The organism is Gleimia hominis, assembly GCF_002871945.2.
In the GTDB taxonomy this organism is placed as follows: Bacteria; Actinomycetota; Actinomycetes; order Actinomycetales; family Actinomycetaceae; genus Gleimia; species Gleimia hominis_A.
The window spans coordinates 1845188-1902858 of sequence record NZ_CP126963.1 but is presented as its reverse complement, the minus strand read 5'-3'; the positions used below and the strand labels follow the sequence as shown (position 1 = coordinate 1902858).

Sequence of the window (57671 nt, the reverse complement as noted above, 5' to 3'; positions counted from 1 at the left end):
CAGTGAGTCGATTTAACGCCAGTCAACTAGCGCAGCGGGCTGCCGCTCTGCCGGTGGTTACGTTCCCACCGGATTTACCGGTGTCTGCGCGGCGCGACGACATTGCGCAGGCGATTGACCGGAACCAAGTGGTGATTATTTCTGGTGAGACCGGTTCGGGTAAAACCACGCAGATACCAAAGATTTGCTTGCAGTTAGGCCGGGGTGTGCGCGGCATGATTGGGCACACGCAGCCGCGGCGGATCGCAGCGCGCACGGTGGCGAACCGGATTGCGCAAGAACTGGGTACGAACGTGGGGAACCAGCCGGGTGACGCAGTGGGGTTCCAGGTGCGTTTCACCGACCAGGTGGGGCCCACCACCTTGGTGAAACTGATGACGGACGGCATTTTGCTAGCCGAGATCGCGCACGACCCCCTGTTGCGTGCTTACGACACCATAATTATTGATGAGGCCCATGAGCGCAGCTTAAATATTGACTTCCTCATCGGCTACCTGACGCAACTGTTGCCTAAACGCCCGGATTTGAAGGTGATCATCACTTCCGCCACCATTGATTCGCAGCGTTTCGCCGAGCATTTCACGGGCTCAAACGGCAAGCCCGCCCCCGTTATTGAAGTTTCGGGCCGCACCTACCCCGTGGAGATCCGCTACCGCCCCCTGGTAGCCGACACGCCTGGCGACAAAGGGGGAAGCCACGCGCACAGCTCCGCCGCCCCTCAGGCAGAAGAAAAAAAGCATGACCGCGCGAACCATGCGGGCCAAATAAGCCAGCCGGACCAAACGAACGAAGCGCACCAGCCGGAACAAGCGGGCCAGGCAGACGAGGCAAACCAAACAGACCAGATGGATCAGGCGGACCAGAAGGCGTTGGTGTTAGAGGACCCGGATGCGGACCTGCCGACCTTGGGGTATGGCATGGGTGAGGAGATTGATTACATCACGGGTATCTGCCACGCGGTGGATGAGCTGATGGCGGACGGGGATGGGGACATCCTCGTGTTTTTGCCAGGTGAGCGGGACATTCGCGATACGGAAGCGGGTTTGGAAGACCATTTAGGCACCCGGTTCATTAAAGCGGGGGAGGCGCGGGCGAACTCTGTGCCCGGTGGGGTGGAAGTGATGCCGCTGTTCTCTAGGTTGTCGGCGGCGCAGCAGCAGCGGATTTTTAAACCCCATCCGCGGCGGCGCATCGTGTTGGCAACGAACGTGGCGGAGACGTCGTTGACGGTACCTGGGATCCGCTATGTGATTGACCCGGGTTTAGCGCGGATTTCGCGGTATTCTAACCGCACTAAGGTGCAGCGCCTGCCGATTGAACCGGTTTCGCAGGCGTCAGCGAATCAGCGTTCGGGCCGGTGTGGGCGCGTGGACGATGGGGTGGCGATCCGCCTGTATTCGCAGCGGGATTTCCACGCCCGCCCCCGGTTTACGGAACCAGAGATTCTGCGGACCTCGCTGGCGTCCGTTATTTTGCAGATGGCGGCGTTGGGTTTGGGGGACGTGGAGGGGTTCCCGTTTTTAGACGCCCCCGCCCCTCGGGCAATTAAAGATGGCGTAGTTTTGCTTGAGGAACTGGGGGCTCTGCGCGTGGGAGTGCGACCGTTGAAGCTCACGCGGGTGGGGCGGCAGTTGGCGCGTCTCCCGATTGACCCACGGTTGGCGCGCATGCTGGTGGAAGCGGGGCGCAGTGGGTGTGCGTCTGAGGTTTTGATTATTGTGGCGGCCCTGTCGGTGCAGGACGTGCGGGAGCGTCCGGCGGAGCATCAGCAGGCTGCGGATGAGTCGCATGCCCGGTTCTTGGATGCGACGTCTGATTTTTTGACTTATTTGAATATTTGGCGTTATTTGCGCTCTTCAGCGCGGGACATGTCGAATTCTGCGTTCCGGCGGATGTGTCGGGATGAGTTCTTGCATTACTTGCGGTGGCGGGAGTGGCAGGACGTGGTGGGTCAGCTTTCGCAGATGGCGCGGGAGATCCGGATTCGGTTCGACACGCTTTCGGTGCCGTCGCGGTCTTTGGTGCAGCGGTGCCGCCGCGATGGAGGCGCTAAGGATGCGCATGCGCGTGCGGCGATGGCGTTGACGGCAAAGACGTCTGCGAAGAATGCGGATGATATTCACCGTGCAGTACTGGTGGGTTTGCTTACCAATATTGGGATGTGGGATCAGGCGCGGTCGGAGTATCAGGGCACGCGTGGGGGCCGGTTTGTGATTTGGCCGGGTTCTGGGTTGGCGCGGAAGCATTACGAGTGGGTGATGGCTGCGGAGCTGGTGGAGACGTCCCGCGTGTTTGCCCGCACGGTGGCGCGGATTCAACCGGAGTGGGTGGAAAAGCACGCGCAGCGTTTGGTTAAGCACGTTTATGGTGAGCCGTATTGGTCGACGCGTAATGGTGCGGCGATGGTGCGTGAGAAAGTGATGTTGTATGGGCTCACGTTGATTGCGGACCGGCCCGTGTTGTTGGCGAATGTGCCGCCGCACGCGTCGTTTGATATTCCGCAGTCTGCCACCACTTTGGGTTCTAGGACTGCGCTTGGGTCTGGTTCTGCGGTGGGTCCGGTTGGGTCGGTGTCTGGTTCGCCCAAGGAGTTGGCGCGGCAGATGTTTATTTCGCACGCGTTGGTTGCGGGGCAGTGGCGTGGTCGACACCGCTTTATTGCGCATAATAAACGGGTGTTGGAGCAGTTGGAGGCGGATGCGCAGAAGTTGCGTGCGTCTAGTTCTGTTGATGAGGCTGCGTTATACGCGTTTTTTGATGAGCGGGTTCCAGAGGACGTGTATGGGGCGGCGGATTTTGACCACTGGTGGCGTGGGCAGGCCGATAAGCGGTTGTTGGAGTTTTCGCGCGCTGCGTTGCTTGGGGAGGAGTCTTCGGATCCGTCTGGGTACCCGTCGCATTGGGTGCAGGGGGATTTATCCTTGCCGTTGCGGTATGAGTTTAATCCGGGGTCGCCGCGCGATGGGGTGACGGTGCGGGTGCCCGTTGCCGTGTTGGCGCGGGTGCGTGACGTGGGGTTCGACTGGTTGGTGCCGGGTATGCTCACAGAGTTGCTGACGGCCACGATTCGCGCGTTACCGAAAAATTTGCGCACGCAGTTGGTTCCGGCGCCCGATGTTGCGGGCGAGTTAGCGGTTTGGATTCGGAGTAATATTTGGGGGCTTGAGGGCACGCGAACCACCGCGGGGCATCCGCATTCGCGTGGTGCAAACGGTTCTAGTGATTCAGCCGCCGCTAACAGGTTGGACGGTTCGGCCGCCGCTAACAGGTTGGACAGTTCAGCCGCCGCTAACAGCGCACCGGGTGAGGCCGCTTCCTCTGATTCTTCTGGCACGCGAAAACCTCAAGCGCAGCAGAGTAAACCTCAAGCGCAACGGCGGGAACCGAAGGGGGACACACAAAAGGGTTCAAATGGGCCTGACCCGCGTTCTTTGGAAGCCTCTTTGGGGCGTTTAGCTGCGTGGGCGTCAAAGTCGGGTGCTGCGTCGAAAAAGTCGATCGCGAAAATGCGGCAGCAAAGCCAAGGTGGTAGCGCTGCAAGGGGTCGTTTTGAAACCGGTTCTAATGCTGGTTCCAATTCGGCGTCGGGCGCCCGAACCAGTTCCGCGGCGTCTGCCGCTGATACCCCCGCGACTTCTGCTGAGGCTTCTGGTTCTAACACCCGGGTGGTTTCTACCGACGTGGAACCAGCACTGCCGGGCACGGAATCTGGGTTGCGTTTACCCCCGTTTTTCACCGCGTTCCAGCAGGCAGTTAAAGCGGTTAAAAACGTGGAGGTCCCAGCGGATTTGTGGGATCAGTTGGTGTTACCACCCCACGTGGTGATGCGGTTTGAGGTTGTGGATGCGAAAGGTAGGGAGATTCGCTCTGCGGAAGATCTGACGTGGCTGCAAAAACAGTTGGCGAGCCAGTCACAGCAGGCGGTGCGTTCGGCTATGCGTGACGCCTTGCAGGAGGCATTCAAAACTGCTGACCAACAGGTGTTTAAACACGACGGTAACCGGCCTGGCAAGCAGCATAAGAACCAGCAGGGCCCCCGCGGTAAGCAACGAAAAGGCATTTCGCAGCATGAGGGCAACGCGGAGGATCTGCCCGCAGTACACCCGGGTGGGCGTGCTGACCAGCATGAGGGCAAAGCGCCTCAGGGCACCGCGCCTCAACGCCGATCTAGCCAGGCTCCACGCGGCGCAACGCAGGTAGGCGGAGCGGGTAATGCAGGTGGTTTGATTCGCGAGCAAAACGGTTTGAAGCACTGGCCATCACTGCCGGACACCCAGGCAAACGGACAGTTGAGCGACCAGACTAGTGACCATCCGAACGCGACTGCCGAAGGTGGCGTGATTCCGTTGGATGTGGAAGCTCGGGGAGCTAACGGAATGATTGTGCGGGCTTACCCGTGTTTGGTTCCGCAAGGTTCAGCGCAGGATCCGGCGGCTGGGTTACGGTTAGCGCCCACGCGGGTGCAGGCGGATGCACAGCACCGGCAGGGGTTGGCGCATTTGGTGTTGGCGCAGGTGGCACTATCCACTACCCGGGTGTCTACGCGTTGGTCAGGCAAGCAGGCGCTCGTGCTGGCGTCGAGTCCGTATTCGAGTACTGAGGAGCTGATTGCGCAGGCGCAGCGTGCCGCAACGCTCAGTTTGATTGATGAGGCTCCGCAACCGCCTTATAAGGTGCGGACTAAACCGCGTTTTCAGGCGCTGCTGAAGTTTGTGCGTGAGAACTTGGAGGACCGCATCTACCAGGTTCTAGGGTACGTTGTGGATGCCCTGGCGCAGTACAATACCGTCACCCAGCAGTTACGGAAGCATTCTTCCCCCTCTGAGTTACGTTTAGTTACGGATGTGAAAGCTCGTGTTGATGCCTTGGTGAACGATCGGATGCTGCAGGACACACCATTTGCCTGGCTGCCGCACGTGGCGCGGTTCGTGCAGGCACAAAGTAAGCGTTTAGATAAGGCTTCGTCTTCCCCCACCGCTCTAGCCCGTGATGATGCTAATGCGCGTTCCCTTGCGGTTTTGCATGCGGATTTTCTTGAGGCACTAGAGCGCACTCCAGCGAACGAGGTTACTCGGCGCGCGCAGTTGCAAGATGGCTTGTGGTTAGTCCAGGAGTTAGCGGTGCAGTTCTTCGCCCAAGAACTCGGTACGTCCCGGAAAGTGTCGCAAAAACGGTTGCACCACTTACTGCAGCATTAACCACGGGTGCAGCTAGTGCCTCAAGAATAAAATCCTGAAAAATAAGGCCTTGAAGAATAAAGCTTTGAAAATAAGGTTTTGGAAAGCAAGTCCGTAAAGAATAAGGCCGTGCGGAATCGGTAAACTAGTAAAGCTAGTGTTAAGAAGCCACCTATAAGGGGTCATGCAATGTCGATGTCCGAAACACAAGGTACTTTTGCGCAAACGTGCACGATTGAACTCGGCGGTTCGTCTGCAACTATTAGTGCGCGGGGGGCGACGCTACGCAACTGGGTTGTGGAGGGCCAGCAGATTGTGGACGGGTACGTGAGTGACGCGGAACAGTCCACGCTCGACGGATTCCGGTGTGCGGTGCTGGTCCCCTGGTCGAATCGGCTTGCGAACGGGCAGTGGGCAGACGCTGACGGCACCACGTACCCCGCGCCCGCGCCAACAATTCCGGATGGGGAAACGGGTTTGCACGGTCTCGTGTTTGAAGCTCCTTTTACTGCGCGTGTAGATGAACCCGGCCGGAGCGTAGTGTTCACATATCACCTAGAACCTTCAAGCGCGTACCCGGGTGCGCTCGACATCGCGGTGACCTACACGCTAGAAACCACGAACACGCTGAGCGTAAAAATCGCGGCCACAAACGTGGGCGAGCAAGCAGTGCCGGTGGCGCTCGGGTGGCACCCGTACTTCCTGCTGGAGGAGACGATTGGACAAGACCCACAATCAGCCCCGCGTATCGAGGTGCCCAGCAGGTACCTGGTTAACACCGACGCGAAACTCATCCCCCTAGATGCCACAGCCGCGTACACGGCACTTGAAGAACCCGGCTTAAGCGGGCGGTTCCAACAAGAGGTCGGCACTAGCCAAAACGTGCTTTCGGCTGAGTGGGACCAGGCGGTAACCGGGCTGATACCAGATAGTGACGGGATCTGTTCCGCGCAGCTAACCACTGGGCGGCGCACGATAACCGTGCAAGCGGACCTACCCACCGGCGTGGGTGAGGGGAACTTCCACCTCTACACCGGGGCGGGGCTTAAACGCGGCCCCTACCAGAGTGTGGCAATGGAACCGTGCCAGTTCATCCCCAACGCGTTCAACCGCCCAGAACTCGCTAACGCTCTGCAACTGCAGCCCGGGCACACAAGGGCACTAAACATCCGCGTACACGCCACAAACAACGCGGAGTAAACCATTTGCAAAACTGGGCCGCGAGCGGCGCTCGGGAAACACCCGAGCGTTTAGTAAACAGTCCGCTTATGGTGAGTGGCAACCACAGTGCCTTTAGTAGTGAGAGGTCACCACGGTGCCTCGTGGGAAACAGCTTGTTCAAGTACAGTTCGCTTAGTAGTGGGAGGCCACGACGGTACCCATCGGAGCCCACTCGTACAGTTGCGCGGCCGAACCCACCGGTAGGTTCACGCAGCCGTGCGAACCAGCGGACCCCGCGTATCCGAACGAGCCGCGCCACGGCGCCCCATGAAGAGCGTAGTTGCCCGAGAAGTACATTACCGACGGCACCCCCGGAGTCTCATACTCCGACCCATCGAAATCCGTTCCCCGCATCGTCTGTGTCGGATACTTCAAGTAGATCCGGTGGATCCCCGTAACCGTTTCCCAACCCGGCGCGCCCGGCACCATTGGGATCGGCCCGATCTCCGGCGTTCCCCCATTAAACGCCGTGACAGTGAAGTTAGACAGGTTAATATCTATCCACTTCTCCCCATCAGACGCCTTGTAGTACAAAGACTCCGCTGCCGGCGCCACCACCTTCTCATCCCACTTCGCCTCCGTGGTTTTCGCGGTGAACGCCCCCTCGTAGTCCTTACCAGCCTCGATCGCCTGCATCATATCCGCCGCGACCTTATCCACATTGTTAACCGAACGGCCCTCTTGCGGCTGCGACACCGTCTGAATTACCTTGCCGTCCTTATTAACCTTCCGCTGCCCATTTTGAGGTTCCCGGTTAACGTAATCGTCCGCCGCTTTCTGCACCCACTTACTAACCGCATCCGCATTCAGTTTCAGCGCCTTCTCCCCACTTGGCTTGAGGTCCACCCACTCGGTGCGGCGCGAAATACTGGGAACAATCGACTCGTCCTCGTACTTAATCTGCACATTCGTTTGCGACAGCTCCATCGCTTTATCCGCCAGCTGCTGCGCGTCCGCATCCGTAATATCCGGCTCGCGATCCTCGTAAGCTGCTTTCACCGACCCAGACTGCAGTGACGACGCCGCTTTCTTACCTGCCGCAACCAACGCCTTCGTGTCTAACGTGCGGCCCACCTGGCCGGGTTTAACCGAGAAACCCTTCCCATCGTCTGCGCGCACCACCTGCGCATTCTTAGCTTGCTCAATCCCCTCAGGCAAAATGGATGACACAAAATCTTGGGTCGCATCCAAATTGGGCGACACCACCGGATCCACAGTGCGGGCCGTGAACAACGCTTTAAACCGCGCACCCACCGACCGGTTCGGTTCAAGCACCTTCTTAACCGTGTCATCCACGTTGATTGGCGTACCAATCTTGTTGAGGTTAGCCACGAACTTCCCGTCCGGTGTCTGCACTGACACCTGTGACTGCTCATTTTTTTGCTGCAGCAGCGACTTCAATTGTGCCCGGTTCATGCCCGCCACGTCCACATTCCCCACGTGGGTGCGTGGGAGCGCGCGGTTCGCATAGTGGGACCCGTACCAGATTCCACCCGCAGCCAACGCCAGTAAAGCCACCAGCGCGGCCACAGCGATCCATAGCCACCGTTTAGAAGCCGCGGTTCGCACTATTAAACCTCCACACTTTAAGGATCCGCATATTAAGGGGACGACCGATGTGCACATACCATGGTATTTGATTTCCACCCCAAATCCCATGAATAAGCCAAAATCACGCCTAGTTCGTGTTTAAGTTCACGAGTGGTTTAGAATCGAAGAATCAGTCTACATGGGAGTGTTTTATGGCTTTTGATGACGGCGCCACCTCAGACAAGCAACCAGACCGCGAAATCCTCACCTGGGACGGTTTCGGAGGGGCCGCGCGCGAACTCGCAGCACAAATCGTTAACAGCGGATGGATGCCCGACCTGATCGTAGCTGTGGCCCGCGGCGGACTCCTTCCCGCCGGCGCACTTTCTTACGCCATGGGGCTAAAAGCGATCGGCACCATGAACGTAGAGTTCTACACCGACATCGCAGAAACCCTCCCCGAACCCGTTCTACTGCCCCCACTGATGGACGTGTCTGAGCTGAACGACAAGAATGTGCTCGTCGTGGACGACGTCGCGGACTCCGGGAAAACCCTGAAGATGGTCATGGACCTCATCAACCAAGACGGCTTATCGTTAGACGGAAAATCCACCATCACCGTGGATGCACGCAGCTGCGTTATCTACGAAAAATCCCGCTCCATCATTAAACCCGACTACGTGTGGGCCAAGACGGACAAGTGGATTAACTTCCCCTGGTCTACCCTGCCGGTCATCAAACCAGACCAGGCGTAACAGGCCAGGTATAGCAAAAAGGCGGGCCCGGCGCAGAGGGCGCTAACCCACCGACGTGCTGCCGCGCGGTAGCGCTAGCCGCCCGGTTGGGCCCGGCGCAGGGGGTGCGAACCGACCGGTTCGGCTCGGGTAAGTCGCGCTACCGGGCAGTCAAGATGCTGCGCGGGATTACTGCGGGTTGAACCACGCTTTGTAGAAGGCGTAGAAGTTCAAGTTCCCCCACGTGGTGCACTTACCGCCCCGGCCGGATAATGCTTGTGGGGACGGCTGGTACGGCGTGTAGTTATACAACCCAGCAGTCGCCTGGTTCTGCACGTACACGACCCCGAACCCGCAATCCGGGTCCACGTCGTACGCAATCTGGTTATTCTGCCCGGCTTTCACATTGTATTTCTGCGGGTGCGCCCGGTACATCTTAAACTGCCGGGCCGCCCCGTACACTTGCCGGGCAAACCCATAATCCTCTGGGTTGCAGTTCGTGTGGTCTGGACACCCGTACCCCATCGCGATCTGATACCGCGCCGGCGTCAAATCCGCGCCCGACGCCGTGATCAACCCCTGTTCCTTCTGCAACGTCACCAGCAAAGCCTGCGGATTCACATCACACGCCTGCGCGGCCTTGTAAATAATCGCGGCCGCAGAATCATGCTTCTTACCCGCAAACGGTTTTACACAGTACTCGTTCGCACCCCAAGATGGAGAATCCTCCACGTACTTCGCTAAACACGCGGTACCTTCTGCGCCGGTGCGGCACCCTTTATTCCACTTGGCAATAAAATCCGCCACTTGCTTTTCCGTCATAGCTTGAGGGTTGAAGAATACCTCATCGGAAATGATATTGCCCGCATCAAACCCTTCCGCACTCACCGGCGGTAGGGTCGGTTCTGGATCCGCATGTGGTTTAGGGGCGCGCGGCGTCGCGAGCTGAACCACCGCGAACAGCGACAACACCACTATGGCTGCCACAATAATGAACGGTAGATACACCGAATCCGGCCCCCGCCCCACCGCAACGCCGGCGTGTTGGTTGCTGCGCGCGCGCCCGCCGCGATTGGTTCCAGACGCGCGGCTTCTGCGGTTTGAACGCGCCGGCTTGCGAGCGCCAGTGCGCGCCGGGCGTTTACTTCGAGGCGGCTTCGACATGGTCCGCTATTGCGTCAACAGCGCTTTCAATCGTGTCCAACGTGGTTTCGAAATCCTCCTGCGTGCCATACCACGGGTCCGGCACATCCAACTCGTAAGACGGTGCGTGCTCGCCTACCGCCGGGTCAAAGGAGCGGAACATGCGCAGGTCCACCACTGATGGGTCGCCCACTGGACCATCCTTTGTAACCTTCACGTCAACCATCTGAGCCAGCCGCTCCACCTGCTTGTAGTGGCCTGTAGTCATCGCGAGGATCAGGTCGTACTCCCCTACCTCCTGGGGTTGCACCTGGTGCGCATGATGATCTGGCACATCGTAATCGGCGTCCCGCAACGTTCGGGCAGCCCGCCTATCAATCGGTCCGCCATGTTCCTCATCGGAAATACCAGCCGAATCCACCTGCGCAGATACGCCACGGGCTTCCAACCGGTCGCGCAACACCACCTGGGCCATAACAGACCGGCAAATATTACCCGTACACACCATCAAAACCTTGTAAACCATGGCCCCAAGCCTACCCGACGCGCAGTAGCGACAGAACCCAGGGTAAGAAGACTCACCGAAAACCCGGGTGGATGCAGCACTCCCCGCGCCTGCGAATGGGAAAACAGGTGGGTAGCGGTCGTTGACGCGCGTGCACATGGGAAAACCCGGGTCTAGCGCAGACCCGGGCTCTCAGCGGTATCAGAGTGTTAGAAGTCCCAGTCCTCGTCTTCCGTATCTTCAATCTCCCCGATCACGTAGGAGGAACCGGAACCCGAGAAGAAATCATGGTTCTCATCCGCATTCGGCGACAAAGCCGCCAAAATCGCAGGGTTCACGTCCACAGAATCCGCGGGGAACAACGCCTCATAACCCAAATTCATCAACGCTTTATTAGCGTTGTAACGCAAGAACTTCTTCACGTCCTCACTCAAACCCAGTGGATCGTACAGGTCTTCCGTGTACTCCTCCTCGTTGTCATACAGGTCATCCAACAGGGTGAACGTGTAATCCTTCAGTTCATCGCGACGCTTCTGCGAAGCATCCCGCAACCCCATCTGGTACTTGTAGCCAATGTAGTAGCCGTGCACAGCCTCATCGCGAATAATAAGGCGAATCAGATCCGCAGTATTCGTAAGCTTCGCATGCGCAGACCAGTACATCGGGGCGTAAAAACCAGAGTAGAACAAGAACGACTCCAACATCGTCGAAGCCACCTTCTTCTTCAGCGGGTCATCGCCCTCGTAGTAAGACAAGATGATCTCCGCCTTCTGCTGCAACTGTTTATTCTCTCGTGACCAGCGGAAAGACTCGTTAATCTCCTCGGTGGAAAGCAGGGTAGAGAAAATCGACGAATAAGACTTCGCATGCACAGACTCCATGAACGCAATGTTCGTGTACACCGCCTCCTCATGTGGCGTACGAGAATCGGGGATCAGCGAAATCGCACCCACCGTACCCTGCAACGTATCCAACAACGTGAGGCCCGTGAAAACGCGGTTCGTCATAGTTTTCTCATCGTCGGTCAACGTCTTCCACGAGGGAATATCATTCGACAACGGAATCTTCTCTGGCAACCAGAAATTACCCGTCAGCCGATCCCACACCTCAAGGTCTTTGTCGTCCTCAATCGCATTCCAGTTAATCGCCTCAAAAACCGGTTCCGTCACGCTTCCTCCTTCAACATCAACCAAACCATCTTCCCACACCCAAACAACCGCGCAACAACCCAGGTGGGGCTACGCCTGCGTGCCCAAGGTTTGACGGGCCTTCGCGCTAGCGTACGTTGCGGCCCCCGCGAGCGCAGCCAGTACTACAGCCTGCTTCACGTGCGGCAGTTTTTTGCCCTGGCGTTCCTTGCGTTCCCCGCGGTGCAGCAGCCACCGTTCCGTTAAAGAATTCACGTAGATTCCCGCACCGATCACACCGGCGCAAAGCGCGATCTGCGCGGCCACAGGTAGCTGCGCCAGCGAAGTATCCTCAAACAAATGTTTCGTATCTTCCTTGGATTCTTGCCACATTCGCGCAGCCTCAGGCACATGCGCAGCATAGTATCCAACCGCCGCGACGATTCCTGACTTAGCGAAAAACCGGGTCACAGACGAACCAGTTACGTCCGGCAGCGCATACCACGCGAGCGTTGACAAACCCGCCACCGCGGCGTTCGACTCCGCCGGGTAGCGTTCAAAAAAGTCATGTGTTTTCTTACAACACGTCGTTACTTGCTTCATGGCTTCACCTTCCATCCAACTGCCCCTACACACAGTTTAGATTGGTACGCCCACATTCTTAACCCCTGGTTTACAAGAGGGTTTACAAGAGGACGGGTTAGGGAAAAGGCGAGGTTCGCTCGCGGGCTGGTTCGAAGGGGCAGGGACCAACCGCGTGTCTTTTATGCGAGGTGCTGGGCTAGTACCTCAAGAATCATGGTCAGCGAAACCGCACCGGCATCGGGGGTACCAAGCGACTTCTCACCCAGCGGACGGGCACGCCCAAGTTTCGCAACAATATCCTTTGTTTGCTCCGCCCCTGAATGCGCTGCCTGCGCGGCTTGCGTCCAAGTGTGCCCAGATTGCAGCTCTTCCACCGCTGGGGCCAACGCATCCACCATCGTCTTATCCCCCACTTGCGCGCCGCCCAGGCGCTGCACGGCCTCAAGTGCCGCCGCGGCCGCACGCGTGTAAGCAGCTGAATCCGGCGCGTCCTCATCACCCAACGTGGCTCCGAATGCTGTGATTAAAGCGCCCCACAGGGCTCCTGACGTACCCCCAGCTGCTGCCGACCACGCGTCTCCCGCACCCGCCAGCACCGTAGCCACTCCACCGCGCTGCTCCGCTAGACGTTTGGCTTCCACAGCGGCGGCTTTCGACCCGCGCGCCATCCCAATCCCGTGGTCACCATCGCCCGCCACCGCGTCAATGTGCCCAAGTTCGTCCTCTTTTTCCCGCATGAGGGCCGCTACCTGCTCTAACACGTCAACCACGCGGCTCGCGGTCTCCTGTGACGGGGCCGAACCTTCCCGGTTCACCTGCACGGCTTCGGGCCGTGTGGCAAGCACCGTGGTGTCCGCCTCCACGGGTTGTAAGTTCCCCTTGCGGTACGCCGGCGTGTCACACGCCGCTGCCCAGTAGCGTTCAATCTGCTCATCAGCCCACACCAGTGTTAACGAGCAGCCCGCCATGTCCAACGACGTGACGAACTCCCCGACCTCCGCGTCCACAATCTCCAGGTCCGCGCCCCGCAGGCGCCGGGCAATGTCGCCGTAGAGCACGAACAATTCCTCGTACTTCGTATCCCCCAAACCGTTGACAATCGCTACCACCCGGCTCCCCGCTCCCTCAGGCCGGTCTGCTAACAAGCCATCAACTAGAAGTTTCGCAACCTCGTCCGACGACCCCAGGGGCGCGTCGTGAATCCCCGGTTCCCCATGGATTCCCAACCCGACCCCCATCACGTTCGGGTCCAAACTAAACAGGGGTTCCCCCGCGCCCGGTAGCGTGCAGCCAGAGAACGCCACCCCAAACGAGCGGGTGCGGTCATTCACCTTGTTGAACACGGCCTGCACCTGGTCAATATTCAACCCGTCTTCCGCAGCCGCGCACGTCACTTTAAACACCGGGAGGTCCCCGGCGATCCCCCGCCTTTTCAAATGCTCATCCGCAGGTGCGGAAGCGATATCGTCGGTGACCGCGAGCGCCCGGGCGTCCACCCCCTCGCCGCGTAAACGTTCTATCGCTTGCCCGAAGTGCAGTACGTCGCCCGCGTAGTTACCGAACCCGATTAGTACGCCCGCTCCCCGGTCCGCGGCTTTCGCCACCGCGTACGCCTGCGCGCCAGAGGGGGAAGAGAAAATGTTGCCCGCCACCGCGCCATCTGCGAAACCGGGGCCAACCCAGCCGGCGAACGCGGGGTAGTGGCCAGATCCGCCACCAACCACTACCGCCACTTTCCCCGCATCTACTTTCGTTGATCGCACCACGCCCCCGTATACGGGTTTAACCCATTTGTGGAATGCGTCTGCGAACCCCTCAAGTGATTCTTTTGGAAATTCTTCGGGATCGTTCATTAGGACTGTCATTACCGCACCTTCGTCGTAAGCCAACACGTTTTCTGTGACGTACACTATATTAAGCAACTTGATTCGAAAGAGGTACTATGCGCGCCGCAGTTTTGAACGCTCCCCACGATTTACAGTTGGTTAATAAGGATCAGCCAACCGCTGGGCCCGGTGAAGTGGTTTTGAAAGTTGAGGCTAACACGCTGTGCGGCACGGATTACCGCCTGTTCACGGGGGCGAAAACCTCGGGAGTGCGCCCTGGCGTTGTGCCGGGCCATGAGGTTGCGGGCAGTGTTTGCGAAATCGGGGCAGGCGTTGAGCAGTACTACCCCGACTTGAAGGTAGGGGACCAGGCCACTATTTCCATTGTGGTTTCGTGCGGTTACTGCACGAATTGTTTGCACGACCGCGAGCACCTGTGTTCTAACCTGACGCTGTTTGGGTACGCGTTGGACGGTGGGTTAGAAGAGTACCTGCGGGTACCGGCCCGGGCGGTTGCGCGTGGCAACCTGTTCCCCACCACCAAGCGACTAACCCCGAAGGCTCTGTGTTTGTCGGAACCGATTTCGTGCTGCTTGAATGGTTTAGATCAGTATCGGGTTAACGCGGGCGACACCGTGGTGATTTTGGGGGCGGGGCCGATTGGCTTGCTGCATTTGCAGTTGGCGTTGCTGCAGGGGGCGGCGCAGGTGATTGTGTCTAACCGCGGTTCTGAGCGCCGTGCCACCGTGGAGCGTCTTGGTGGTGTTGGCGTGCATCCAGATGATTTACCGCGTGAGGTTCGGGCCCGCACGGCTGGTATGGGTGCGGACGTGGTGGTGGTCTGTATTGGGGCGGTGGATTTAGCGAACGATGCGTTGGAGTTGGCGCGCCCCGGTGGGCGGGTTAACTATTTCGCAGGTTTCCCTAAGGGCTCCACGTCGGTGATGGAACCGAATTTGATTCACTACAAGGAGCTTCAGGTGACGGGTGGTTCGAATGCGCGTCGACGCGACGTTGCGCGAGCTGTTGCCCTACTGGAATCGGGCGTGATTGCCGTTGATGAAATTGTCACGCACCAGTATCCGCTTGCAGATATTCATGATGCTTATGAGGCCGTGCGCGCGCGTAAGGGCGTGAAAATCGCGGTGATTCCGTAACCGCGGGCTGAGCGGCGTGGTTACCTACGGTTTGCAGCATTGTGCTGCGCGTGCCGGCGGGTTTGCCTACGGTTTAGGCCACGGGTTGGGGCGGCAGGCCTGCATGTGGAGGGTCTGTTGCATCATGACGGGGGCGAGGGCGCCGGCGGTTAGGCACTGCTGGTGCCCGTAGCCGATGGCGTGGCCCATTTCGTGGTTAAGCACGTATTGGCGGTACTGCTGCACGGTGCCGCCAGCGCGGAGGAACTCTTGCGCTCCTCCAACCCAGCGGTCAATGTTGATGACTGTTACGTTACCGTTGTGACACGATGTTTCGCCCGCAGTGTCCAGGGGAGCGCAGAGTTCGTCTACTTTTTTCGGTGACGCTAAAACGAGTGTGGTGTCCCCTTTTTGCCGCACCTGTTTGAAGTTCCGTCCCCATCCGCGCGGGTCGTTAAGAGTCTGTGCCACTTCGGTGGCGAACTGCGCGCTGTCTACCGGCAGCCCATCTTCGACCTGCAGTACGTATGTGAAGTCTTTACCTTTAGTGGACTTTAACCCAGCTGGTGGGGACACGTTCAGTAGTGCCCCCGTTCCCCGGTTCTTAACGTCTATTGATGTAAGGCCCCCAGCTAGCGTTTTTGATTCGGGTGCCGTGAACACGCGGTCTCCACTGCCGGTTTTACCATAGGCAATGAACCGGCCGGCACTGGCGCCGCTGAGGGTGTTCGCAGTTGAAACTAGTTTGCTGGCGTTTGAAACCGTGGTTCCGGTAGCCAGCGGGAGGAATGGTCCGCGCGCGTTCTGGGCTGCGATGAGCATTGAAGCGGGGTCATCCGCGGACGCCACCACTACCGCACTGGAGCGGGGAACAGTGCGAGCAGACGCAGCGTTTAATGCGACCGCGTCGATGGATCCGCCCAGTAGTTGGTTGCCTGGGTGTTTGCCAGAAACTTTGGTCCAGGTTTTGGAATCTAACCCACCTACAGCCACGGTGATGCGTGGTTTAAGCGTGTCCAGCGTACCCATTACCGAGTCTGGGTTAGCGGGGTCTACTAGCAGCACGGGACCGTCCCCCATTGAGGCAGCCAGGCTCGCATACACCGACGCGTCCGTACCGGTGGCGTCCACTAGGTAGGCGGTTTTAGCGCCTGAGGGGAACAGTGCTTGCGCGATCTTAATAGAAAGGTCTTGCGGGGTTTCGGCTGCCCACTGTTCGGTTTGCACCGCTGCTTCTGCCCCGGATGTTTTGAGGGATTCTTGCGCTGCTCCCGCTGCGGTTTCTAACGCGCCCACGGATACGAGTGCTTGCCCACCTACGGCTACCACGCGGGTTGGTGATAGGCGCCCCACTTCTTCGCGCACGCTTTCTGGGAGCGTGCCGTCTGCGTTCACGTATAGGACGGGGCCGGGTTGTTCACTGTGGCTTGCGGCCGCGATGGGCAGCACGGAGTCCACGTCGTAGGGGTTAACCAGGTAGACGGAGTCCGCGTGTTTACCGAACTGGCGCGATGCCGAAGCCACGGACATTTCTGTTGGGTCAGTATCGTACCGCACCAGTGCCGTCCCGTTTTCAGTCACTTCCGTAGCGGGCTGAGCTGCGGGCGCGGCAAATGCGGGTACTACCGGGGTGGCGGCGAAAAAGGGTAGGACTAGTGCTGCGCACGCCACTTGCATTCGCTTCAGCAACTTCTGTCCCATAAGCCCCTATTATCCCGCCTCCCCTTGCCACATACAACCCGTTTGGCTAAGCGGTGGAAAACTCCACACTCAACCCATTTGAGCAACCGGTGGAAAACTCCACACTCGCCCCGCTGTGGTTACCGGTGCGCTAGTTCCATGAGGTGTTCCAGCACCCCGGTGCCAGACCGGATCCCGTCGTGCTGGTATTCGTTCGTCACCCACGTACGCACGTTCGCGCAGCGAGCGGTTTCGCGCGACAACTCCACGGGCACAAACATGTCCTCTAAGTACACGGCTCCAGCGCACGGCCGGTCGTTGCTTTGTAGAACCTCAGGATCATAAAGGGTGGGCCAATCCGTGAAGGAGGCAAGCCGGTGCGCCAGGTTTCGCATTGGTACGAGCGCGGGGTCTTCGTCGAACAACCAGGGGTAAATGTGCTCCCCCGTCAGGTAGATCGGGTCGCTGCTCTGCAGGTCTGGTTCGGGTTCGAATCCGGGGAGGTTCTCGTCTTTCACTAGGCGCCACGCTCCCCAGTTTGTTGCCTGACCAGCGAGTTTAGGGGTGGTTCCAGCGTAAATCGTTTCGTGCAGCAGGCCGTACATCGGGTTGTCCCCCATGGAGACGTTGCGCCAAACCATGTCTAAGAACTGCGTGTTGAGCCGCTTGGTTCCCCGCACCGTGACGAACGGGTCCTCAAAAAAGTAATGCAACTGGTCGAACCCGGCGTCACCACCCAGGTTCATGCCCAGCATGCGTAGCCGCCGGCCCGTCAGGCGCTCTCCGGTAGGTAGGGTTTCTTCCGTTTCCCGCAGGTGTTTTAGTACATTCTTGAGGGTTTGCGCGTCCCGCGGGTAACGGTCAAAGTACACGCGGTTGCGCGCCGCGGTGCGCTGGTAGGTCAACTGGTAGATCGTGTCGATATCCACCAGGCCGGGGAGGCCACCGGTGAAGTACACCTCCGACAGTCCCTCAGGCGCAATCGATAAATAAGTGGTGTTAATGAACCCGCCGTAGGACTGCCCGAGGGACTTCCACGGGTGCCCACCGTTTATCTGGTGACGGAGGAACTCTGCGTCCCACACGATCTGGTCGGCGCGGAAGTGCTTTACGTATTCCACTTGATCTTCCACCGTGTCGAATGCGGATAACGTCAGGTGGTCAAGGCGGGTGGAAAGCCCGGTACCGCGCTCGTCCATGAGAATCACCCGGTGGTTCTTGAGCGCGTGCGCCATCCACCCGGTGGCGGGGTTACCTGGGCGGGGAGCGCGCCCACCCGGCCCACCTTGCATGTAGATAATCGCTGGCTGCTTGGGGTTCGGTTCGCGGTCCGCACTGATTTCGCGGGCAAATAGGTTTATTTGACGCCCGTCGGGATGCTTGTGGTCAAGGGGGACGCGGAAACGATGCTCCCGCACCCAGTACCCCCGCTGCTTATAAATCACGGGGCCGGGTTGCGCCGCTTCCCGAGGAGCCGCTTCCCGAGCAGCCACTGTGGTGCGCACGGGGGTTGGGGCGCCGGCCGGCTTATCGCCGGGCATGTCGAATAATCCTGCGCCCATATTCCCTCCCCTATTTATATTTGCGCGATTTGTATTTGCGTACGAATCGAAACCCGTACCTGCCCGCTGAGAGCGCGGATCAGCACTCATGCGTGCGCCCTGCGAGCGCTGGTCGTCACCACTGCCTACCCCCTGCGGGTTGGGCTGCGAAGAACCGCTGGGTTTGAAGCCCGGTCCGGTCTGCGGGGTTTTGCCTTCTTGGTACGCTTTTGAGCACGCGACCGCGCGCTGGTCCGCCATTTCGTTTAACGCGTTCCCAGAGTGGCCTTTGACCCATTCGAATGTGACGGAGCGATGTTGTAAGTGCGCGTCAATGCGCTGGATTAGTTCCGCGTTCTGCACCGGTTTTTTTGAGGCGGTGCGCCACCCGTTACGTTTCCAGTTGTGAATCCACTGGGTGAGCGCTTTGATTACGTACTGTGAATCCGCCATGATCCGCAGTGGTTCATCCACGTGCTGGGTTTGTTCTAGCAGGTCAAGCACCGCATGCAGTTCCCCAATATTGTTTGTTCCTGAGGGGAAACCACCTGCCCTCCACGTGTCTTTATCTACCACCCACGCCCAACCGGTTGGCCCGGGGTTACCTAACGAAGATCCGTCTGTAGCTGCAACAATCGTCATGCTCTCCAGTGTAACCACTCACACTGCAACCACTCCGGCTATCCACAAGCCAGTTCGCGGACGCGGCCCCCTCCCGGGCCTGCGCTAAAAGGGAACCCGATGTAAAGGGTGCCCGTCGCGAAAAGGCCAACCGTACTGAGAGGCCACGATGGTGGGGGCCCGCCATAAAAGGGGCCCGCGATGGTGGGGGTACCTGTGATGAAAGATGGGGGATGAAATATATGATGAGGGGCGTGGAAACGATGGATAAAAGCGTGTCTGCGCACGGCGATTCGAAGACGCTGCAGGAGTTCGCGCTGGGGCGCCTGTCACGCTTCATTCCATCTTCAAACACCGGGCTGGTGCTCGCGGCGGTGATGTGGGTGGTGTCTATCTCCCCGTCTTTACTGCCCCGCACCTGGTGGTTCCAAGGGGTGGCCAGTGGAATCCTCATCACTTACGGTTACGCGCTGGGGGCGGCGATAGGTGGGGTGTGCAGCTGGCTCGTGTCTGCCGCTCGGATCCGTTTTTCCGCTGATGAGCGCTGGCTCACCTGGGGGGCGCGCCTAGTTGCGCTCGTGGCTGGCATGTGGGTGGTCATCACCCTGATTCGTTTTTACCGCGCCCAAGAAATCTCTGCGAAACACGTGCACATGGAAGCGCTCACGCCCGTATCGTTCCTGTGGGCGAACCTGGTGGCGTTACTTTTTTGCGTGACCATGGCGGGGATTTGGTGGGTTATCCGCGGCGTTTTCCACTGGGCTGTCAGCCACGCGCCCCGCGCCATCCCGAAGTGGTTAGCCCAGTTGGGTGCCACCATCCTCGTGGTTTTGCTGGTTATTTTTGTGGCGAACGATGTTGTGTTCCGCACTTCTGTTGAGGCGTTCTACCGTTACGCTGCAAACACGGACCGGCAAGTACCTCAAGATTTGAAACAACCTCAAGAAGTAACGCGGTCTGGTTCCCCCGGGTCGTGGTCGCGGTGGGAGGACATCGGTCTGTACGGGAAGGAATTTGTGGCGGCGGGCCCGCGCGCGCGTGATATTGAGGAGGTTACGGGCAGGTCTGCGGTGGAACCAATCCGGGTTTACGCGGGTTTGGTTGGGAAGAACCATTTGGGGTCGGGGCCTGATTTGGAGGCGGGGGCGGCTCTGGCGGTTAAAGAAATGGACCGTACGGGGGCGTTTGACCGGCCGGTGGTGGTGTTGGCAACGTCCACGGGAACGGGGTGGTTGGATGAATGGCAGATGCAACCCGTGGAGTATTTGACGGGTGGGGACTGCGCGATTGTGTCGATGCAGTACTCGTTTGTGCCCAGTGCGATCGCGTTTTTGTGGGAGTTTGAAAGCCCCAAGATTGCCGGCAAAGTGCTGTACAGAGCGGTGATGGACCGGGTGAATCAGATGCCGCCAGATAAACGCCCGGCGGTGTATTTGACGGGGAACTCGTTGGGTGCGCTCGGGTCGCAGGCGGCGTTTGATTCTGGGGAGCAGTTGGTGTCTGGGGCGTCGGGAGCGCTGTGGGCGGGCACGCCAAACGCGTCCAGTTTGCTGCGTAAGTTAACGCAGCAGCGGCATTTGTCTAGCCCTGAAACTGCGCCGGTGGTGAATAACGGGGAGCACATTAGGTTCGCAACCAGTACGAACAGTTTGTACAAGGACGTGTATGGGCGGGACCTGCCGGAGTGGGAGTTCCCCCGTTCCCTGTTTGTGCAGCACACTACGGACCCGGTGGTGTGGTGGTCCCCGCAGTTGTTTACGCGTCAGCCGGATTGGTTGAAGGAACCACCGGCAGACAGGCAGGCGCCGCACATGAATTGGATTCGCCTGGTGACTGGGGTGCAGGTGCTGGTGGATCTACCGGTGGCGGGGATGGCGCCAGATGGTGAGGGACACACGTACCACCGGCAGATGGTTCCCATGTGGCAAACCGTGTTGGGGCTGGACCACCCGCAGTGGAAACCAGCTGGGAAGAACCCCTATCGAGATGCGGATGCGGCGTGGTTGAACGAACGCATGGTGCGCGGCATTCAAACCGCGATCGCGAAAAACGTCTACCAGTAGCAGTGGCTGCTGGCGCGCATTGCCTGCACGGCCCTGCGGCACCCTAGTTCGCGCGGCCCTGTGGCACCCTAGTTCGCGCACACCCCGGTGTCCACATGCAGGCGGCGCTCTGAGTAGTAACTAGCGGTGGTCTGCGCATCGCGGAGTTGGTTGCGTTGGGATGTGTGCGAAAATGGTGGGTATGAGTGAGTATCGTTCGAAGAATTTCCATTCGCGAGGCCAGAACTTCGGTGGCCAGAACCACGGGGGCCGAAATTATGGTGGCCCTGGTTATGGGGGTAACCACGGTGGTAACCGCGGCCGTAATTACCGGGATAATCGGGGGAAGAACCGGGAGTTTGAACGCCGCAAGGGCACGGACGCGGACTTGGTGGATCATCTGAACCGGCTTGATGGCCGCAATTATGGTTCGTACAAGTCTGTGATTGGCGATTATGATTACGGGGATTTCAACGTGCACATTGACCGCGTGCAGTCTGACCCGTATGCGCCGCCGTCCCAGTTGCGGACCACTGCGGATCCGAAGCAGATGGGCATTCCAGAGGATTTGTTAGATACGCCGGATAAGTGTTTGGCGGTCGCGGATTTTTTGGCGCGCGATTTTGCGCATCATACGCGGGATGTGAACGATCTGCGGATTGCGCGTTGTGGCCAGGAGATTTTGGAGCGTTCTTACGCGCGGGTGACCGCCTCTGATGTGGAGTTGCGTTTCCAGTGTCAGTTCCCCGCGCGGGGCCGCACGATTTTGGGCCGCACGATGGCGCATTTGGCGGATGTGGAGATTCCGAATGCGATTATTGATACTTTCGATTTTGTTTCGGACCATTCTGCCCCGCACATGGATGCGTTGCGCCGGCACGTGCAGACGTATTTGGATTACCAGCACCTGCAGGGTTTGTTGGTGGAGAATGGGTGGATTGGTTTCGTCGCGGATGGTTCCGTTTTGGCGCGCCGGTCTGGGATTTCGGATTTGCCGATGTCTGAGGCGGTGGCGTTCTCGGCGCCGCAGTCGTTGCGGGTGAGCGTGGATTTGCCTTTCGCTGGCCCGGTTGAGGGCATGGCGATCCGCCCGGGGGTGACCCTGATTGTTGGTGGTGGCTACCATGGTAAGTCCACTTTGCTGGGGGCGTTGCAGCGCGGTGTGTACGCGCACGTACCCGATGATGGGCGTGAGCTGGTGGCTTTGCTGCCCGATGCGGTGAAGGTCCGGGCTGCGGATGGCCGCGCGGTGACGGGTGTGGATGTGTCCGCGTTTATTAACGACCTACCTGGCGGTGGGGATACCACGGTGTTTTCCACCGAGAACGCGTCGGGTTCCACGTCGCAGGCAGCGTCTATTGTGGAGGCCTTGGAGGTTGCCGCTCCCGTTGTGATGATTGATGAGGATACGTCCGCCACGAACCTCATGATTCGCGATGAGCGGATGCGCCAACTGGTGGCGGCGGATAAGGAACCGATTACCCCGTTTGTGGATCGGATTGAGGGTTTGTCGAATGCGGGTGTGTCCACGATTTTGGTGATGGGTGGTTCGGGTGACTACCTGGATGTGGCCGATACCGTGTTGATGATGGATCACTACGAGTGTAAAGACGTGACGGAGCAGGCGCGCCAGGTGGTGGCGAGTATGCCGCGGGCGCGTAATGATGTGCCGGCGTGGCAGCCGGTGGCGGCGCGGGTTCCGCAGCCGGGTAAACCGCAGGGTGGTAAAGCGAAGACGCGTTCGCGTGGTTTGGATCAGATTTCGCTTGACCGGCAGGATATTTTGCTTGGTGACGTGGAGCAGATTGTGGATTCGGGGCAGACGAACGCGATTGCGTGGGCGATCCGGTCGCTGACGGACCCGAATCGGGCCACTGGGTTTGATGGGCGCACTACGTTGGCGCAGGCGTTGGATTCGCTTGAGGAAGTGGTGGATAACCACGGTTTAGATGCCCTCGGTGGTGGGGATAAACCCGCGTTCTTTGTTCGTCCCCGCCGCGTGGATATCGCGGCTGCGTTAAACCGGTTCCGGTCCCTGAGGGTGAAGCCTATTTCTGAAGTTGAAACCGGTGCCGATACCGATCTGGGTTCCGCTGCTGCCGCGGATCCTAATTCGCCTGAGACACTAGAAGATTCGGAAGGTGCCGCCGAACTCGATTAGTTGGCGAATCTGTTACGCGGCGTCTTCAGCGCATTCGTTTGCGCGGCGTCATAGCCGCTTGGCATTATTGCCGATCGGTGAGTAGTTGTTTGATGGTTTCGAGACTAGCCCCCATCATGGGGGCTAGTATTTCGATGCGTTCAAATACCTCATCCATCTTTAAGCCACCAAGGGAGCTGTAGAAACCGGCCATTCCCGCGACTATGAAGGTTTGCGCCACGTCAATGATCTGTTGCTGTTCAGCATTCCCTTTGGGGGTTTCGGCGCCATCTTTGACGTTCTCGGGGTCGCTTGCGGTGCCACCATGCGTGCGGCCCGGCTCGCCCGCGTTCGGGCTACGTGTGGCCCCGTTTTGGTTTGTTCGACTGTTGTCTGCGCTGGGTAGGTCGATTAGCAGGCGCTGGAAAACACTTTGCACGTTTTGTTCCAGGAGTTGTCGGAGCACTCCTTTTTCGTCCGACGGTAGTTGCAACGCTACGTAACGCAGTACGTCTTGGTGGTCTTTGGGGATTGATTTGGCAACACTGATGCCTTGTTCGATTTCTGCGAACGCGGCGAGGACACGCTGGAATTTGCGTTGAATATACTTCTGCTCGGCTTCGCGGCGCACGTCCAGCAGGTTCTTGAAGTGGTAGTAGAACGTGGTGCGGTTGCAGTGCGCACGAACCAGTAGTTGCGCCACCGTTATTTGTGAGAATGGCACTTGTTGCGCCCAACGCCAGTACGCGTCCACGATCCTTTCGTTTGCGGGTACGTGGTCTTTAGTTTGCCGTGGCCGAGCCATCTTTCCTCCCTCAAATTCCCTCAAACTACTATCCAAAACTAGCCATCAAATAGCTGTGGAACCGCTATTGCAGTGTTGCTTAGCAACAGGTGTTATTTAGTTGTGTGTGTTGCTTAGTCGTGGGTGTTGATTGCAGTGGGATTCGCGCACGTTTGTTGTCTGCCCGTGAGTTATTCCGACAAAAATCTGCGAATCATTGTATTAAGGATGGGTAGCGTTTAAGTACACTTAATTGTACATTCAGTTGCATTATTGAAAGGTGAAAGATCGTGAGCACCAGGTCTTTTCTAGGCAAGAAGAAGCCAGTTGGGCAGCGGGCTAGTAAACCGGCGGAGTTGGGCTGGTTGTTGGCGTTGGTGGCGCCCGTGTTGGGGCTGTTGGTTGCGGCGTTGGTTGTGGGCCCGTTGTTGGGTATGAATCCTCATAATCTGCCGGTGGCGCTGGTGAATGCGGATCAGAAGGTGGCGGCGCCAAATGGGCAGAGCGTGGGTGTGGGTGAGAAAATCGCGCAGTCCCTGTTGGATGCCGATCAGGATCTGGTGGAGTTTCACGAAACTGGTTTGCGCGAGCCAAAGAATAGTTACCTGGCCGATTACAGCGGGTACTACGCGGAGGTTCGGATTCCGAAGGATCTTTCTACCCAGGTTTTGAGGGCGCAAACGGATGCTGGGCAGCAGCCGAAGGCGGTGCAGATCCCGGCGGTGACGGTGACGATTAATCAGGGTCGGAATCCGCTTGCTGCGCAGAGTTTGACGGGTGCGTTCACTGCGATTAAGCAAAAGCTTGCGCAGCAGGCTGGTGCCGGTGCGCCCCCGATTTCGCTTGATATTAAGTATGTGAATGAGGTTCCGACCGAGTGGGGTTTCAAAGCGATGATCGCCCCAGTAATGCTGTTTTTGCTCACGTTTATTGCTTCTATTGCGGCTGGTTTCGCGGCGTGGCGGACGATTAGTTTGAAGGCGTGGCGGATGTCGTCTAGGTTCTTGAGGGCGTTTGCACAGCTGTGCGTCGGTGCTGTCGGCGCGTTGATTGCGGCGTTTGGCGCTGTGTGGTTGGCGCAGTGGGTGACGGGGATTAGTTTGCCGTTCACTAAGTTGGCAGTGTTCTTGGCGGTGGTGTCGTTCGCTTTCGTGTGCCTGACTGTGGGTGGTATGGGCTTGTTTGGTAAACGGGGTTTGGCGGTTCCGATATTGTGCATGGTGCTGGGTATGTCGACGTTGACGTTGCCGCGCCCGTTTTTACCTGGGTTTTGGCGCGATTGGATTTACCCGTGGATCCCCCCACGTTTTGCTGGTGAGGGTGTCCGCGCAATCTTATTCGCTAACGAACCTGTAATGAACGAATCAACAACCGCCCTGTTGTGGGTGTGCGCATTCGGGATTGCCCTGCTGGTAGGTGCGGCAGTGATAAGTAAGCCTGCAGCTGCATTGGTTGAAAAAGCAGAGGCCGCAAACCACAAGGACACAGCTACGAGCGAGGTCGCAGACAAGCAGAGCCCCTCGGCGATTGACTGACTGAACTGGCTATATCTGCGCCGGTTTTGTAGCTGACATCTCCCAACGCATACACGAACCCACCGGCTGCTACACGATGCTTATAGCACCTAGTAGTGACCGGTGGATTCGTGTAGTTTCTAACGTGAACGCCTGCTCATATTCAGTTATCTAAACTGTCTTCACTGGCGAGATGTTCAGCCTGTTCAATAATGAGCTTCACAGCTTCATCCTGTTTATCCGGCGGATACTTGTATTTAGCTAGCAACCGCTTGATGCGCGAGCGCATTCTAGCGCGAACAGTTTCTTTGCGCTCCCAATCTATGGTTGCCGAACGCCGAATCGTTTGCACAAGTTCACGCGCTATTGCTTTGAGTGTTTCGTCGCCCATCTCCATGATCGCCGAATCGTTTTGAATTACGGCATCGTAAAGGGCAACTTCCTGTTTGGTAAGACCGAGTTCATCCGCACGTTTCTGACTTTCGCGCATATCTTTAGCCATTGCGACTAATTCAGCAATGATTTCTGCCGTGGTCAGTGAACGATTCGTGTACCGGTTTACCGCGCTGGTAAGCATTTCCGAGAACTTACGTGATTGAACAAGGTTCGTGCGTTGAAGGGTGTGGATCTGGTCGTTAAGAAGTCTACGCAACAGACCTAGTTGCAGGTTCGGCTTTCCACTCTCACCTATAGAGTCCAAGAAGTCATCGGAGAGCAAGGAGAGTTCAGGGCTTTCCATTCCAGAGAACTTATATACGTCAACAACTTCGTCTGCAGTGACAGATTCATTCACAAGCTGTTCTAATACTGAATCGATATTCCCGTTCCCACCTTGCCTTGATTGACCGGCATCAGGATTGAGGATTTTCAGTGCCGCAGACCGCACGTCTGTGAACAGGCGAACGTCGTCACTAATTGCCTCAGCTTCCGGGCGTGAAGCCACTAAAGCATGTGCCTTCGTTAGGGCAAGGACCTGGTCATTGTATCGTTTAGTAATTTCCTCGTCCGAAAGTACGAAGTCTAAAACAGTTGCGTATTGTTCTAGGCGTTGCGCCGCGGGAAGTGTCGACGATGAGTCGTAGTTGACGCGGTGAAGTATTCCTTTGACAATATCGTATTTCTCTAGCATCACATTGATTAGCTCATCAATTGGCACACCAGCCTGATCACGGTCTGACGGTGAGTAAACACTGAGGGCTTCTTGTAATGAGGTAAACAGGCCAATGTAGTCTACTATTAAGCCACCCGGCTTATCCTTAAACCTACGGTTTACCCTTGCAATGGCTTGCATTAGGCCCGCACCTTGCATTGGTTTATCCACGTACATTGTATGCATCGAGGGTGCGTCGAAACCGGTAAGCCACATGTCCCGCACAATCACAATTTCAAGTTCATCGTCAGGGTTTTTTGCTCGCAGTTTTAGGTAGCGACGTTCATCTTTCGAATGAATATGGGGTTGGAAGTTACTGGGATCGGCAGCCGACCCCGTCATGACGACCTTGATCTTACCTTTATCTAAGTCGTCGCTGTGCCAACCGGGACGTAACTTAACGATCTTCTCGTATAGTTCAACTGCGATCCTGCGGCTCATTGTCACGATCATGGCTTTACCACGCATCGTTGCGCGACGTTCTTCCCAGTGGGTAACAATGTCGTTAGCGATTGCGTCTAGGCGAGAGTCGGCTCCTACAAGCGCTTCAAGTTGTGACCACTTGGTCTTTGCTCGTTCCGAAGAGTCTTCAGAGTAACCTTCACTGGCATCCGCGATTAAGTCATCAACTTCTTCAAGCGATTCGTCGGATAGATTGATTTTTGCGAGCCGCGATTCATAATAAATCTTGACTGTCGCTCCGTCTTCAACCGCTCGCGTTAGGTCATACACGTCGATGTAATCCCCGAATACTGCTCTGGTCGACCGGTCGTTTGATTCGATTGGGGTACCCGTAAACCCGAGGAATGTAGCGTTGGGGAGCGCGTCGCGCATGTGTTTGGCCAAACCAGCTTTAAGGCGACCTTTTGAATCTAGGGTTTGGTCAAAACCGTATTGCGACCGGTGAGCTTCATCGGCGACGACAACTACGTTTCTCCGGTCTGTCAGTACAGGGTTGGTGTCGCCGTCCTCACCTGGAGCGAACTTATGCAAGGTGGTGAAAATAATGCCGCCTGAAACGCGGGTGAGTAGTGATCGCAGGTCGTCTCTGCCTTCTGCCTGTACTGGTGTTTCAGGCAGAATTTTAGCCGGAGCAAATACCTCACCGAAGAGTTGGTCGTCAAGATCATTGCGATCAGTGATGAACACGAGGGTTGGGTTGTGCATTCGCGGGTCTTGCATGAGCTTAGCGGCATAAAATACCATTTCGAAACTCTTACCAGAGCCCTGAGTGTGCCACACTACCCCGCCGCGTCTATCCCCATCGGGGGATGCTGCGCGAACCGTTGATTCAACTGCGGCATTGACCGCCCAATATTGGTGATACTTCGCTACTCGTTTGATCAATGCGCGTCGACGCTGCCCAGAAGCCTTATCCATTACGGGCTCATCGGAGTAAACAACGAAGTTTCTTAGAATATCTAGGAAGCGCTCTGGCGCAAACACACCTTTTAATAGTACTTCCAGAGCTGGGCGGTCAGTGATTACCTCACGCCCTTCAATGGTTTTCCAAGGCGCGTAATGCTCGAATCCCCCTGTGAAAGAGCTCATTGCAGCAGCTGTTCCATCCGAAATTACCGTCACGACGTTTGGAACGAACACTGTTGGGATTTGCGAGCGGTACGTCTGGATCTGATTCCACGCTTGCCGCATTGTGGCATGTTCATTGGCTGGGTTCTTTAATTCCAGTAAACCAACGGGTAATCCGTTTAAGAAAACTAAGACGTCAGGGCGACGGTTGTGCCCGTTTTCAATGATGGTGAACTGGTTAAGGGCCCTCCAGTCATTGTTCTGGGGGTTATCAAAATCAATGAGGCGAAGCAGAACAGTCTTGGGTTGACCGTCACTCGTTTTTGTCTCGACTGGGACACCTTTGACCATGAAGTTGTGCAACCTCTGGTTTTCCAGTACAACATCTTGTGATTCAGCGCGCTGTACCCGCTTCAAGGCTTCGCGTATCGTCTGTGCTGACTCTTTAGTGTTTAGCTTCTCGAGTGCTTCTTCTACTAGATTCCACAGTATGGCATCGGATAAATTCTGACGCGCTTCTGTTACGTCACTTCCATCCGGACCGTATCCAGTGTGGTATCCGCTTTCACCAAGCCACTGCAACGCTGCCTGTTCTACCACGGATTCGTCGAAGCGATTCATTTTCTTGCCCCTCTACAGCGTGTTCACTAACGAAGATGAATGCGTCAAACCTGACGTTTATTCTTTCATTGTAGTCGTAAAGCTCCGCCTTTCGCGCAACTTCGTAGGTGGTGGATTCTAGGGGTGGTTGCACTAGTTTTGAAGTTAGCCGTGACCACGTTTAATGGTTTTCTGACCGGCTTCAACAAATGCGTCAAAGTCGGACACGTAGTGGGCATCTTGTGTTACGCGGAACTTTTCGTATTCTTCGAGTGCGAATCTATCGGCCATTTGTTTCGAAATTATTCCGGCATTGGTGAGTAGTTCCCGGGCATCTAACGTTAGTACTTGGTCAAGGAATTGCGTCCATTCCTCCATTGTTGTGGGGATGTCCCGTTTCGCGCGTAATTCCGCGAGGTTCAGGTACGCCGCGACTAGTCTTCCGAGGTCTTCTAGCTCGTTCTGTGTCAGGTAGTTTTTGCCGACTGTCACGTCTGAGCGCAGTATTCTTCAGTCCGGACTATTTTTCCATGAGGTGATCCCCACATGAGGCTTGTCAGCAGAAGCACGATGTTTGATTAGTTCGGCGGCAGTACGCCCGTGCACCGCAAAGTAGACTTTGTTTTGCACGGTGTTGGTCAATCACGTAGCCGCGTAGCGTGAAGTCTCATAGCGCTCCAGTGGCCCATTGACGAAACTGGGTGGTGCGCACCGAATTGACCCGGTATCCCACGGAAATAATGGCATCCAGGTTGTGATGTTTCACTGTGCGGGTGACTGTGCGCGAGCCCTCGGATCGGACTATCCGGAAATCCCGGATAATTGCTTCAGGCTTTCATTCTCCACTTGAGAAAATATTGGCGAGATGTTCGTTGACAGTTCGCGCATTAACACTAAATAACTGTGCCATGAGTTTTTGGCTGAGCCAGATTGTGACGTCTTAGTAGCGCACTTCGATGCCTGTGGATCTATCTGCGGTGAAGATAATTAACTGCGCGGAAGAGTATTCGATCAATTTCTTCGTTTCATCTAAGTCGCTCATCATTCCCTCTCTCTAGAGGGGGTCTCCATTGCAACGTGTGACACATCCGGGGCGATTACATCTGAAACAACATCTTGCATCTCCGATACGCGAATCCGACCTGACATCAACTCGGGAAGAAGTACGTCACGAAGAGAAGCTAGCCTTCGGCTCTCTTCTCTGAATTCATAGGCATATCGACGCATCGCAATAGTTGATTCTTCGTATTCTCTTAAAGCCGAAACATTCTGAGGAATCTCGGCTTCGTAGCCCTCAATGACGCCAACATCGACAGCTGGGTAGGCGCTTCCACCAGCTGCTGAAGCGAGATACTTGGCAAATGTTGAATCACTAAAAACGTATGTGAGGAATGAGCTTCCAGTGAGAGCAGTTGGGCTTGCTACTGCGAATCCAGTTGAGACAACAAGATTCTTCGGCGGATTGTAGAGCGGAGCAAAAACGTGTCTATTGGGTCGAACAGTTGAATAAATAACATCGCCATCTTGAACGAGCCGCCGAGCTCTGCTAGGCGCATCTGGTAAGTCAAAAATGGTGGTGCCTTTTACGAAACCGTGCGCAGTTTGCTTGATATCGACGTACTCAATCTTGTCGAACTGCCCTTTCCGTAAACTTCTCGTATTGAAATGGGCGAGAACTGAAAGAGGAACACTCCTAGTTGGCTCACTCGCTAGCATTTTGTCTGCAATTGCATCTGCAAGTTGGTTTAACTTTTTCGCAGCTCGATGATTTGACTCGATTTTGTCGTCGAGCGCACCCAAAGTCGCGGCGATTTGTTGTTGTTCGGCGAGGTCAGGTAGATCCCAAAGCGTGGATTCCAGCCTATCGAGTTGTACGCGTTGCCTCCCCGAACTACCAGTCATGCTGGCAATCGCAACTGATCGAATCTGGTCAGTGCGCAAGAGATAATAGATGTATTCAGTATCAGAGACGCCTTCAATTCCTCTAGCTACAATGAATTCAGTCGATCCAAATGCAGGCTCACTTCGGGCAGATTCCGCTGCACGATAAATCGATGTTTTGCCATTTTCCAGAGATGGAGTGATACGCGCTAACAAAACGTCACCATCGAGAAACTTTGTTCCACCGGTGTACGGTTTCGATTCCGCAGCGACGACATCTCGATGCCATGGAATCACCGACCCCATCGGCACAAAAGAGGCGACGGTACCTTTTGAAAGCCTAACCGTAGGATTGAAATTGATAAAATCAGATAGGAACATTTCAGTCATTCAAATATTCCCTCCAGGCGATTTTTGATCTCTTTTTCCAACGCTCTACCCGCTTCAAACTGAGCAAACAGCTCATTCGTGAGACGCTCAATTTTCTCATCGATGGGCTCACCGTCCGTCTCTGCTACAGCAATGTCGACGTAGCGGCCTGGTGTAAGAACGTAATTGTTCTCTGCGATTTCGTTCGTTGAAGCTGTTTTGCAGAATCCTGGTTCGTCGCTGTATTTTTCGAAATTCGATACTGAACGCCACATGTTATATGTGCCTGCGATCTTGGCTATATCGTCTTCTGTGAGTTCACGGCGGGCGCGGGTCACCATGCGGCCAAGCTGGCGAGCATCAATAAAGAGCACTTCACCGCTGCGTGCCCGATGCCCGTTGCCATGCCGATTCTTCGATAGAAACCACAAAGATGCTGGGATACCCGTATTAAGGAAAAGCTTGTCCGGCAAAGCGACAATGCAGTCCACCAGATCGGCTTCCACAAGCTTCTTTCGAATATCGGGGTCGGTGCCATCTGACGACGATAAAGCACCATTCGCCATGACAAAGCCAGCCGTCCCCTTCGGGGCCAAATGATAAAGGAAGTGCTGGATCCAAGCGTAGTTAGCATTACCGGCTCGTGGAGTTGCATACACCCAACGAGGATCATCAGCGAGGGATTCATCCCAGTAATCGGAGATATTGAAGGGCGGGTTCGCGATGATGTAATCCGCCCGTAGATCCGGATGAAGATCCTCGGTAAACGAATTTGCAGATTTAGCACCTAAATCAGCATCAATACCCCGCAGCGCGAGGTTCATTTTCGCTAGCTTCCACGTCGTGTTAGTAAATTCTTGCCCATAGATCGATAGTTGGTTTCGATTGCCACCGTGAGCATCAACGAACTTTGCCGACTGTACAAACATGCCACCGCTGCCGCAACACGGATCGCACAACTGGTCACGTTGGATACAAGACCCCAGTGCGGAGCAGGCCATCGAACAGCTTCGATACCGGCTATGAACTGGGATTTCCGGCTGCCGCGGACGTTTGGAGATTAGCCTGCTGAACCGCTGAGTATCTGGCACGTCGCTACCCGGCTGGCGTCCGGAGAGAGGTGAACCAGTCGGGATTTCGCGCGCAAGAATAGACGCGGGGTCTTGACAAATGATGTGGGTAGCACCTCTACCTGTAGGCGATACCGCTTGCTATTCGTTCTTGCAGGTGGTCCGACGACCATCTGCACTCCTAGTCAACTACAAAGCTTTTAGCTAGTTGGGGCCCTTGAGCTAGACGTTGTGCCTACGCAGAGACGCAGCTCGAGGGGTTTCTCGCGTTTTGAAAGGACGCAAAGTGACCGCTGAGGGTCTTCGGGCAGATCTGATCCGGGCTTCCGAGTCACCGCAGCACCCGAGGGTGTAAAAAATATCGGTAGGGCGTCATGCGATGCCCAAATGTACACCTTGATCAAAGCTGACTGTATCGCACGAATAATCATGCGATATGGTATTCTGGTCTCATGGTTGACACATCGAACGCGCCTCGCGAGGACTATAGAAACCTCTGGAAGTTGCTTATCGACAGAGGAATTCGGAAGGGCGAGCTCAGAGACCTTGCCGGTCTGAGCTCATCAACCATCACGAAGCTGGGTCGAAATCAGACGGTTACCACCGCGACACTTGGGCGGATTTGTAAAGCGTTGGATTGTTCACCCAACGACATTCTGGCTTTTGAAGACTGTTATGAGGAAGGAACCGGCGACGGGCGTAATGAGTGAGATGAAGCAGGCATATACCATCAAGCCTCAAACGGCGGTCGCCTCCCCCGACAGCAGTACTACCGACTTAGTGTTCCCCATTGAGCTTGTTGCCCCCGTTGTGGGCATGGCTCACAGCTTCATTAGGCGTGTCCTTGGCAGGAAGTCAATCTTGTCCGAGGCCGACGTTCGGCAACTTCTAGATCAAGATGCATTCTCCGAGACGTTCGTTCCTCGCAGCAAAGTTCTTGAATATCTCCGTCGAGCCGTCACCGGAGCCGTGCTCGTTGCCGAGAGTCAAGAGGTCATTCAAAAGGACTCCTTCGTTGTCGGAGACGCTCTCCAGCTGATTGGAAGACTGAAAGATGGTTCGGTGAATACTGTTGTCACCTCAACGCCGTACTGGGCTATGCGGGTCTATGACGAGCCTGGTGAGCGCCTTTGGGCGGATGGCGAGTACTGCTCGTTTGGTCTCGAGCAGACACCTGAAGGGTTTATTCGCCATTCGGTCGAGGTCTTGCATGCATTGCTTCCGAAAATTGCTGCAGATGGCTCCGTGTGGTGGAACATCATGGATTCGTACAACACTCGCACTCAAATCCGTGGTAGTGCAGTTGAGACACTGCATGCGATGCAAGGCAAGGATGGACGATCGTGGAAAGATCACGAGTACTTGCGGTATTCCGCCGGACACTCGTATCTGAAAGATGGTGAGCAGTGTTTGATCCCGCAACGGATTGCTCAGCGTGCTGCCCAAATCGGCTACTACGTAAAGAGCACGATCTCGTGGTGCAAGCAGGCCACAACTCCTGAACCCCAGCAGTCGCGAGTCAGCAGAAATGTTGAGTACATTCTGCATCTCACTCGGGAACGAACCCCCAAGTTCAACAAGTCCGCATACTTGGAGCTACCTTCAGACCTTGGTGGGCGACAGCTGCTTGAGTCGGACAAGCTTAGTGACTTCTGGTACTTGCCAACCTCTTCTGGCCGAGATGGGCATGGGGCTCAGTTCCCGGTTCAGCTTCCTGGGCGCTGCATCGCGATCTCAACGGACCCTGGTGATGTGGTTCTTGATCCATTCATGGGTGCTGGAACTACCGCCGTTGCAGCGAAGAAGCTCGAGAGGAGCTATATCGGTTTTGATGTAAGCGCAGAATATCTTGCCACTGCTGAGCGAGTGTTGGCTTCAACCACCGTGCAGCAACCCCTCTTTACCGCAGAGCTTCGATAACCCTCGAAGCAAGTGCGTCGACGTCTATCGCAGAACTGCTATCCAAACCAAGACATTTGATTCGGTGACCGTCGAACGTCTCGACCACGTCTCCAGTTCGAACGGAAGGTGAGATGATATAAGCCTCGTTGAGACGCGCAAACTGCATGTATGTATAGATCTGATACAGATCCTTCGCATCGGGTACCTTATACTTTACGTCGAGGACAGCTTCTATAGATCCGCCGCGATAGATAGTCAGGTCTGGAATTAGCTCGATTTCGCCATTCGTAAGCAGAAAGCTACTGGAGGCAAAACCCTTTTGAACGCTTAGAGCAGTGGGCTCTGCAGCTCTCATAAGACTTGTTCGCACAAAGTCTTCGTAAAGTCCAGGCATATTGAACAAGTATCCGTCAGACTCCCAGCTTTCACCGTGGTCAATTCCGGATGCTTGGAGGATGACGAGGCTGAGACCGAGCGCATTGCTGTAGTAGGAATGCGAACCGCCAACATTCTTCGTTCGCATCATCTGGCTGACCTTGCGGATATCGTCATAACCAGCAAAGGTAGATGCCTGCCAGTTTGCCCAATCGTGAGTTACACGCGCCCCAGGAGCGTCACTAGACAAGAGTCCCAATACTCGTTTGGCAGCCGACTTGATAATTCTGTTCTCGGGGATATCAAATGTCGGCCTGTGTCGTCTCGTTACGATTGGAGCGGCATCTCCTCGCCGCGCTCGGAGGTTTGTCACAGGCCAGTTTATCTGTCCAACGGCAGATGACGTGGCCTCAAGCGTAGGCTTGCGGCGAAATAACTTTGGTTTTGCTGCAAAGGATAAGAGCTCCCGGGACAACATCTCTGCCAACGAACTCAAGCCGAAATCGTGCGACCCGCTTGAGTATCCGAACGGAGCATCGTTCACCTGTCGAGCCGACTGAGAATCGTGAAGATACAGCAGCATCGAAACTGGATTGAGCGATGCATGCTTCGGAGAAATGACAAGCTTATTTCCATTAAGAAGCGGGATATTCCCGGCAACATTTGACGCCAGAATCTGCAGAACTCCACCTTGAAGGAGAACGCGAATGTTGTCTGGCAAGCCAGTGGGGACATCAGCTGGGGTTAGGCCGGGTAACGCCGAAATCTCGTTCTCGACGGCATGCCAAGTCTGCATCACGCTGTTCCTGTGAAGAGTTCATCTACGCGGTTGTCGATTTGCGCTACCACTTCAGGCTCATAGGCAGAGAAATGATTCATCAAGACCGGTCGGATTCTCCACATGTAGTACATCCGGAAGTCATCACTCGGCTGAAGCCCGGCGAAGTAGCCATGACCCAGCGGATACTTGTCTTGAATAGCAGTGAAGACAGTCTTAATGGCTGCGGCTGTATCTGAAGGAATAGCTCTGTGCCTAAGTATCGCGTCAAGGTCTTCAACGCGTGGACCAAAGTAGACACTTGCCATACGTCCCATGAGTGCGTCGTCAACATCCTCCGTGTTCGTGTCGACGTTATTCATAGTGAAGTAGAAAACCACTTCTGGATCGATAAAGATTTGCGCACCATTCGGAAGCGTGATGCCGTTGGTCTCGCCCCGGTACGCTGGCTCGATAAGAGAGAATAACTCGCCCAAGGCCTGGCTAATTCGAGTGCGGTTGATCTCTTCTAGAACGATATGCCTCTTGCCGTTTCGAAGCGCGCGAAGGAGTGGACCTTCAGTCCATTCGAATTCTCCCGGTTTCTCACCGGGCGCGAGTCCTAGGATCAGGTTCTCATAACCCCACCCCTCATGGAGCTGAATAGTCTCACGATCCTCAGAATTACGCGGAATAAGTTTATCGATGGCACGGGTTTTCCCGGTTCGGGGCGGTCCAAACAGAAGAATTGCGCGCTCTCCCGCTTTGACTAGCGAGGCTAGCTGTTCACTTGGGGAAATCCTGGTCCATGCTGGTGCTGAATCGATTGTTGTCACTGACTGAATCCTATTTGTGTACTCAAGCCGATCTTCTTTGCGGATTTCGACTTCCAACTTGGCCTCAAATGCCGAATTGCAGATTGCCAACAACTCCGCATCGCTAAGCGGAGCGTCGCTGGTCTCGATATCGATTGGCTTGTTTACAAAAACTGCCTCGATCTCGCCGGGCTCAAGGTTCAGCTCGCGTATGAGGGCTTCGACGAGTTGCTGCGAGAGCTTGTTAGGGTCACTATCGCCAAAATACTGGTCCAACTCATCTTGACGGAAGAGCCAAACCGCCATTGCTTCAATAGGGATAGCGACTCGTGCGTCCTCTTCTAGGGCGAACCCGTCTCCACCGTGTCCCAGACCTTGGGGGTAGATCCTTCCGAGGGATACTCGAATCTTGTTTCCCTCATCGGAGAAATCAAGGTATGCAGTGGGAGATCCAGAAACTACTGAATCCGATGTTTTCCATCGCTGAATAGTGGTTTGAATAATTGAACGCGAAGCGTCGCCTTTCATGAAGGCGTAACGGACGGTGTGCGCAAAGGGAACAAAAAGTTTTCCCTCAGGACTGCCGCAGGAGAACAGCCTCTGCAGGGTGGGAGTTGAATTCTGCGTATCGATCAATATGGACGTGTCTCGGCTCAAACCCATGTGCTTTAATACAAGCCAGATTTTGAGCAGGTGGGAAGCTGTCCCTTGGAGCTGATCGAGTGCCGCGCTGATCGTCTTAGCGGAAAGATACATCTTGCCTCCTTGCACGCGGACTTGCGGTTAGACTCGGGAGCAGTATTCGGAGACCGATCATTTCCATCAAGCCCTTACGTCGAAGCGTGGTCCAACTGGTCCTAGTTTCTGGCAGCATTGGTATCATCTCTCTGAGTCAGTTTGGGTCTCGAAAAGGTCTTCAACTCTGCAGTCGAGGGCGGTCGCTATCTTCATGAGGACGTCCATGTGTACTGGTTCGTTCTTGCCGAGTTTGGCTAGTGAGTTGCTGCTGATGCGCGCCTTGTCTCGGAGCTGGACTTTGTTCATGTTCTTGTCGATGAGGAGTTTCCAGAGCTTGTTGTATTGGATCTTCATGGACGTTCCTTCCGGCTCCACTTCTCTCCAAAGAGCGCCTTCTCGTTGTTGTCCAGTTTCAGGACGGTGGTTTCTTGCAGGATGGATTGGGCTTCGGGGGTGCATTCGCTGGTCTTGTCCACAGCGATGAAGATTTGCTTCTCCACTTGATCGGCGTAGACGCGGATCAGGTTGCTGAGGTCTGGGCGGGGCATGGAGTCGAACACGATCGAGTCGTGTGCCAGTGCTGGGAGCACAGTGTTCTGCAGCACGGCGAGGTCGTAGATGATCATGCTGCGATGGTTTGTGCCTGTGCCTTTGTCCTTCGGCGTTTCGAAGTCGTAGGAGTTGAAGGCCTTGATCGTCAGTCGGGGCGCGTTGTACTCCCCGCCGGTGACCTCGTCGTTGATGGCGTCCATCTGCGTGTTTATGGCGATTTCGATTTGTGCCAGCACGCTTTCGAGTTGGTTTTGGTAGCGCGTGTTGGCTTCTCGTTTCGCGGTCTGGAGCTTGTGGTTTTGGTCGAACGCTTCGTTCTGCTCTTTAAGCTTGGTGATCCGCCGATCCAGGGTCGTGTAGGCGTCGAGGAATTCTGGCGTGAACGCTTTGGATGTGGGGATCGCATCCATCTGGGAAAGGATGCGGTCGTGGTGTTCTTGAAGCTCGGTTACCTCGCGTTGGACGCGCTCGCGGGCTTGGGCGAGTTCTTCCGCGAGGATCGTCTGGATCTTGGTGTGGAACTTCTCGACCTCGACAAGCTTGGCCAGGTTCGCTTCGGGGAAAAATTCTTGCAGGCTCTTGAGGTCGGCCTCGGTGGGGTACGCGCCGTGGCGTAGGTTCAAATCGAGCAGGTGTAGCTCGTCGTGCCTGTCTTTGATGAGGCGTCGAACGTCGCCGAGTTGGCGGTTGAGTTCGTTGCGTGCGTTAGCGTGTTCGACCTCGCTCGGATCGACTGTCGCTTCATCTGATTCGGCCAGTTGCGCACGTTCCTGCTCCAGGGAGGCGATCTCGACGACGTTCTGCTTGTACTTAGTCAACCCGTCAACTGCCGATGGGATGAACTCGTAGCGTCTGGCAGCTTTGAACGCTGCAATCATGTCCTCAGCGCTCTGTAGTTGCTGCTTGAAGTCCTCGATCGAGCTGTAGTACTGGAACAAGGAGATCAGGATCGCGATGGCATCCTTCTGGGATTCCTCACCACCACGGGTCTGGAGTGGTTTGAGTTCGTTGTGGTTGTTTTTGCCGTAGATTCGGAAGAACCTGCTGAGCATCTGTCGGAACGACGCGCCCGGCAACTGCATGCCGTACTGGACGGCCAACCAGTCTGTGAACTCCTTGAGCTCAAGGGTTTTCAGCACGCTGCCGTCGGCATCGATGTTGACCACAACTTTGGGTTCATGGGGGCGTCGCACGAAGTTGTAAGAGGCACCGTCAAATTCGAAGGTGAAGTTGATGGCGTGCTCAGGCAGTTCCCGGACGGCATCGCTGTCGACGTAGGTGTTGCCACCAAAGACGAAGTCGATGATGAGCATCATCGTGGACTTGCCGATTGACCCGGCCTCGCCTCGGACTGCGCCGAGGATCGTGTTCAGTCCTTGATGGAACTGGATCGGCGGGCGTGGTGTGTCACCTTCTTTGAACAAGTCACAACTGATCTGCTTCAGCATCGCTCCAGTGCTCCTTCCTCACTGAGCGTGACCTTGCCGAGGGCGTAGAGACAGTCGAGCGCATCAATCAGCCGGATTGGATCCGTCGTGACGGGGGCAAGGGCGACGGCAAGTTCATTCGGGGTCTTCGGGGTGTCCAGGAGCCTTAGGATCGTCGGAAGCAGGGGCAGCACCGTGTCCTGGTAGGCAAACAACTTGTTAGGAAGCAGCATCGAACACCTCACAGGACTGGACGAAGTAGGAGGTCACGTAAGCGCAGTAGCGGGCATCCTGTTTTGTGATCTGACTGAGCCGAATGGTCAGGGCTTCATGGATCCGCTGTTTCGCGTACCCCTTGTCGGCGAGCTTCGTGTACGAGGCTCTGATCTCGGCTCGCAACAACCCATCATCAAACGTCTTGAGCCGAGCCTGCTCCTGCAGCTCTTTCTCGATAAACCTGAAGTATCGCGTGACGTGCATGAATACTTCGTCGTACACGAACACGTCGACTGACTGGTCGATCTTGTCCTTGACTGCGACTGGGTCGAAGTTCAGCGGCTCGAATTCTTTGGGGTTGGCGTTGCCGAGCTTCTCGACGACCTTGCTGATGCCACGTTCAATATCGACCGTGGTCAGTGTCTTGCGTGCCTGGGCTGCGTCGACTTGTGCCTTCTTATTGCGCCCCAGGTCTTTTGCGTCGGATTTCTTGTGGTTGAGCGTGTAGGCGTGGAAGCAGTCCGGACACAGCGCGACCAGATTCTCGTAAGTACGCGCTTCGCCTTCAATTCGTCCAATCGCATAGAGCGGAGCTGTCGCGCCGTCGTCGGTGACGGGCTGGAGGTGCTTGCCGCAGCCGGTGCGTGAGCAGGTGTACTTGCACTCCTCCAACAGGCGAGAACCGAGCTTGCCCTTGACGGCATCCGACACCGCCGTGGCTCGCTGGAGCTTACGGTCATTCTCTAATTCCGGGTTGACAACGAACTCCAACGCTTGCTGGATCAAGTCGAACAACACGTCGCCAACATTTAATTCGTCGACATCTTCGCCGGTAAACGGCTGGATACTGCGAGCCAGCGCCGCCTTGACCTCCTCGACTGACTGCGTCTCGATGTCATCGACGTAGTTGAGGGAAGCGACGAAGTTGTCGCGGGTGGGATTAGCGAGCATGGCGCGCGCCAGCTTTTTCGTGATCCCGCGACTATAGAACTTCCGCAGGGATTCATCCTTGTAGTCCTGATCCGGTGTCCTACCTCGGGGCGTGAACCAGTGCTCCTCAGGGACGGCGCATAGCCGTTCGATCATGTTGCGCATGAAGTCGGCTGTGTTCCGGGTGCCGCGCAGGTGCGGGTAGACGGCCTTCATCACATCGTTGAAGAGCAACTTCGCCATCACCTCCACCGGATTGTCCCAACTGTCCCAGGCTGTCCCAAAGCGTCTAAATGGCCGAGGTGCCATTTTCTACCGTGGACATAGCTCACGAGAGATGGGTATGAGTCTATCACGGCTGTGCATTTGCAACGAGAAGTTGGCGATTGCGTATCTTGCGTGGGTTATGCGGGGCAGGTGGCGTGGCCTCGCGCTCAGGACACGACCGGGATGTGCACGATCTGGTCGAGTCCATGGAGACACCTCACGCAACGTGAGGCGCATCCACCGGATCGACCGTGATCACGCCGATCCGTAGCCAACAACTGAGCTCAGGTTTCTATTCGTCCCAAGTCGGAACGATCTGCAGGAGCCGCTGGGGCGGGCATCCATCCGGATGTCCGCCCATAGCCATGCCAATGCAGACCGCTTCACCGACACCAGACGACTAGCGGCGTCTCCCGTGGGTCTTTCCGCATCCAGCGGAAGGAGCCAGCCGTGGCAACTCCTACTTTTTCAACCACACAGAAACCCGACACCGGATACCAGCCCTATGCCGTCCGCACCAAGAAGGTCGGAGGCAAGGAGTTCACCCAAATCTACGTGCCCTCGAAGGTCAAAAGAGGAGTCCAAAAGTATGCATGGATCGAGCTCGTCGACCCACCCGTTGGAGACGAAAAACTTGGTCTGAGCGCCGACGAGGTGCTCGCCTTGCTCTACGACCCGACGTACGTGCCGGAGTGGAAGGTCGCATATCTGCGCGCTGCCTACCGCAGTTTTCGTGCCGTTGAGAACGCTCGAAACCGTGGCGACCTCTCGTATAGCGACTGGGAAGTCGAGGTCCATGACGGACCCCAGTATCTGAACGTCTCGGTTCACGAAGACCAGATCGACAGCGAGTTGGTTGTCGATTGGCTGCTGTCTCAGGTGAGCGTCAAGCAAGCCGAACATATCCGCCTGCACGTGTTTGAAGGGCTCTCCTTCGTCGAGATCGCGCGTGAGGAGCTGCCCGGTGCTGGCGAAGCCGATGTAGCCAAGCGAGCGAACAGCATCGGGCGCTCGGTCAAGCGGGCTCTGAAGAAGCTTCGCGAATTCATCGAGCAGGAGTGTCCGGATCTGGCTCCCGTCGGGGGCGTATGAGTGCCCGGCCCACATGAAGGCCAGCACAAACCGACGCTCATCTGATTCACAAGGAGGAAACGATGTCCAAGCATCGTCTCAAGGTCACGTTGACTGACCAGCCCGAACCTGACGCTGCGGTCTCTGCCCGCAAGGTCAGCATCCGAAGCAGGATCGCCCGCAAGCTGCTCGGCAACCCCCAGCAGCTCACCGTTCTCGTGCCGGGCAACCAGGTCCGCTCAGTAGAAATCATCCGCCCAGACGACGACCTCCTGGCGCTGGCCCGTGCCGTCGGCGTTACCCGGAGCGGTGGTGATGCCGCGTGAACGTCACCGAAGCGAACCGCTACGTCCCGGCGCTGAACCGGATCGCGGAGGGGGTCACGATGCTGGCCTCTGCGATCGAAGATGCCGCGTGGGAATCGTTCGAGGATCACCCGTGTATGTCGGGGGCTCGCCCGATCGCCGCAGCCCAGCTTGCCCAGCCTGCGCTGGAAGCTGCAGTCGAAGAGTACGAAGCGGCCCACCAGCCGCCAGCCCCGGCACCGGCTCCGGAGGTTGTGCCGGTGTCGTTGGAGCAGGTCCGCACGGTGTTGGCGCGCCTGTCACAGGCGGGCCATACCGCGCAGGTGCGTGAGCTCATCCAGGCAGCTGGCGCAAACAAGCTCTCCGAGGTTGACCCGTCCAAGTTCGGGCGGCTGCTGGAGCAAGCGGAAGCGATTGCTGATGCCTGACCAGCACGCACTGCTCAGCGCCTCGGGAGCGCACCGCTGGTTGGCCTGCCCGCCGTCGGCAACGCTGGAGGCCGGGCTGCCGGAGTCCTCCTCGCAGGCTGCCGAGCAGGGAACCGCCGCGCATGCGCTTGCGGAGTGGAAGCTGCGCCGCGCCCTGCATGACGCGCCGACCACGAAGCCTGTCTCGAGCTGGCATGACGAGCAGATGGATGCCCTGACGGATGACTACGTGGCCTTCGTCCAGGAGCGGGTGCGTGATGTGCGGCAGGCGTGTGCTGATCCGCAAGTGCTCATCGAGCAGCGCCTGGACTTCTCCCACGTGGTGCCGGGTGGGTTCGGCACTGGCGACTGCGTGATCATCGCTGAGCCCACGCTTCAGATCATCGATTTGAAGTACGGCCAGGGTGTCATGGTCGAGGCCGAGCACAACCCGCAGCTCATGTTGTATGCGCTCGGAGCGTTGAATGCGTTCGGGTCGCTTTACGACATCACCGAAGTGGCGGTGACGATCTTCCAGCCCAGGCGCTCGAACGTCTCGACGTGGACGATCCCGGTGTTTGAGCTGGAGGCGTGGGCGGAACAGGTGGTGAAGCCTCGTGCCGCGCTGGCTGCCAGCGGTGATGGCGAGTTCGCTCCCGGTGAGTGGTGCCGGTTCTGCAAACTCTCACCTACCTGCCGAACGCGTGCTGAGGCGAACCTTGCGCTTGCCAAACATGAGTTCGCACCACCTGCCGAGCTCACCGATGCCGAGATCGCACAGGTGCTGGCCCAGCTTCCGGATTTGAAGGCCTGGGCTGCCGATGTGGAAGCGCACGCGCTGTCGCTGGCGGTGAACCAGGGCAAGACCTGGCCGGGGTTCAAGCTCGTCGAGGGCCGCTCGATCCGCAAATACTCCGACGAGGCTGCTGTCGCCCAGGCGGCTGAGGCGGCCGGTGTCGATGTGTGGGATCGCAAGCTCAAGACGATCACCGCGCTGGAGAAGCAGCTGGGCAAGAAGCGCTTTTCCGATCTCCTCGGGGGCCTTGTGGTCAAACCTGCTGGTAAGCCCACGCTGGTGCCCACCTCCGATAAAAGGACCGCTCTCGTGATCCAGTCAGCAACAGATGAATTCACTGCCATCAAGTAACGAACAAGAAAGAAGGTAAGACAAGAATGTCACAGATGAATCCGACCCGTGTGGTCACCGGCGAGGTTCGCCTGTCCTACGCCAACATTTTCGAGGCGAAGTCCATCCAGGGCGGCAAGCCCAAGTACTCCGTGTCGCTGATCATCCCGAAGTCCGACACCGAGACCCTGGCCAAGATCGAACGCGCCATTGACGCGGCAATCGATGCCGGGATTGGCAAGTTCGGTGGCAAGCGACCGAACAAGGCCGCCTTGAAGCTCCCGCTGCGCGATGGTGACATCGATCGTGACGATGCGGCGTATGCGAACGCGATGTTCGTCAACGCCAACTCGACCACCCCGCCACAGGTCGTGGGTACTGACCTGCAGCCCATCCTGGACGCAACCGAGGTCTACTCGGGCTGCTACGCACGGGTGAGCATCAGCTTCTACGCGTTCAACACGAACGGCAACCGGGGTATCGCCTGCGGGCTGGGCAACATCCAGAAGCTGCGAGATGGCGAACCGCTCGGCGGCAACCGCATCAGCGCCGAGGCCGACTTCGGAGGCTTGACCACCGCGTCGGATGACTTCCTCAACTAGGAGAACGGAGAAACATCATGAACGAGTGTTATTCAGCAGCGCTGTGGGCCGGAACGACTCTGATTGTTGCCTGGGCGATCGGTTCCATCGTAGGTCACCTGCTCGGGGCATGGCTGGCCTCGTGGCTTGAAAACCGCGCGATCCGCAAAGAGCGCCAGTGCGTCACCCAGCTCATGGCAGATGCCGAAGCGCAGCGCGAGCAGTATCCCACGCCTGCTGAACAGTAACCATCACCCCCTGGCCGGGAGACCACGCACCACACGTGTGTGGTCTCCCGGCCCTTACCGCATTGTGGAGCCGATACCGTGCATGAGCTTTTCGTTGATCTTGAAACATTTTCGCCCGTCAACCTCACCAAATCTGGGGTCTACCCTTATGCCGAACACCCAGACTTCGACGTTCTCCTGTTTGGCTACTCCATCGACGGCAATCCCGTTAAGGTCGTTGATGTGGCCTCGAGTGAGCAGCTACCTGCCGAGGTTGCAGAGGCGCTGGTTGATCCGGGCGTGACAAAGTGGGCGTTCAATGCTGCCTTCGAGCGTGTGTGCTTATCTGCTTGGCTGGCCCGACACCACCCAGATCTCATCGCCGGTCGTAACTTTCTGGACCCAGCGCAGTGGCGCTGCACCATGGTCTGGTCCGCCTACCTCGGCCTGCCGATGAGCCTGGATCAGGTCGCCACCGTCCTTGACCTGCCGGTGCGCAAAGACAGTGCAGGTAAGAAACTCATCCGCCAGTTCTGTACCCCGGCCACACCCAGCGTCTTCAACCAGGGCGGGATGCGCAATCCACCCGCATCCGACCCGGACGGGTGGGAGCAGTTCATCTCCTACAACCGGCGCGACGTCGAGGTGGAGTTGGCCATCCACGACCGGCTCGCCGGTTTCCCGATGCCCGAAGCCGAGTGGGACACCTACGCCCTGGACCAGAACGTCAACGACACCGGCATTCGGCTCGACCGGGTGCTCGTGGACAACGCTGTGGCGTGCGACCGGCAGCACCGCGCCGCCACACTGACCCGCGCCCAGGAACTCACTGGACTGGAGAACCCGAACTCGCCGATCCAGCTCAAGGAGTGGCTTGCCGATCACGGCACGCCCCTGCAGTCACTGACGAAAGACGAAGTCGCCGCCGCGCTCGACACCGCTACCGGCCAGGTGCGTGAGGTCCTCCTGCTGCGCGGTGAGCTTGCGAAGTCGTCGGTGAAGAAGTACGAGGCCATGCAGCACGTGGCAGGTCGTGATGGGCGCGGACGGGGATTCCTCCAGTTCTATGGGGCAGGGCGCACCGGGCGTTTCGCTGGCCGCCTCGTCCAAGTCCAAAACCTGCCCCGCAACTACCTACCAGACCTCAGTGAGGCCAGAAGCCTCGTGAGGACCGGAAACTATGATGCGGTCGAGCTGCTCTACGACTCCGTTCCCGACACCCTCTCGCAGCTCATCCGCACGGCGTTCATCCCCGCCGACGGGCACCGGTTCGTGGTGGCCGACTTCTCCGCGATCGAGGCGCGGGTCATCGCGTGGCTTGCAGGCGAGGCCACCACGCTTGAGGCCTTCCGTGACGGGAAGGATTTGTACTGCGAGACCGCGAGCCGCATGTTCGGGGTCCCCGTCGACAAGCACGGAGCCAACGCCGAGCTGCGTCAGAAGGGCAAGATCGCAGTGCTCGCCTGTGGCTATCAAGGCGGCGTCGGTGCCCTGAAAGCCATGGGGGCGCTGCGGATGGGGCTCGCCGAGTCCGAGCTCCAGCCGCTGGTCGACGCGTGGCGGGCAGCCAACCCGAACGTCGTGCAGCTGTGGGCCGACATCAACGCCGCCGCCATCGAGGCCATCTCTACCCGCCTGCCGACAAGTGTTGGTGCGCTGACCTTCACCGTGGAATCCGGGATCATGTTCATCCGCCTGCCCTCCGGACGCCGCCTGGCCTACGTCAAACCCAAGCTGGGTGAGAACAGGTTCGGTGGCACTGCCATCACGCACGAGGGCATCACGACGGGTCGAAAGTGGGGCCAGTTGGAAACCTACGGTGGGAAACTCACCGAGAACATCGTCCAAGCCGTCGCCCGAGACCTGCTCACTTTCGGCATGCACCAGGTCGATCGCGCTGGGCACAGGATCGTCATGCACGTCCACGACGAGATCGTGGTGGAGACCGCCACGGCCACCGTGGACGAGATCTGCAAACTGATGGCCATTACGCCTGACTGGGCAGCGGGGTTGCCGCTAGCGGCAGACGGGTACGTGTGTGATTTCTACATGAAGGACTGATATTGCTGGGCGGAATCGAGGCGACGATGGACATAGGAGAACAAGCTGAAGGCATCGAGGAAGTCATGTTTACCTTCCTCACTACCTAGTCGGGTTTTGTGAGCGCGGGGATTGCGATAGTGCCCGTGGATCCCTATAAGCAGGTTCTTAAAACCCTTGTGCTCTGATTTTTCCGACTCCGTGGAAAAGCTATTAATCACGAGCTTAGGGGCAGAATTGTTTGTTCCCAAAGCTGCGTCGAACAACTCCTGACCATCGTCGGTCAAGCTAGTAAGGATACGGATGCGGTCAGGGATCGACTTGGCTGCCTCGGATATCGCGTGGAACAGAGACTCTGCGATCAGTTCTTGGCTGCAATACTCCATTAGGCGTTCGTGGGTACCGCGCCGCTGAAGTTCCTCCACGAGAGAGCTGGTAAGACGCTCGATATCATCGAATGTGCGTGCCGCCTCAGCGAGTTGGGTCAACTCGCCAGCATCGTCGATATGCCATCCTTCGGTCGCCAGCACCTTGTTGAGCAAGCGGCGCAAATCATTCCAACGCTGACGATCGGTGGTATGCCGTGCCGGGCTCATCGCAGTCGTTATGAACTCACGAGTGAGTTGACCTGCTTGCGCTGCGGACATTCCTTCCGTAAGCGCGCCAAACAGTCCTTCTCGCTTACTCCCGGCAACACGCGGTGGCGCACCAATGTCGAGGAGAAGCTCGTCGATTTGGCTTCCGCTTAGGCCCGGCAAATCGGTACTTGCCAGGACATTCGCAATACTGCGGATAGTCGAGCGTTGGGAGAAAGAATCGGACTGCATCACCGCTCCAGCTTCTCATGTGAGCGAGTGGCCTGAGTATTTCAGCAAGACCCGGGTGTCCGGATTCTTGCGCGCTCAGGGGCGTATGCGTGAGAGCCCGACGCGGCCGCACCCGTGGCTTGCTGGAATTCACGTCAATCCTGGCTCTTAGAAGGAGCCAGACATGGCTACGAGAGATCTTCAGGTATTCACCAACGATGCCTTTGGAACGATCCGAACTGTCGAGCATGAGGACAAGGTGTATTTCTGTGGCCGCGATGTGGCCACCGCCTTGGGGTACAAAGATCCAGTTAACGCCATCAAGCAGCATGGACGTGGGGTGGCGTTTCACCACCCCATCACGGATGCGCTCGGTCGCACTCAAGAAGCCCGGTTCATCACCGAAGGTGACCTGTACCGGCTCATCTTCTCCTCCAAGCTCCCCGCAGCCCAGGACTTCGAAGCCTGGGTTGTCGACGAGGTCCTCCCCACGATCCGCCGCCATGGCGTCTATGCCATCGACGAGCTCTTGGACAATGACGAGTTCCTCGAGCACGCCATCATCCAACTGCGCTCCGAGCGGGCCAAGCGGCTGGCAGCCGAGCAGGCCCTGCTTGAGGCCGCCCCGAAGGTCTCCTACTACGACGTGGTGCTCCAGTCGGATTCGCTGCTGAGCATCACAGAAATCGCCAAAGACTACGGCCTGTCAGCCAAGAAGCTGAACACGCTGCTGCACGAGGCTGGGGTGCAGTTCAAGCAGTCCGGCCGCTGGTTCCTCTACGCCCGCTTCGCCGAGCAGGGCTACACGCAGTCCAAGACCCACGAGTACGACGAGGGCAAGACCCGCACGCATATGTACTGGACCCAGAAGGGTCGGCTCTTCGTCTATGACCTGCTGAAGAACCAGTTCGACCTGCTGCCGGTCATCGAGCAGGACGGCGGTGCGGCATGACGACGACTGCTCTCACCGCCGACCTGGGTTTCTCGCCCCACAACACGGAGGGCTACCCAGACCCCACCTCATACAAGGCGCTGAAGAATCTCCAACGCGCCGAGTACGGCTACCGGCCCTTGGTCTACATCTGCTCCCCGTACTCCGGTGACATCGAGAACAACGTGGAGCTGGCTCGCGCGTTGTGTGCTCACGCGGTGTCACGGCACAAGATCCCGCTCGCGCCGCACCTGTTGTTTCCGCAATTCATGGACGACACCGACGCGAGCGAGCGCGAGTTGGCGATGTTTTTCAACCGAATTCTTCTGAGCAAGTGCGAGGCGATCTGGGTCTACACGGCCCGTGTCTCGACCGGGATGCGCTCCGAGATCGAATGGGCCCACCACCTCGAACTGCCGATCACCTATCTCGACGCCGACTTTCAGGAGGTCACCCTATGAAGGCGATGACGATGTTCACCGCGCAGGTGGCAGGCCAGCAAAACAACGCACACTACCCGAACCCGCACACCGTGACCACGGCAGCCGACCTGGAGGCGGTCGCCAGGTTGGATCATGTGGTTGCCGAGTACGTGGGTGGCAGGCGGTCGGCTGGCAGTTTCGTGACCTCGAACTGCCTGGTCATGGACGTCGACAACTCCCACACCGAGGAGCAGGCCGAATGGGTCACCCCGGAATCGCTGATTAAGAGGCTGGAGGGTGTGGCGTTGATGACCGCCACCTCCCGCAACCACCAGCGGGCGAAAGGAGCCCAGTCGGCAAGACCCCGCTTCCACGTCTACTTCCCGATAGCCCCTGTAACTGATGCTGAGGCCTACGCGGGGCTCAAGAAGCAGCTCGCCGCCCGGTTCGAGTTCTTCGACCCTAACGCGATCGACGCTGGCCGTTTCATCTACGGCCACACTAATCCGAGTATCACCGTGGTCGAGGGTGAGCGCACCATCGACACCTGGCTTGCCGACACGGTCGATGAGGACGTGTTCGCCCAGTGGGATGAGGGCACCAAGGCGATCGAGGAGGGTTCGCGTAATGCGACCTTGTCGAGGTTTGCTGGCAGGCTGCTGATTCGCCTCGGCACGACCGATGAGGCACGCGACTTGTTTGACCGCAAGGCTGCTCGCTGCAACCCGCCGCTGCCCGAGGCGGAGGTGGAGTCGATCTGGCGGTCGGCCACCCGGTTCGCCAAGACGGTCGAGAACCAGCCCGGGTATGTGCCACCAGAGGATTTTGAGGCGAGCCTGGATTCGGTACGCCCCGCCGATTACAGCGACGTCGGCCAAGCCCACGCCCTATCCAAGGCGTACCCGGACTCGCTGCGCTACTCGGAGGCCACCGACTGGCTCGTCTATTACGACGGTGTCTGGTACGAATCCGCTCCCGCTGCCCAAGCCGTCGCCCAGGAGCTCACCGAACGCCAACTGGCCGAGGCCCACGAGCTGCTCGAAGACGCCAAAGACCAGCTCGCCGCCACGGGGGCTGCCATGTTGTTGGCGTCGATGTCGAAGGCGAAAGCCCAGGCCATGTTCAACGCCGCCCAACAGGAGGCGTTCGCCGCGTTCGAGGACGCGAAAACCTATGCGGCCTACGCGCTCAAACGCCGAGAATCACGCGGGATCACCAACTGCCTGAAAGAAGCCCGCCCCATGCTGCTGACCACCCCTGAGCAGCTCGATGCCGACCCGTATCTGCTCAACACCCCATCAGGCACCTACGATCTGCGCCACGGGACCATGTCGCGCCACGACCATGATCCGGCGGATCTGGTGACCAAGCAGACCAGCCTCGACCCGGGCACCGACGGCGCGCACCTGTGGCAGGAAGCCCTCGAGGTGTTCTTCCAGGGCGATGCCGAGCTCATCGCCTACGTGCAGCGCATCGTCGGTTTGGCTGCGATCGGGCAAGTCTTCGTCGAGGCCCTCGTTATCGCTTACGGGGATGGCCGCAACGGCAAATCGACGTTCTGGAACACCATCGCCAGAGTCTTGGGCACGTATGCAGGCAACATGAGTGCTGATGTGCTCACGATCGGTGGGATGCGCAACGTCAAGCCTGAGCTGGCTGAGGCCAAAGGCAAACGCCTCATCATCTCTGCCGAGTCCGAAGAGGGCGTGCGCATGTCCACCTCGGTGGTCAAGCAGCTGGCTTCCACCGATCAGATCTACGCGGAGAAGAAGTACAAGGCGCCGTTTGCCTTCACCCCGTCGCACACCTTGATTCTCTACACGAACCATCTGCCCAGGGTGGGGGCGATGGATGCGGGCATCTGGCGCAGGCTCATCGTCATTCCCTTCGAGGCGAAGATCGAAGGCGCATCCGACATCAAGAACTATGCCGACTACCTTTACACGCAGGCAGGCGGGGCGATCCTGGCCTGGATTATGGAGGGCGCGCGCCTCATCCACGCCGAGGACTACCACCTGAAGGCTCCGGCCCGCGTGGTGGAGGCATCGGCGGCGTATCGGGACGAGAACAACTGGTTCGCTCAGTTCCTTGATGCCAACTGCGACATCGACCCTGGGCTGTCGGAACGGGCCGGGGATTTGTATCAGGCCTATCGGGCGTGGGCGATGTCGACCTCCGGGTGGGCGCGTCCCATGGTCGATTTCAACGCCACCGTCGAACATCACGGCTTCACACGTAAAAGGACGATGCACGGCATGTTCGTCCACGGTTTGGCCTTGAAGAACGAGTTCGACAACTAATTCAGACGGGCCTTATGACGACCTATGACGACCCATATGTGAGTTTGCTATAGGGCAGAAAATATAGCCCTTAGGAAAAGTCCATATCGCATCGTCATAGGTCGTCATGGGCCTCTCACGAGAGAGGGCATGAACCATGAACGAGCACGCAATCGAACAACACTTGAAAAAAGCCGTTGAGGCGATCGGTGGCCTGTGCTGGAAATTCACCAGCCCCGGTACCGCAGGGGTTCCAGACCGCATCTGCATCCATCGCGGACGCGTCATCTTCGTCGAACTCAAAGTCCCCGGACGCCTCCCACGCCCCATCCAACGCCGCCGCATCCAGCAGCTCAAAGATCACGGCGTTGATGCGGTCGTCGTCGACAACATTGACGCGATCCAGGAGGTGGCTGATGCGCTACGAGCCGCATGACTACCAACGACTGGCCACCGCCTTCGTTGAAGATCACCCGCAGGCCGCGATCCTGCTCGGGATGGGTCTGGGCAAGACGGTGATCACCTTGACGGCCATCTGGAATCTGCTGCTGGACTCCTTCCAGGCCCGCCGGGTCCTCATCGTCGCACCCCTGCGAGTCGCCCGCGATACCTGGCCTGCCGAGGCCACCAAATGGGACCACCTGGCAGGACTCACCATTGCCGTGGCCGTGGGGTCGAAAACCCAGCGGGTGGACGCGCTTGCCGCCGAGGCGATGGTGACCGTCATCAACCGCGAAAACGTGCCCTGGCTGGTGCGCCACCTCGGCAAAGCCTGGCCGTTCGACATGGTCGTCATCGACGAGCTGAGCTCGTTTAAGAACCACCGGGCGCAACGGTTCAAAGCACTCGCCTCCGTGCGGCCACGTCTCACCCGGATCGTGGGACTGACCGGCACGCCAGCAGCCAACGGGCTGATGGACCTGTGGGCGCAGTTCCGTCTCCTTGATGAGGGCCAGCGCCTCGGCAGGTTCATCACCCACTACCGCAACCGCTGGTTCGTACCCGATCGGCGAAACGGCCAGCAGATCTTCACCTACAAGCCCGCACCCGGTGCCGAGGACGAGATCTACGAGGCGATCAGCGACATCACCTTGTCGATGCGCACCACCGACTACCTGCGCCTGCCCGAGCTGACGGTCACCACGACGCTCGTCGACCTCGAACCGAAGGAGCTCAAAGCCTACGAGCGGTTGCGAGATGAGATGGTGCTCGACCTCGACGGGCAGGTCATCGATGCCGCGAACGCCGCAGCACTGTCAGGCAAGCTGCTACAGCTGGCCTCCGGTGCGATCTACGACGAGGACGGCAACACCGTGGTGGTGCACGACCGCAAGCTCGACGCGCTCGAAGACCTCGTGGAGGCGGCCAACGGCCAGCCGCTGCTCGTGGCCTACTGGTTCAAACACGACCGTGAGCGCATCACCGAACGCTTCCCTGGGGCCCGCGAGCTGAAAACCAGTACCGACATCAAAGCGTGGAACGCCCGCGAGATTCCGCTGGCGCTCATCCACCCGGCCTCAGCCGGACACGGGCTCAACCTCCAGCAAGGCGGCAACCTCCTGGTCTGGTTCTCCCTGACCTGGTCCTTGGAGCTCTACCAACAGACCAACGCAAGGCTCTACCGCCAGGGACAAGACCAGCCGGTGACGATCACCCACCTGGCCGCAGACCACACCCTCGATGAGGCGGTACTGGCCGCGCTGGACAACAAAGACATGACACAGGCTGCGTTGATCAATGCGGTCGCCGACACTCTGGGAAAGCAGGCACACTCATGAACGACCACCCCATCTGGGACTACTTCGACTACCGCAAAGCCGCCATCGGCGTCCTCCAGGACTACGCAACCCAAGCTGTCATTCTCCAGCAAGGCGACGGGTACGCCAACGAGCTCAAAGCCTCACTGACCTCAATCGGCTCACCCCGATTCGACGGCCTGCCACGGGGCAACAACCGGCACGCCGGTGAAGCGAGAGTCTGCTCGATCCTCGACAACCTCGACGCGCTCAAAGCCCGCAACCAAAAAGCGCAGGCCTACATGGATTGGTTCAACCCGGCCTGGGAAAGCCTCAGCGACGATGACCGGCTGGTCCTCGAGGTCTTCTTCCTCGACGACCTCTCCGCCGAGGACGCCGCCGTCAAAGTCGCCGAACACTTCTACGTCGAACGCAAGACTGCCTTCGCCAAGAAGCAGCGCGCCCTTGCCCGCTTCGCGCGTCTCTTGTTCGGCAGAGACTGAAGCATTGGCGCGCATGAGTGTCGCAAAGAGGGGATGACTTTCAGGGTGTGCCTGTCGCATGCTGTAAGTGGTTGAAAAGTAGGTCCCGACCCCCCAGACGAATCATCACGGTTCGTCTGGGGGGTCGTTGCCATGAACGACAAGGGTGGTGAGACGGATGCCTTTCAAACCCAAGCGCCCGTGCTCCCAGCCCGGCTGCCCCGAGCTGACCGAGACGCGGTTCTGCCCCGAGCACGCCCGCGCCGAGGACACCCGCTACCGGACCTACCAGCGCGACCCGAAGATCAACCGACGCTACGACCACCGGTGGCGAAAGATCCGCGCGGCCTACGTCGAAGCCCACCCGTTGTGCGAGGACTGCCTGGCCCGTGGCCGGTACACGCCCGTGGCTGAGGTCCACCACGTGATCCCGCTCGACCACGGCGGCACCCACGACGAGTCGAACCTGCGCAGTCTGTGCAAGCCGTGCCACTCGCGCCAGTCCGCGCTCGATGGCGACCGGTGGCGGCAAGCCCCTCGGGTCTACAGCTACTAAAAAGGGCTGTGTGCCCGCCTGTCGCGGCCTCCCTGCCGACCCTCACCTGTGCCAACCTCGACCCCGTTCGCCCGGCACGAGGCGACGTGGCGCGCTTGCCGAGGGGGTGGGGGCGAGCGGATCTCCACAGCTGGGCTGCTCCTCAGCGGGCGGGGCCAACCGTGCGCAAAACCGCCGAATCAAACGGGGTATTGACCCCTTCACGCCCTCCACACCAGGGCACGATGCCCCAGGAAGGAGGCGAGACCATGGCCAAAGACGGCACCAACAGGGGCGGACGCAGGGTGCGCGCTGGGGCGAAGCCCGAGGCGCTTTCCGACAAGCTCGCCTCAGGTCGCCCCGCCACCCGGCTCACGACACCTGCCGAGCTCGATGTGTTCGACCTGGACGGCACCGACATCGGCGATGGTGCGCTGCTCGCAGGCGAGCCGATGCCAGAACCCGGCGAATATCTGTCGGCTGAGCAGCGTGACGGCCAACCGCTCGGCGCGGATTTGGTCTACCGGGAGACGTGGAGCTGGCTGGATGAACGTGGTTGCACCGAGTTCGTCTCCAAACGGCTCATTGAGCAGTACGCGCAGGCGTTCGCCCGCTACATCCAGTGTGAGCAGGCGATTTCCAAGTTCGGTCTGCTCGGCAAACACCCCACCACGGGAGCTGCGATCGCCAGCCCGTTCGTGGCCATGTCGCAGTCGTTCGGCAAGCAGGCCAACGTGTACTGGTACGAGATCTTCGACATCGTACGCGCCACCTGCACCACCGACTACTCCGGCACCACACCAGGCGATGAGGTCATGGAGCAGCTGCTCAAAGCCTCCTCCTAACGCCCCGCGACCCCTTGTTTCGTTTCCTGCCTGCCCGGCACCCGGGCGGGCTTTCTTGTTGTTCGCTTTTGTGAAAGGAGCCCTCCGCGTGTCTGTAGTGCGAAGTGCTGAATCTGTGTGTATCGGCCACCCCGACAAGCTGTGCGATCTGATCGCAGACCACATCCTCGATGACATCCTCACCCTCGACCCGACGGCACGCGTGGCCGTTGAGGTCATGGCCACCGGCAGGCGCATCATCGTCACCGGCGAGATCACCACCACCATCCGGCCGCAGCTGCGCGCCTGCACGCGGGAGGCGCTGCGACGGGCCGGGTACAACCCGAACCGGTTCCTCATCTACGTGTGGGTGCGCCGACAATCCGCCGACATCGGCGCAGGCGTCACCACCTCCATCGAGGCGCGTGCGGGTGACGAGTCGGCGTATGCGAGCCTGGGGGCGGGCGATCAGGGCACCGTCTACGGGTACGCCACGAACGAGACGCCCCAGCGCCTGCCGCTGCCGCTCGTGCTCGCCCACGAGATCTGCCGCCGCCTCGATACAGCCCGCACCGACGGCACCATCCGTGGGATCGGCCCCGACGGCAAATCCCAGGTCAGTGTGGTCTACGACGAGCTGGGCACCCCGGTCGGCATCGACACCGTGATCGTCTCCATCCAGCACGATGCGAACAAAGACACAGGTGTTCTTGAACGGGAGGTGCGCACGCTGGTCGTCGCTCCCGCTATCGAGGCGCACCTGCCCGGTGCCACGGCTGAGCGCGTGTTGGTCAACCCGTCGGGACGGTTCGTCACAGGTGGCCCCACCGCTGATACCGGGTTGACCGGGCGCAAGCTCATGGTCGACACCTACGGTGGGCTCGGCCCGCACGGCGGTGGCGCGTTCTCGGGTAAGGACCCCTCCAAGGTCGACCGGACGGGTGCGTACATGGCGCGCCTGATCGCGAAAACCGTGGTGGATGCGCGCCTGGCCGAAGAATGCCACGTCGCTATCTCCTATGCGATCGGTAAGGCCGACCCGGTCGCGTTCCACATCGACACCTTCGGCACAGGTCAGCACTCGGACTGGCTGCTCACCGACGCCGCCCAGGCGATCTTCCCGCTGCGACCGGCCGCGATGATCGAACGCCTCGGCCTTAGAGCCCCCATCTACGCGAAGCTTGCCACCTGCGGGCACATGGGCCATGGCCTGAGCGAGTGGGAATGGACACTGCCATATGCCGACAAGCTCAAGACGGAGGTGACCCGCCGTGCTCATCAAGCAGCTACCCATCAGTGAGCTCAAGCCCGCCGACTACAACCCGCGTAAGGACCTGAAGCCCGGGGACGCGGACTACGAGAAACTCAAGCGGTCGCTGACCGAGTTCGGTTACGTCGAGCCGGTGATCTACAACCACACCACCGGCCACGTCGTCGGCGGCCACCAGCGCCTGAAAGTACTCGCTGACTTGGGCCACACCGATGTTGACTGCGTGGTCGTCGAGCTGGACGAGACCCGCGAAAAGGCCCTGAACGTCGCGCTGAACAAGATCAGCGGCGACTGGGATGAATCCAAGCTGGCCCTGCTCATCGCCGACCTGGACGCGGCTGACTTTGATGCCGAGCTCACCGGCTTCGACGATGACGAAATCCAGGCGATGATTGGTTCCCTCGACGATGACGAGGTCACCGATGACGGCTTCGATCTCACCGCCGCGCTCGAGGCCGCATCGTTCGTCCAGCGCGGCGACATTTGGACTATCGGCAGGCACCGGCTGGTCTGCGGGGATGCCACCAACGCAGACGATGTCGCGGTGCTCATGGATGGCAAGAGCGCGAACCTGGTGCTCACCGACCCGCCCTACAACGTCGCCTTCGAGTCGTCCGACGGGCTCACGATCAAGAATGATGCGATGAAGGCCGACTCGTTCTACGAGTTCCTGCTCACCGCGTTTACCAACATGGCGGGCGTTCTCGACAAGGGTGGGTCGGCGTATGTGTTCCACGCCGACACCGAAGGGCTGAACTTCCGCAAAGCGTTCATCGACGCCGGGTTCAAACTCTCCGGCTGCTGCATCTGGGTCAAAGACTCCCTCGTGCTGGGACGCTCGCCGTACCAGTGGCAGCACGAACCAGTGCTCTACGGGTGGAAGCAGGGAGCCAAGCACAAGTGGTTCGCTGACCGGAAACAGACTACGATCTGGAACTTCGCCAAGCCGCGTAAGAACTCCGACCACCCGACCTCCAAGCCGCTGGACCTGCTGGCCTATCCGATCCGCAACTCCACTCAGGCCAACGCGATCATCCTCGACACGTTCGCTGGCAGCGGTTCGACCCTGATGGCCGCCGAGCAGACCGACCGCATCGCCTACCTCATGGAGTTGGACGAGAAGTACGCCTCGGTGATCCTGCGCCGCTACGCCGAGGCGACCGGGGACGCGGCCGGGATCACCTGCCAGCGAGGCAACACTCAGTACACGTATCTGGATCTGGTCAAACAGGTCGACCGCGACCGCGAATAAAACCCCACACTATGCAGGGAAAACAGGGGCGTGAAAATGAGCCGTTGATGAGGGAAAAAACGACTGGATAAGCGGAAAAACGTATGGCTGTATGTACATGACCGAAAGCACCCCCACACCTGGGGGAACCGAGCGAAAAGGACTGGTCATGAGTGAATTACACATCGAAATCAGCGAGCTCATCGCAGCCGGAGTCAACGTCTACGACCCCGAGGAAACCCTGCGGGTTGCCAGAGCTCGCGGCTACCAGCTGGTGGTGCGCGTGATCGAATACGACCCGACGCGTTTCCTCAGCATGGTGGCCGCCTGGTTCGAGAAGGAGGTCGTGGCATGAGCATCCTCGCCTTCACCCCGCACAAAACGGGCAGGAAAAAGCTCGCCCAGCTTCTCGCCGATCACCTTGGCACCGAGGCCACCTATCTGGGCACGCCCTCGTTTGCCTACCAGATCGCAGACGCCACGCTGGATCGGGACTGGACCCTCTACCTGCCAGATGGTATCGAGGCGCAGGCCGTGCTCGAGTCCGCACACAAGGCGGGCTTTGAAACCGCCGACCCGGGCGAGGTGGCGTTGACGGTCACGATGCCCACCACCGGGTGGAGTGAGCGCACTCGCGCCAACCTCGAAGCGCTCCTAGCGGCCAAAGGGCCACTGATCGCCAAGGCCCTGGGCATCCCGGCCACACCCGTGCAGTTCAACGATGACGAGACCGTCTCGTTCCCGTGGTGTGAGTCGATTACGCCGGAGACGGCACGCGAGGCGGTGATCCCGCTTGTGGCAAAGCTCTGCCAGCGCGCCCAGGAGGCAACCCGGATCCGATCCACGCCGCCTGCACCGGGCAATGACAAGTACACGATGCGCTGCTTCCTGCTCTCCCTGGGCTTCATCGGCCCCGAACACAAGCAGGCACGCCGCATCTTGCTGGCAGGCCTGGAAGGCGACGCCGCCTGGCGCACCCCGGCAAGCAGGAAGGAGAACTGACGCATCAATCGCAACGCCTGACCTGCTGGCCCCCGGAAACCCTGCCACGAGCGGGGTTTCCCCTCGTCACAAGCCTTGATTCTCCACGGTCTCCGAGTGCTGTAGATCCCAAAAAAAATAGTGCCTGATCTGGGCAAATACGACTGGATAAGCGCCCGCACCTATGGCTGTATGTACATGACAAAAGAACAGCCCCTCAGGAAAGGACAACAGCCATGAACACCACCGAGAAGCTCACCACCGAAGCCCTGCAGATGCGCGTCGACTCCTACGGGGCGATCCTCGCACACGGCGACTACACGCTGGCCACCTTCGCGACCTGGACCAAGAAAGACGGCTACGGCAACAGCGCCCAGGTCTACCGCCTCACCGAAGCCCCGATCGACGGCTTCGGCCCGAACGCACGCGGCCGCAGCGAATGCGCCCTGGAGCTCATCGCCGAGGCCGACCACCTTTTCGCAGACGCCGGGCACGCCATCGCCTGGGCCCTGACCCAGATCGGCTCTGTTGC

At 58.2% G+C, this 57671-nt stretch carries 49 protein-coding genes and 1 pseudogene (1 of these 50 cut by a window edge); 29 read left to right on the top strand and 21 right to left on the bottom strand.

Going from position 1 to position 57671, the window contains the following annotated elements:
• The first annotated feature begins 2 nt into the window (after window positions 1–2).
• Together CJ187_RS08365 and CJ187_RS08360 are read left to right on the top strand one after the other, a co-directional pair.
• Window positions 3–5198, top strand: coding sequence for a DUF3418 domain-containing protein (locus CJ187_RS08365; protein ID WP_146003088.1), 5196 nt, complete (start codon window positions 3–5; stop codon window positions 5196–5198).
• 168 nt (window positions 5199–5366) lie between these two features.
• A complete protein-coding gene (locus CJ187_RS08360; RefSeq protein ID WP_102216493.1) occupies window positions 5367–6377 on the top strand; it encodes an aldose 1-epimerase in 1011 nt (336 codons plus the stop codon).
• Between the two features lie 153 nt (window positions 6378–6530).
• Here the strand turns inward: CJ187_RS08360 and CJ187_RS08355 are convergent, their stop codons facing one another.
• Window positions 6531–7967 carry a L,D-transpeptidase family protein gene (locus CJ187_RS08355; RefSeq protein WP_158237729.1) on the bottom strand — a complete coding sequence of 479 codons (1437 nt, stop codon included), beginning with the start codon at window positions 7965–7967 and terminating at the stop codon, window positions 6531–6533.
• Window positions 7968–8140: 173 nt separating this feature from the next.
• On the opposite strand from CJ187_RS08355, the gene CJ187_RS08350 reads away from it, so the two are divergent.
• Window positions 8141–8683, top strand: coding sequence for a phosphoribosyltransferase (locus tag CJ187_RS08350; RefSeq protein WP_102216495.1), 543 nt, complete (start codon window positions 8141–8143; stop codon window positions 8681–8683).
• A 168-nt stretch (window positions 8684–8851) separates the two neighbouring features.
• Here CJ187_RS08350 and CJ187_RS08345 read toward each other — a convergent pair whose 3' ends face one another.
• The 5 genes from CJ187_RS08345 to CJ187_RS08325 form a co-directional block, all read right to left on the bottom strand.
• Window positions 8852–9826 (bottom strand): hemagglutinin, encoded by a 975-nt coding sequence (locus CJ187_RS08345; RefSeq protein WP_102216496.1) that lies wholly within the window; start codon window positions 9824–9826, stop codon window positions 8852–8854.
• Window positions 9804–10331, bottom strand: coding sequence for a low molecular weight protein-tyrosine-phosphatase (locus CJ187_RS08340; protein WP_102216497.1), 528 nt, complete (start codon window positions 10329–10331; stop codon window positions 9804–9806). The genes CJ187_RS08345 and CJ187_RS08340 overlap by 23 nt, the downstream gene beginning before the upstream one ends.
• A 188-nt stretch (window positions 10332–10519) precedes the next feature.
• Window positions 10520–11479, bottom strand: coding sequence for a class 1b ribonucleoside-diphosphate reductase subunit beta (gene nrdF / locus CJ187_RS08335; protein ID WP_102216498.1), 960 nt, complete (start codon window positions 11477–11479; stop codon window positions 10520–10522).
• A 69-nt stretch (window positions 11480–11548) separates the two neighbouring features.
• Entirely contained in the window at window positions 11549–12040 is a 492-nt protein-coding gene (locus CJ187_RS08330) for a hypothetical protein (protein ID WP_146003089.1), read from the bottom strand.
• Window positions 12041–12201: 161 nt separating this feature from the next.
• Complete coding sequence (locus CJ187_RS08325) at window positions 12202–13932, bottom strand: dihydroxyacetone kinase family protein (RefSeq protein ID WP_269843577.1); 1731 nt, start codon at window positions 13930–13932, stop codon at window positions 12202–12204.
• A gap of 32 nt (window positions 13933–13964) precedes the next feature.
• Between CJ187_RS08325 and CJ187_RS08320 the strand changes: the two genes are divergently transcribed.
• On the top strand, window positions 13965–15005 hold the full coding sequence (locus CJ187_RS08320) for an alcohol dehydrogenase catalytic domain-containing protein (RefSeq protein ID WP_102216500.1): 1041 nt from the start codon (window positions 13965–13967) through the stop codon (window positions 15003–15005).
• Between the two features lie 66 nt (window positions 15006–15071).
• Here CJ187_RS08320 and CJ187_RS08315 read toward each other — a convergent pair whose 3' ends face one another.
• Window positions 15072–16685 (bottom strand): DUF3152 domain-containing protein, encoded by a 1614-nt coding sequence (locus tag CJ187_RS08315; RefSeq protein ID WP_102216501.1) that lies wholly within the window; start codon window positions 16683–16685, stop codon window positions 15072–15074.
• 119 nt (window positions 16686–16804) lie between these two features.
• Window positions 16805–18847 carry an alpha/beta fold hydrolase gene (locus CJ187_RS08310; RefSeq protein ID WP_102216502.1) on the bottom strand — a complete coding sequence of 681 codons (2043 nt, stop codon included), beginning with the start codon at window positions 18845–18847 and terminating at the stop codon, window positions 16805–16807.
• A 212-nt stretch (window positions 18848–19059) separates the two neighbouring features.
• Between CJ187_RS08310 and CJ187_RS08300 the strand changes: the two genes are divergently transcribed.
• Window positions 19060–20889 (top strand): alpha/beta-hydrolase family protein, encoded by a 1830-nt coding sequence (locus tag CJ187_RS08300; RefSeq protein WP_102216503.1) that lies wholly within the window; start codon window positions 19060–19062, stop codon window positions 20887–20889.
• Between the two features lie 181 nt (window positions 20890–21070).
• Window positions 21071–23029 carry an ABC-ATPase domain-containing protein gene (locus tag CJ187_RS08295; RefSeq protein WP_102216504.1) on the top strand — a complete coding sequence of 653 codons (1959 nt, stop codon included), beginning with the start codon at window positions 21071–21073 and terminating at the stop codon, window positions 23027–23029.
• A gap of 64 nt (window positions 23030–23093) precedes the next feature.
• Here the strand turns inward: CJ187_RS08295 and CJ187_RS08290 are convergent, their stop codons facing one another.
• Window positions 23094–23813, bottom strand: coding sequence for a TetR/AcrR family transcriptional regulator (locus CJ187_RS08290; protein ID WP_102216505.1), 720 nt, complete (start codon window positions 23811–23813; stop codon window positions 23094–23096).
• Between the two features lie 269 nt (window positions 23814–24082).
• Here CJ187_RS08290 and CJ187_RS08285 point away from each other — a divergent pair, with 269 nt between their 5' ends.
• On the top strand, window positions 24083–25327 hold the full coding sequence (locus tag CJ187_RS08285; RefSeq protein ID WP_158237731.1) for a YhgE/Pip domain-containing protein: 1245 nt from the start codon (window positions 24083–24085) through the stop codon (window positions 25325–25327).
• Between the two features lie 142 nt (window positions 25328–25469).
• Here CJ187_RS08285 and CJ187_RS08280 read toward each other — a convergent pair whose 3' ends face one another.
• From CJ187_RS08280 to CJ187_RS08265, 5 genes and pseudogenes are all read right to left on the bottom strand, one after another.
• A complete protein-coding gene (locus tag CJ187_RS08280; protein ID WP_102216507.1) occupies window positions 25470–28607 on the bottom strand; it encodes a type I restriction endonuclease subunit R in 3138 nt (1045 codons plus the stop codon).
• Between the two features lie 144 nt (window positions 28608–28751).
• Window positions 28752–29192, bottom strand: a pseudogene (gene rhuM / locus CJ187_RS09450) (RhuM family protein).
• A 61-nt stretch (window positions 29193–29253) separates the two neighbouring features.
• Window positions 29254–29352 carry a RhuM family protein gene (gene rhuM, locus CJ187_RS09445; RefSeq protein ID WP_350223580.1) on the bottom strand — a complete coding sequence of 33 codons (99 nt, stop codon included), beginning with the start codon at window positions 29350–29352 and terminating at the stop codon, window positions 29254–29256.
• A 275-nt stretch (window positions 29353–29627) separates the two neighbouring features.
• Window positions 29628–30857 carry a restriction endonuclease subunit S gene (locus CJ187_RS08270; RefSeq protein ID WP_102216508.1) on the bottom strand — a complete coding sequence of 410 codons (1230 nt, stop codon included), beginning with the start codon at window positions 30855–30857 and terminating at the stop codon, window positions 29628–29630.
• A complete protein-coding gene (locus CJ187_RS08265; RefSeq protein WP_284667465.1) occupies window positions 30854–31837 on the bottom strand; it encodes an N-6 DNA methylase in 984 nt (327 codons plus the stop codon). Before CJ187_RS08265 ends, CJ187_RS08270 begins: the two co-directional genes overlap by 4 nt.
• Before the next feature lie 521 nt (window positions 31838–32358).
• Between CJ187_RS08265 and CJ187_RS08260 the strand changes: the two genes are divergently transcribed.
• Together CJ187_RS08260 and CJ187_RS08255 are read left to right on the top strand one after the other, a co-directional pair.
• A complete protein-coding gene (locus CJ187_RS08260; RefSeq protein ID WP_041630930.1) occupies window positions 32359–32616 on the top strand; it encodes a helix-turn-helix domain-containing protein in 258 nt (85 codons plus the stop codon).
• Window positions 32609–33826: a DNA-methyltransferase gene (locus CJ187_RS08255; protein WP_041630929.1), complete on the top strand. Its 1218-nt coding sequence runs from the start codon at window positions 32609–32611 to the stop codon at window positions 33824–33826. The genes CJ187_RS08260 and CJ187_RS08255 overlap by 8 nt, the downstream gene beginning before the upstream one ends.
• Here CJ187_RS08255 and CJ187_RS08250 read toward each other — a convergent pair.
• The 6 genes from CJ187_RS08250 to CJ187_RS08225 form a co-directional block, all read right to left on the bottom strand.
• On the bottom strand, window positions 33807–34979 hold the full coding sequence (locus tag CJ187_RS08250; protein WP_102217295.1) for a 5-methylcytosine restriction system specificity protein McrC: 1173 nt from the start codon (window positions 34977–34979) through the stop codon (window positions 33807–33809). The genes CJ187_RS08255 and CJ187_RS08250 overlap by 20 nt on opposite strands.
• On the bottom strand, window positions 34979–36511 hold the full coding sequence (locus CJ187_RS08245; protein ID WP_071345763.1) for an AAA family ATPase: 1533 nt from the start codon (window positions 36509–36511) through the stop codon (window positions 34979–34981). Before CJ187_RS08245 ends, CJ187_RS08250 begins: the two co-directional genes overlap by 1 nt.
• 123 nt (window positions 36512–36634) lie before the next feature.
• Window positions 36635–36847 (bottom strand): helix-turn-helix domain-containing protein, encoded by a 213-nt coding sequence (locus CJ187_RS08240; RefSeq protein ID WP_014320331.1) that lies wholly within the window; start codon window positions 36845–36847, stop codon window positions 36635–36637.
• Entirely contained in the window at window positions 36844–38493 is a 1650-nt protein-coding gene (locus CJ187_RS08235; protein ID WP_102217296.1) for a DUF2326 domain-containing protein, read from the bottom strand. Before CJ187_RS08235 ends, CJ187_RS08240 begins: the two co-directional genes overlap by 4 nt.
• Complete coding sequence (locus tag CJ187_RS08230) at window positions 38487–38705, bottom strand: ABC-three component system middle component 7 (protein WP_102217297.1); 219 nt, start codon at window positions 38703–38705, stop codon at window positions 38487–38489. The genes CJ187_RS08235 and CJ187_RS08230 overlap by 7 nt, the downstream gene beginning before the upstream one ends.
• Window positions 38692–39861 carry an ABC-three component system protein gene (locus CJ187_RS08225; RefSeq protein WP_199171142.1) on the bottom strand — a complete coding sequence of 390 codons (1170 nt, stop codon included), beginning with the start codon at window positions 39859–39861 and terminating at the stop codon, window positions 38692–38694. The genes CJ187_RS08230 and CJ187_RS08225 overlap by 14 nt, the downstream gene beginning before the upstream one ends.
• 474 nt (window positions 39862–40335) lie before the next feature.
• On the opposite strand from CJ187_RS08225, the gene CJ187_RS08220 reads away from it, so the two are divergent.
• The 7 genes from CJ187_RS08220 to CJ187_RS08190 all read left to right on the top strand — a co-directional run bounded on the left by CJ187_RS08220 (window position 40336) and on the right by CJ187_RS08190 (window position 45663).
• Complete coding sequence (locus tag CJ187_RS08220) at window positions 40336–40977, top strand: sigma-70 family RNA polymerase sigma factor (RefSeq protein WP_102217299.1); 642 nt, start codon at window positions 40336–40338, stop codon at window positions 40975–40977.
• A gap of 62 nt (window positions 40978–41039) precedes the next feature.
• Complete coding sequence (locus tag CJ187_RS08215; protein ID WP_102217300.1) at window positions 41040–41282, top strand: hypothetical protein; 243 nt, start codon at window positions 41040–41042, stop codon at window positions 41280–41282.
• 59 nt (window positions 41283–41341) lie between these two features.
• Window positions 41342–41689, top strand: a complete 348-nt coding sequence (locus tag CJ187_RS08210; RefSeq protein WP_233187425.1) for a hypothetical protein — start codon at window positions 41342–41344, stop codon at window positions 41687–41689.
• Window positions 41682–42815 carry a DUF2800 domain-containing protein gene (locus tag CJ187_RS08205; protein WP_102217302.1) on the top strand — a complete coding sequence of 378 codons (1134 nt, stop codon included), beginning with the start codon at window positions 41682–41684 and terminating at the stop codon, window positions 42813–42815. Before CJ187_RS08210 ends, CJ187_RS08205 begins: the two co-directional genes overlap by 8 nt.
• Before the next feature lie 26 nt (window positions 42816–42841).
• Window positions 42842–43396, top strand: a complete 555-nt coding sequence (locus CJ187_RS08200) for a DUF2815 family protein (RefSeq protein WP_102217303.1) — start codon at window positions 42842–42844, stop codon at window positions 43394–43396.
• Window positions 43397–43413: 17 nt separating this feature from the next.
• Complete coding sequence (locus CJ187_RS08195) at window positions 43414–43623, top strand: hypothetical protein (RefSeq protein ID WP_049189298.1); 210 nt, start codon at window positions 43414–43416, stop codon at window positions 43621–43623.
• 78 nt (window positions 43624–43701) lie between these two features.
• Window positions 43702–45663 (top strand): DNA polymerase, encoded by a 1962-nt coding sequence (locus CJ187_RS08190; RefSeq protein ID WP_049189299.1) that lies wholly within the window; start codon window positions 43702–43704, stop codon window positions 45661–45663.
• On the opposite strand, the gene CJ187_RS08185 is transcribed toward CJ187_RS08190, so the two are convergent.
• On the bottom strand, window positions 45648–46469 hold the full coding sequence (locus CJ187_RS08185; protein ID WP_005295521.1) for a TIGR02391 family protein: 822 nt from the start codon (window positions 46467–46469) through the stop codon (window positions 45648–45650). The genes CJ187_RS08190 and CJ187_RS08185 overlap by 16 nt on opposite strands.
• A gap of 163 nt (window positions 46470–46632) precedes the next feature.
• On the opposite strand from CJ187_RS08185, the gene CJ187_RS08180 reads away from it, so the two are divergent.
• The 13 genes from CJ187_RS08180 to CJ187_RS08120 all read left to right on the top strand — a co-directional run.
• Complete coding sequence (locus CJ187_RS08180; protein ID WP_102217304.1) at window positions 46633–47400, top strand: phage antirepressor; 768 nt, start codon at window positions 46633–46635, stop codon at window positions 47398–47400.
• Window positions 47397–47840: a DUF7768 domain-containing protein gene (locus CJ187_RS08175; protein WP_014320319.1), complete on the top strand. Its 444-nt coding sequence runs from the start codon at window positions 47397–47399 to the stop codon at window positions 47838–47840. The genes CJ187_RS08180 and CJ187_RS08175 overlap by 4 nt, the downstream gene beginning before the upstream one ends.
• Window positions 47837–50101: a phage/plasmid primase, P4 family gene (locus tag CJ187_RS08170; protein WP_102217305.1), complete on the top strand. Its 2265-nt coding sequence runs from the start codon at window positions 47837–47839 to the stop codon at window positions 50099–50101. The genes CJ187_RS08175 and CJ187_RS08170 overlap by 4 nt, the downstream gene beginning before the upstream one ends.
• 136 nt (window positions 50102–50237) lie before the next feature.
• A complete protein-coding gene (locus tag CJ187_RS08165; RefSeq protein ID WP_102217306.1) occupies window positions 50238–50516 on the top strand; it encodes a VRR-NUC domain-containing protein in 279 nt (92 codons plus the stop codon).
• Window positions 50497–51858: a DEAD/DEAH box helicase gene (locus CJ187_RS08160; RefSeq protein ID WP_102217307.1), complete on the top strand. Its 1362-nt coding sequence runs from the start codon at window positions 50497–50499 to the stop codon at window positions 51856–51858. Before CJ187_RS08165 ends, CJ187_RS08160 begins: the two co-directional genes overlap by 20 nt.
• Entirely contained in the window at window positions 51855–52319 is a 465-nt protein-coding gene (locus CJ187_RS08155; protein ID WP_042406075.1) for a hypothetical protein, read from the top strand. Before CJ187_RS08160 ends, CJ187_RS08155 begins: the two co-directional genes overlap by 4 nt.
• A 157-nt stretch (window positions 52320–52476) precedes the next feature.
• The gene (locus CJ187_RS08150) at window positions 52477–52854 is read left to right on the top strand and encodes an HNH endonuclease (protein ID WP_014320314.1); all 378 of its coding nucleotides are present in this window, start codon (window positions 52477–52479) and stop codon (window positions 52852–52854) included.
• Window positions 52855–53102: 248 nt separating this feature from the next.
• On the top strand, window positions 53103–53678 hold the full coding sequence (locus tag CJ187_RS08145; protein WP_014320313.1) for a P27 family phage terminase small subunit: 576 nt from the start codon (window positions 53103–53105) through the stop codon (window positions 53676–53678).
• Between the two features lie 88 nt (window positions 53679–53766).
• Entirely contained in the window at window positions 53767–54957 is a 1191-nt protein-coding gene (gene metK / locus CJ187_RS08140) for a methionine adenosyltransferase (protein WP_102217308.1), read from the top strand.
• Window positions 54929–56179: a site-specific DNA-methyltransferase gene (locus tag CJ187_RS08135; protein ID WP_014320311.1), complete on the top strand. Its 1251-nt coding sequence runs from the start codon at window positions 54929–54931 to the stop codon at window positions 56177–56179. The genes metK and CJ187_RS08135 overlap by 29 nt, the downstream gene beginning before the upstream one ends.
• A 148-nt stretch (window positions 56180–56327) precedes the next feature.
• Entirely contained in the window at window positions 56328–56513 is a 186-nt protein-coding gene (locus CJ187_RS08130) for a hypothetical protein (RefSeq protein WP_034375438.1), read from the top strand.
• Window positions 56510–57160 (top strand): hypothetical protein, encoded by a 651-nt coding sequence (locus CJ187_RS08125; protein ID WP_014320309.1) that lies wholly within the window; start codon window positions 56510–56512, stop codon window positions 57158–57160. Before CJ187_RS08130 ends, CJ187_RS08125 begins: the two co-directional genes overlap by 4 nt.
• Before the next feature lie 215 nt (window positions 57161–57375).
• Window positions 57376–57671: the 5' portion of a hypothetical protein gene (locus CJ187_RS08120; protein ID WP_102217309.1), read on the top strand. Its footprint extends 25 nt past the window's final position; 296 of the gene's 321 nt are visible here — the first part of the coding sequence; the start codon lies at window positions 57376–57378; its stop codon lies off the right edge, out of view.

Coding starts and splice junctions, on each gene's coding strand:
- CJ187_RS08170 (WP_102217305.1), top strand. CDS start 47,837: ATGAAGGCGATGACGATGTTCACCGCGCAGGTGGCAGGCCAGCAAAAC.
- CJ187_RS08360 (WP_102216493.1), top strand. CDS start 5,367: ATGTCGATGTCCGAAACACAAGGTACTTTTGCGCAAACGTGCACGATT.
- CJ187_RS08290 (WP_102216505.1), bottom strand. CDS start 23,813: ATGGCTCGGCCACGGCAAACTAAAGACCACGTACCCGCAAACGAAAGG.
- CJ187_RS08150 (WP_014320314.1), top strand. CDS start 52,477: ATGCCTTTCAAACCCAAGCGCCCGTGCTCCCAGCCCGGCTGCCCCGAG.
- CJ187_RS08195 (WP_049189298.1), top strand. CDS start 43,414: ATGAACGAGTGTTATTCAGCAGCGCTGTGGGCCGGAACGACTCTGATT.
- CJ187_RS08200 (WP_102217303.1), top strand. CDS start 42,842: ATGTCACAGATGAATCCGACCCGTGTGGTCACCGGCGAGGTTCGCCTG.
- CJ187_RS08215 (WP_102217300.1), top strand. CDS start 41,040: ATGTCCAAGCATCGTCTCAAGGTCACGTTGACTGACCAGCCCGAACCT.
- CJ187_RS08165 (WP_102217306.1), top strand. CDS start 50,238: ATGAACGAGCACGCAATCGAACAACACTTGAAAAAAGCCGTTGAGGCG.
- CJ187_RS08235 (WP_102217296.1), bottom strand. CDS start 38,493: ATGCTGAAGCAGATCAGTTGTGACTTGTTCAAAGAAGGTGACACACCA.
- CJ187_RS08255 (WP_041630929.1), top strand. CDS start 32,609: ATGAGTGAGATGAAGCAGGCATATACCATCAAGCCTCAAACGGCGGTC.
- CJ187_RS08250 (WP_102217295.1), bottom strand. CDS start 34,979: ATGCAGACTTGGCATGCCGTCGAGAACGAGATTTCGGCGTTACCCGGC.
- CJ187_RS08330 (WP_146003089.1), bottom strand. CDS start 12,040: ATGAAGCAAGTAACGACGTGTTGTAAGAAAACACATGACTTTTTTGAA.
- CJ187_RS08205 (WP_102217302.1), top strand. CDS start 41,682: ATGCCTGACCAGCACGCACTGCTCAGCGCCTCGGGAGCGCACCGCTGG.
- CJ187_RS08130 (WP_034375438.1), top strand. CDS start 56,328: ATGAGTGAATTACACATCGAAATCAGCGAGCTCATCGCAGCCGGAGTC.
- CJ187_RS08155 (WP_042406075.1), top strand. CDS start 51,855: ATGAACGACCACCCCATCTGGGACTACTTCGACTACCGCAAAGCCGCC.
- CJ187_RS08270 (WP_102216508.1), bottom strand. CDS start 30,857: ATGACTGAAATGTTCCTATCTGATTTTATCAATTTCAATCCTACGGTT.
- CJ187_RS08210 (WP_233187425.1), top strand. CDS start 41,342: ATGCTGGCCTCTGCGATCGAAGATGCCGCGTGGGAATCGTTCGAGGAT.
- CJ187_RS08320 (WP_102216500.1), top strand. CDS start 13,965: ATGCGCGCCGCAGTTTTGAACGCTCCCCACGATTTACAGTTGGTTAAT.
- CJ187_RS08345 (WP_102216496.1), bottom strand. CDS start 9,826: ATGTCGAAGCCGCCTCGAAGTAAACGCCCGGCGCGCACTGGCGCTCGC.
- CJ187_RS08225 (WP_199171142.1), bottom strand. CDS start 39,861: ATGGCGAAGTTGCTCTTCAACGATGTGATGAAGGCCGTCTACCCGCAC.
- CJ187_RS08160 (WP_102217307.1), top strand. CDS start 50,497: ATGCGCTACGAGCCGCATGACTACCAACGACTGGCCACCGCCTTCGTT.
- CJ187_RS08180 (WP_102217304.1), top strand. CDS start 46,633: ATGGCTACGAGAGATCTTCAGGTATTCACCAACGATGCCTTTGGAACG.
- CJ187_RS08145 (WP_014320313.1), top strand. CDS start 53,103: ATGGCCAAAGACGGCACCAACAGGGGCGGACGCAGGGTGCGCGCTGGG.
- CJ187_RS08300 (WP_102216503.1), top strand. CDS start 19,060: ATGAAATATATGATGAGGGGCGTGGAAACGATGGATAAAAGCGTGTCT.
- CJ187_RS08240 (WP_014320331.1), bottom strand. CDS start 36,847: ATGAAGATCCAATACAACAAGCTCTGGAAACTCCTCATCGACAAGAAC.
- CJ187_RS08350 (WP_102216495.1), top strand. CDS start 8,141: ATGGCTTTTGATGACGGCGCCACCTCAGACAAGCAACCAGACCGCGAA.
- CJ187_RS08245 (WP_071345763.1), bottom strand. CDS start 36,511: ATGTATCTTTCCGCTAAGACGATCAGCGCGGCACTCGATCAGCTCCAA.
- CJ187_RS08340 (WP_102216497.1), bottom strand. CDS start 10,331: ATGGTTTACAAGGTTTTGATGGTGTGTACGGGTAATATTTGCCGGTCT.
- CJ187_RS08125 (WP_014320309.1), top strand. CDS start 56,510: ATGAGCATCCTCGCCTTCACCCCGCACAAAACGGGCAGGAAAAAGCTC.
- CJ187_RS08315 (WP_102216501.1), bottom strand. CDS start 16,685: ATGGGACAGAAGTTGCTGAAGCGAATGCAAGTGGCGTGCGCAGCACTA.
- CJ187_RS08310 (WP_102216502.1), bottom strand. CDS start 18,847: ATGACGATTGTTGCAGCTACAGACGGATCTTCGTTAGGTAACCCCGGG.
- CJ187_RS08295 (WP_102216504.1), top strand. CDS start 21,071: ATGAGTGAGTATCGTTCGAAGAATTTCCATTCGCGAGGCCAGAACTTC.
- CJ187_RS08280 (WP_102216507.1), bottom strand. CDS start 28,607: ATGAATCGCTTCGACGAATCCGTGGTAGAACAGGCAGCGTTGCAGTGG.
- CJ187_RS08265 (WP_284667465.1), bottom strand. CDS start 31,837: ATGGCCTGCTCCGCACTGGGGTCTTGTATCCAACGTGACCAGTTGTGC.
- CJ187_RS08175 (WP_014320319.1), top strand. CDS start 47,397: ATGACGACGACTGCTCTCACCGCCGACCTGGGTTTCTCGCCCCACAAC.
- CJ187_RS08185 (WP_005295521.1), bottom strand. CDS start 46,469: ATGCAGTCCGATTCTTTCTCCCAACGCTCGACTATCCGCAGTATTGCG.
- CJ187_RS08230 (WP_102217297.1), bottom strand. CDS start 38,705: ATGCTGCTTCCTAACAAGTTGTTTGCCTACCAGGACACGGTGCTGCCC.
- CJ187_RS08260 (WP_041630930.1), top strand. CDS start 32,359: ATGGTTGACACATCGAACGCGCCTCGCGAGGACTATAGAAACCTCTGG.